Genomic DNA, 57,671 nt, shown 5'->3' on the forward strand with positions numbered 1-57,671 from the left:
CACCAAATCGCAGGTGGAAATGAGTGAAAATACATAAAATGAGCTGTCTAACGATCAAGAATCGAAAACAAGATCGTTAGAAATTCTAACGTTCAAGAAAATGAAACAAGATCGTTAGCGCACCAAATCGCAGGTGGAAATGAGTGAAAATACATAAAATGAGCTGTCTAACGATCAAGAATCGAAAACAAGATCGTTAGAAATTCTAACGCTCAAGAAAACGAAACAAGATCGTTAGCCAGCGAAATCAGCCCAGAATTTGAATGATATAAAGAAACTTAAGCACTAACGATCAAGAACCAATATAAAAATTTCGTAAAATTAAATATAATAATTATAATACTGAAATTTTTCAAATTATTTTTTCTCGGAAAATTGAGATAAATAAACTATATAGTGATATATTAGATTATAGAAATATAACTAAAGGATATGGAAGGTGACGAAGCAAATGAAAATATCTATGAAATTAATGGTTGGTTCTTTATTATGCACGATGATGTTAGTCTTATTATCAGCTTGTGGTAAGGAAGAAACTAAAACTTTTACTGGTGAGCAAAACAGAGCAGATGTTGAAATGACGTATACATATAAAGGGGACAAAGTGTTAAAGCAAACATCTAAAATCACAATTGATTACAAAGATTTTAATATTACTGAAGATAGCCAGAAAGAAGAATTAAAGAAACAGCTTGAGACTGAAAGTAAAAAATTCCAAGATATTAAAGGTGTTAAGGAATCTGTAAAAAGTAACGATAATCAATTAATCGAAAATGTTGAAGTTGATTATGAAAAAGCTGATTTCAAAGAATTAAGAGATAATAATGTTGTTGATATTATTGGAGATACTGATAAAGGCGTAAGCATGAAAAAATCAGAAAAATTTATTAAAGAACAAGGATTCAAAGAGAAAAAATAACATAATAAAAAATCTCATGTGGCACTGAATGATTCAGGCACATGAGATTTTTTTATTTTATGATGGTACTTCTGTTCTTTTTTCGCTATGTTTTCTAAGGATAGCTGCTGATATAGCTGATACACCACCGAAGATGATAAAGCCTATAAACATCCACATTGTACTATTAAGTTCGATATCGTGGTGTAAATACAATAGTCCTCGTAATGTTTCTGCATAATGTCTAAATGGATTCCATCCGATCATATAGTCTTGATAAAATTGTGGCAACATTTGTTTTGGTAACATGATGAGTTGCATACTGAAGAATAACAATACCATAAATAATGGAATAGCTTTGACACCTAACCATGTCATAAATCCTAAGATGAGACTAATGAAAGCTAGGATTGCAATTGAAATGTATAAACCGATTTTAGTTGGTTCGTTAATTGTTACATCTAATACGTGCGTCATAAAGTAAATATATCCAAATCCACCGATTAATGCCGTAACAATCGCACCGCCTAATTGGCCAAGTGAAGCGATAATACGGTCTTTAATTGTGATATTATTACTTGTTCTGAATGAGAAGAATAGAACAACTGAGCCAACTAATGATGCTAACCATACTGGTGTGAACATTAAGAATGGTAAGTTTCCGTTACCTTGATGTGATTTAACAGCGTTCATGTTTGTTTTATCCACTTTAATTGGATTTGTGATACCTTGAATATCTGAAGCTGAAACGTCGACATCCATTTTATCTAAAGTTTGGATACCTTGTTTAGAAATTTGTGTATTCAGTTGATCACCGATAGTCGTTAACATTGTATTCGCAAGTTGTGCACCTTGCATGCTTGCACCTTCGTTAACGATGATTTCAACTTGTCCTTGTTTAACTTTAACAGGTTCAACTTTGTTTTGTTCTTGCATTTTTTTAGCTTGTTCAGGTAGAATTTGTCCACTTTCGATTTTTTCTTTCATTTGTGACTGCATTTCTTTAATTTTTGCGTCTTGAACTGTCTTTTGAACTTTACTCATTGAATCTTTTGAAAGATTTTCATCTAAAATTAATGCACCATAATATTTATTGTCTTTGAAGCCTTGTTTTAAATCTTTCTTACTATCTACATCTACCCATTCAACTTTATCTGATAAATCTTTATTGTCTTTAATTTTATCTGCAAAAGTTTTCCCGATATTGACGTCTTTGTCTTGCATTGTTGTACCTTTATCTTGATTCACAATCGCAATTGGGACTGATTTTGGTTCTGGATTATATGCTGGAATAAAAGCAATCGCTAATAATAGAAGTATGACGATTACTAGAATAGGTGTCATCCAAAAAAGTTTCTTTTTGAAAATATTCATATTTTTTCCTCCTTGATTAATGAACATTGTGTTGATTATTAATAACATTGTTTATTATAATAGAATTTAAGATAGTTACAATCGTCAATTGCTTACGATACGTTTATTAATCAACAAATATATGAAGATTGTTCATTAAAATAAGGAGAATGGTTAAAAATGGCAGAAGATCGACGCGTAAGAAAAAGTAAAAGAGCAATTAAACAAGCATTTATCCAGTTATTAAAAGAAAATAACCTTGATCGTATTACGATACAACAAATTTCAGATTTAGCAGATGTTAATAGAGGAACCTTTTATTTAAATTATGAAGATAAATATGCTTTGTTAGATGAAATGGAAAATGAACAAATAGAGAAAATTAAAGGATTTGTAGATATAAGAAAGATGGATTTATCCACTAAGACGAGTGATCGTTTTATTGAAGACTTTGCGAATAAAATTATTAAAAATGTCATTACACATATTGAGCATAATATTGAATTTTATCAAGTGATTCTCAACTTAGAACGTAAAAGTCAAATCGAAGAACAATTAGCAGATATTGTGAGAAGTAATATTAAACATTTAATAGGCAATAAAGATAATGTATTTGGCATTCCAGAAAATTATTACTTAAGTTATGTAGTAGGTTCAATGATGTCGATGATCAAATATTGGGTATCAGATGAAAATCGCGTATCCGTAGAAGAACTCGTAAATTATGTCTCAACAATCGCATCAACAGGACCATTGTCTATTATGAAACGTATGGTAGATGAGAATATTAAGTAATATAGAAGAAAATAATCATGATATGAATATAAATGGTAGATGGTAGAGAATGTACTGGCTTGTGCGCACGAAGACTAAAAAATATCGTGCGATAAGGTACAAAATATGGGCATAACGCACGAAGACTAAGAGATATCGTGCGCTAGGGTACAAAATAAGGCTCAATCGCACGAAGACTAAGAAATATAGTGCAGTTATCCACCCAATACAATCCGTTCACATTATATAAACATAGAGAAGGCAGGGGCAACTATCGCAGCCCCTGCCTTTCATGTTACGTTATTTTATTTCATCACGAGTTTTAATGATTTTATTAATAAATCCGTAGTCTTTAGCTTCTTGTGTGCTTAACCAGTAGTCACGGCCAGTGTCTTTTTCTACTTTTTCAATATCTTGGCCAGTTTCTCTTGCAATTAATTCATTAATTTTTTGTCTTGTGCGAATAATTTCTTTAGCTGTGATTTCCATTTCAACAGATTGACCTTGTACACCGCCAGAAGGTTGATGAATCATGAATCTTGTATTAGGTAAACTATAGCGGTTTTCTTTTTTACCAGCTAAATAAATAATAACGCCTGCACTTACTACCCAACCAGAACCGATAATATTAACTTCTGGTTTAATGAAATTAATCATATCATGAATATAATAACCTGAATCTACATGACCACCTTGGCTTGAAATGAATAGATTGATAGGTTCATCACTCATTGCTTCTAATAGTAATAGTTGATTACCGACTTCTTTTGCCACTTTATCATTGATTTCCCCGGTAATAATAACCGTACGTGTTTCTAATAACTTTTCAGTAAGTATATCTTTTTCGTTATGTTTTTCTTCAGACATGAAATCACTCCTATAATGATTGATACTACTATTGTGAACGAGTGCGATTTTGATTTCAAATAATTTGACCTATTTTGACTAAATTAAACATTAAATAAATCGTTAAATGATTCAGCCATCGTAGGGTGGGTATATATGTTATCTCTTAAAACGGTATATGGAATTTGTTGATCCATTGCAAGTTTCAGAATGTTAATCAATTCTTCAGATTCTTTACCGTAAAGACTTGCACCTAGAATGAGTTTACTATCTGCATCTACAACAACTTTGAATAAACCTCTGTCGTCATGATTGATTTTGTGACGCGGGATATTCTTCACTTCAATTTGACCTTCTAAAATATTGTGACCATTTTTCTTAGCTTTACTTGCAGTGTAGCCAATTCTTGAAAGTGGAGGGTCTAGAAATACAGTATAAGGCACATAACCTCTATTTTCCGTTGTGCGGTGCTGTTTGCCAACTAAATGGTCTTTAACAATACGGTAATCGTCTAATGAAATGTAAGTAAATTGAGGACCACCTTTAACATCTCCTACTGCATAAATATGGTCTACAGAAGTTTGTAGATGTTCATTAACTTTAATTTCACCTTTATCTCCAAGTTCGATATCTGTATTTTCTAAAGCTAAATCGGTATTAGGCACACGACCAGTCGCAAGTAATACCGCATCCCCAGTTATATCACCTTGAGAAGTATGCACGATGGGACGATTATTTTCAGTAGAGAAGGCTGTTACTTCAGCTTCGTCAATAAATTCAATATCCTGACTAATGATTTCATCATAAATAAGAGAAGCAATATCTTTATCTTCAGTTACTAATACATGCTTACGAGGATGTACGATTTTAATTTTACTGCCTAATTTTGAAAAGATTGTCGCGAATTCTAATGCAATATAACCAGCACCAACAATAACAAGCGTTTCAGGTAAGTGGTCTAATGCCATTATGCCTTTAGAATCATAAATATTTTCAGTTGTATTAATACCATCTATATCAGGAATATTTGAACGCGTACCCGTATTAATCACAATCTTATCCGCTTGAATCGTTTCAACCGTTTCATTCTGATCATTTAAAAGCAACACTGTTTGGTTATCTTTAAAATGCGCTTTATAAGTGTATACTTCGATATTGTCATCAGAATTAAGGTTGTTGAAATTCTTCTTATTTAAAGCAGCAACAACATCTTTCTTACGATCCATCGCTTCAGAGAATGAATGATGTTCTAGACTTTCGTGGAGCAATGTCTTACTCGGAATACAACCTACATTTATACAAGTACCTCCATACATTTTTGAATCTTGTTCAATAACCGCGACCTTTTGACCTTGCCCTGCAAAATCTTTAGCAAGCGTCTTACCAGCCTTACCAAAACCAATAATCAACATATCAAATCGTTTCATTTACAAAACCTCCAATTGTGATGATTTATATTTAGTATAACGCTTTTGAAGATGTAAATCTGTGTAAAAGATTTCAGAAAAAATTTAAAAAATTTAAAAATTATCCAAGAAATATAAGTAATATTACAATATTGGTCGACCACTTATGAGGCTAATAAGCTTATATGCTTGTGGTGTTTTTCACAAAAGTGGATGCTTAACAAAGTGTAAAATTACAGTTGTGCTTATTTTTCAATATGGTAATATACATAACTATATTGAAAGGGTGTTTATAAAAACATGAAATTCAACAAGAATAAAATAAATGTTGTAGATATGAAACAAACTAAAAAAAGTGTTTATGCTACAGGTATTGGTAATGCTATGGAATGGTTTGACTTTGGTCTTTATTCTTATTTAGCAATTATCATTAGTAAGAATTTCTTTACATCAGTTGAAAATGATGAACTGAAATTAGTATTTACTTTCGCTACATTTGCGATTGCGTTCTTAATGAGACCACTTGGTGGTATTATATTTGGTAAAATCGGCGATAAACTTGGCCGAAAAACCGTTCTTACAACTACTATCGTATTGATGGCAGCTTCAACGTTATTAATTGGATTATTGCCTACTTATGATCAAATAGGTATTTGGGCACCAGTCTTATTATTACTAGCGAGAATTATTCAAGGGTTCTCAACTGGTGGGGAATATGCAGGTGCAATGGTATATATTGCAGAATCTTCTCCAGACAACAGAAGAAGTGCTTTAGGTAGTGGATTAGAAATTGGTACTTTAGGTGGCTATATTTTAGCTTCGTTATTAGCAAGTGGATTATTTATTGGTTTATCAGATGCACAAATGCAAGCATGGGGTTGGAGAATTCCATTCATTCTAGGTGCACCACTTGGTTTAGTTGGACTTTATTTAAGAAGACATTTAGATGAAACACCAATTTTTGAAAATGATATTTCTGAGAATGATGAAAAACCAGAACCATTCATTTCAATTATTCAAAATCACAAAAAAGATATTATTGTTTGCTTTATAGCAGTTGCGTTCTTTAATATTACAAACTATATGTTACTTTCATATATGCCGTCATACTTAGACGAAGTAATTGGTATTTCAACTACAGTTAGTACGGTATTGATTACAAGTGTAATGGTTATTATGGTGCCATTAGCATTTATATTCGGTCGTTTAAGTGACAAAATTGGTAACAAAAAAGTTGTGTTATTCGGTACATTTGGTTTAACAGCATTTTCAATGCTAGCGTTCTATTTCATAGGACTTAACCAATTAATGTTTATATCATTAGGTATCTTTATTCTTGGCTTCTTCTTATCAACATATGAAGGTGCAATGCCAAGTTTATTACCAAGTATTTTCTATACAGATGTTCGTTACCGTACATTAGCGGTTACATTTAACGTATCTGTTTCAATATTTGGTGGTACAACTCCATTAGTTTCAACATGGTTAGTACATGTCACACAAAATCCATTAGCACCAGCTTATTATTTAACAGCTGTAAGTGTTATAGGATTTGTAACAATACTATTCCTATTTGAAACAACATCAGGAAAAGCATTAAAAGGATCATATCCAACAGTATCTTCTAAAAAAGATTTCGAACATGCCGTTAAAAATCCTGAAGATGCACTATGGTGGACAGAACAAGAATTACAAAAAGGTAAAGTAAAAACAGATTAATATATATGAAGAAAGCCGAAGACGTTTGTGACGTCTCCGGCTTATTTTATTAGAGTAATGGAAGAAGAGAGAGCTTTCCTCAACTTTCCAATGTATGAATTGTTTCATCTATACCGAAATATTTTTTTAATATGGCTTTATATTGATCATGTTTGAAGCTTTCTTTTTGTTTATGATTTTTAGACGTAATGGTTAAATGATCATAAGACATGCTTACTCTACCATATTCTTTAGCCATTGTAATAATTAGTTTCTGAACGAATATTGAATCAGGATGATGTTCATTATAATCTAAATGTTCTATAAAGAAGTCCCACGGTCTACAAATTTCATTTGTTAAATAAGATGTGAGCCATGATTGGTCATCTAACTGTTTTTGAAGGTGAATGACACGATCTTCGTCTAAAATAGCACGATAATGACCGTTAACATCATCAATAACTACAATATTATCTGGGTCAGAGATTGGAATAGCTTTTGTTGGTAAATCTCCAAATCCTACGTCTGCAATATAAGGTTGATCTAAATGTACGATTGTCGACATATGTGAACCGTCTCTACTCCAATTGTCATCTGGCGTATGAATCGTTCCTGATACACGTTCGACGTGAAATCCTTTTTCTTTTAAATAATATTGAAAAATCGTATTTAATTCATAACAAAATCCACCACGATGGCGATGAACAATTTTGTTAAATAAATCATCAATGTTCACTGAAATCGGTTCTTTATTTTGAACGCTAATATTTTCAAAAGGCACAGTGTACATGAATCTTTCGATATAGTGGTTCAAAGTGCGCAAATCTACTTGATTAAAAGATTCTGTATCTATTTTTAAGTACTCTTCAAATTGTAAAATATTCAACTCAAAACCTCCTATTTAAATCTTAATTCTATTATAAAGGATACAAGGATAGAATATGTTAATATAAAATTGATATACAACGTTATTTTAAAGAAAGCTAGGTCATGCATATGAGAATTGGTACCATTTCAGATTTGCATATAGATAGAAGTAAAGATTACTATCCTCAAGATTTTGAATATATTTTAGCGCAAGAAATTACACATTTGAATTTAGACCTTTTATTAATAGCAGGTGATGTTTCAAATCATTATTTACAAACGATGCAGTTTGTTCAAAATGTTAAGCGTCATTCTAAAGTTGAAGTGTTGTTTATACCTGGCAATCATGATTATTGGAAAAAAGATCAAGAAGAAAAAAGTTCGTATGAAATTTTTGAATATTATAAAGCGCAACCTGAAAGTATTATAGCAAGTCCATATATTGTGAATGAAGATTGGGCGATTGTCGGGCATAGTGGATGGTATGATTATAGCTTTGCAGATCAAAACAAATTTAGTATGGAAAGGTTAGAACGTAGAAAATATTACGGCTCTACATGGTTGGATAAAGAACATATCGATTGGGGTAAGTCAGACTTAGAAATGTCGCGATTAGCTGCAGAATCCGTGAAAAATGATTTAGAACAGGTGAAAGATAAAAATATTATATTAATGACGCATATTGTGACCAATCGTAAATTTGCAGTTCCAATGCCACATAGAATATTTGATTACTTTAATGCATTTATAGGTACATCAGACTTTGACAAGTTCTATGAAGCATATCCAATCAAATACAGCATTATGGGGCATGTTCATTTCCGTAATATAATAGAAGAAAGTGGTATTCAATATATATGTCCATGTCTCGGTTATCAAAGAGAGTGGCGAACGACTGATTTAGCAACTGAAATTAAAAATACAATACAAGTTATCGAAATATAAAAAAATATATCGCAGAAAATTTATGATTATAATAGGTGATTGAATGAAAAAGTATATATCATTATTTATCATAGCAGGAAGTGTGCATGCACTATTTTCATTGTATTGGGGACTTGGTGGAGAAGCGGGTCTCATAACAGTTGGCTCATGGGTCTTCACGTTAAGTGCACAGTTTGGAATATGGATTAATATCGCGCTGTTATTAATAGGGGTGTTTAAATTTTTAGCGACCATCGTGCCATTAACATTAACCAATCATTTTGATAAGAAAATATATATCATATCTTTAATAGGCAGTATTTTTCTAATGATATATGGCGGATTAAACATGATAATTGGCATATTAAAAATGTGTAAAATAATCGAAAACCATAACTATTTTACAGCCTTCGGACAAGCATACGTGTGGGATCCACTATTTTTATTATGGGGAATCGGATTGTTCGGATATATTATGAAAGTGAAACAGAATAGATAAAGGAAAACGCCACTGGCAGGAGCCTGTGGCGTTTTTGTCGTATAAGATGACGAAGTTTGTATGCTGTAAGGGACAGAATTCCGAGAAATGTCCGTAAGAGAGCGTCCATCTAATTACCAGAATTCAGAATAATGGAAGATACAGCCGTTCTAATTACCAGAATTCCGAATAGTGATAGTTAGCCACAACCTCAACACCACCATCCACACTTATTATTTCTGTTCTTGTAATTTTTTCGCGATTTGTTGTATTTCTTGTATTTGTTTCGTAGTGGATTTAATGCCACCTGATGAGAAGTACCATGATTTTGCATCTAAGTTAATGATGTTATTATTTTTTATGGCATCTACGTCTTTAAGTACGTCGTTTCCTAGTACTTTCTTACTTGTTCCTTTTCCGTCTGTTGCTTCGTCTCTATCCATTGCGAATATGACTTCTGGATCTTTTGAAGCGACGTATTCAAAGCTGACGGGTTGGCCGTGTGGATTTGGTTTAACTTTTTTATCTGCTGGTTTAAATCCAAGTTGATCATAAAGTAGGCCACCGAATCTTCCGCCTGGTCCGTAAGTTGATAATTCACCTTGGCTTGTAAGTAGCAGCATGACACTGTTATCTATATTTTTAACTGATTTCTTAGCTTTTTGTTCTTCATTTTTAAGTTGATCTGTAAGTTCTTTAGCTTTCTTTTCTTCTCCGAAAATCTTGCCGAGTTTCGTCGTGTTATCTGAAACGGATTTTACGACGGCATTATCATCTGAACCTATATAAAGCAGTGATGCATTAGGGGCAGCTTTTTTAAATTCTTTTAATGTTTCGCTGCTTGCTGTACGGTTTGAAAAGATAATTAAATCTGGGTCGATTTCAGCTATTTTTTCAAAATTTGGTTTCCCTAATTCACCGACATTTGTATATTTATCTTTCGTAAAAGATTTTAATTCTTTAGGTAGCATAGAATCACTTGAACCTATTGAAATACCGGCTACATTATTTTCTTTACCGAGTGCTTTAATGATATCTGTTGCACCGTAATCAAATGTGACGACTTTTTTAGGATCTTTCGTGATTTTGACTTTTTCATCTTTCTGTTCTGCATCTCTTCCGTCTTTATATTTACCACGTAATTCATATTTTTGATTAACTGTGACTGTTTCTTTCTTACTGTCTGAATCACTTGTTCCTTTTGTTTGACCACATGCTGCTAATATAAGTGTGATGACCATTAATACAAGTAACTTTTTCATATGTATGCTCCTTTATTTTAATATATCTATTGATGGAACGACTTTAAATAAACCTGTTGATTCTATCATGAATTTTAAAATTCTGACATGACTCATACCTGTAAAGACAACTGTTCTATCATGGTTAAGCGCATTTTTCATGATGTTGTTGGCCATAAATTGATTACGTTCTAACCATTCAAGTGAAAAGGCGATACCGGGACTATCTGCAAGTGAACGAATAGCAAAAACTTGTTCTAATGGAATGACTGTATCCTGATATTCCGTTAATTGTTCATATAATGATAAATCTTGTCCTTTTTTATTTTGATGACTTTGTTTTGCTTCGTTTAAATGTTGGTATAGTAAAGGGTTATCATTTTCAAGGTATTCATCTGCAAATGCTGCACGGATTTTACGGGTTTGCATTTGATTGTTGTCGATTGGTATAACAGTTGGTAAATTTAATTTCAATGCGAGTGGTATCGCTAAAAAATGATGTTCGTTGAGTTGAAGCGGTAAATGTTTACGGGATAATTGGTTAAAGTCTTTATCTAATTGATTTTTATTTTTAATATCCCATTCAATTGCGATTAAATCTGGATTGTATTGCTGTAATTTATTCAAAATGACGTCAGCGTCTTCTAAGTATCGTTGATAAGTTTCTAAAAAATATTGATTGCTTTGGTCTAACCGAATATGTGGCGTACCAATGATGCAAATTTCTTTTTGTGCCAATTTGACACCTCCTTAATTGATAATCGTTATCAATTATACATGAACGTTTTTATAAATACAATGCTGCTATTATTTTAAGATAATTAAATAATAATGTTATAATTAAATAATAGAAAATTTAGATTCAGGAAAGGGCTGGAAGTATGTTTTTAGCTTGGAATGAAATGAGACGAAATAAGACGAAGTTTGGTCTAATTATTGGCGTATTAGTTATGATTAGCTATCTTTTATTCTTATTATCAGGGTTAGCAAATGGATTGATGAATATGAATAGAGAAGCAGTCGATTTATGGAAAGCAGATGCGATTGTATTGAATAAAGATGCCAATCAAACAGTTGCACAATCATCTATTAATACAGATGATGTTAAAGGCAAATTTGATAAAAGTGAAGGTTTAAAGCAAACGGCTGTTATCGCTTCAGACGGTAAAAACAAAGAGAATGCGACGGTCTTTGGTATCGATGGAAAAGGGTTTTTAATGCCTAAAATAGAAGACGGCAAACTATTTGAGAAGAATAATGAAGTCGTTGCAGATCATACTTTAAAAACAAAAGGATTTAAAATCGGGGACACATTAACACTTTCAAATAGTGATGAAGAATTAAAAATTGTCGGTTTCTCAGTAAGTTCTAAATTTAATGCATCACCTGTTTTATTTACAAATAATGAAACGATTGGGAAATTAAATCCGATGTTAAAAGGCGATAAGATTAATGCGCTAGTCGTTAAAGATAAAAATTGGAAAGATGTTGAATTAAACAAAGATTTAGAAGTAGATGACATTGAATCATTTATTACGAAGTTACCAGGCTATCAAGCGCAAAATTTAACATTAAACTTTATGATTGTGTTCTTATTTGCGATTTCAGCAATGGTTATTGGTATATTCTTATACATTATTACCTTACAAAAGAGAAATTTATTTGGTGTTTTAAAAGCACAAGGATTAACGAATGGCTTTTTAGCGCGTTCAGTTATGAGCCAAACGATTATTATCGCTTTAATCGGTACATTGATTGGCTTTGGATTAACGGTGTTAACAGGTTCATTCTTACCAGAAGCAGTGCCTATTAAATTTGATTATTTAACAATGTTGTTATACGGTATCGTGCTTATTATCGTCGCAATTTTAGGTAGTTTATTCTCAGTATTAAGTATACGAAAAGTAGAACCATTGAAAGTCATTAGTTAGGAGGCGGAAACATGTTAGCATTTGAGAATGTCACAAAGTCATTTAAAGACGGTAATAGAACGATAGAAGCAGTAAAATCAACCAACTTTAAATTAGAAAAAGGCGAACTAGTTGCCATTATTGGACCATCAGGATCAGGAAAAAGTACGTTGTTAACAATGGCAGGTGCCTTGCAATTACCATCAGAAGGCACTGTATCTTTAAATGGTCAAAATATCAATCAATATAATGAAAAGCAATTATCTAAACTTCGATTAAAAGAAATCGGATTTATACTTCAAACAAGTAATTTAATACCGTTTTTAACTGTTCAACAACAATTTGAATTACTTAAAAAAGTGAAAAAAGACGTCATGAATGAAGAAGAACATACAAGATTATTGAAACAACTCGGTTTGGATAAAATTTTATCTCAATTACCAAGTGAAATATCAGGCGGTCAAAAACAAAGAGTGGCTATCGCTAAAGCACTTTACACAAATCCATCCGTTATATTAGCAGACGAACCAACCGCATCATTAGATACAGAAAATGCAATAGAAGTTATGGAAATATTGAGAAGAGAAACAAAAGAATTAAATAAATTATGTATTATCGTAACACACGATCAAAGACTGACATCATACTGTGATAAAGTATTTAAAATGGTAGACGGTGAGTTGAAAGAAGAAGAGTAAATTGGTTAAATAAAATTGATTGAATTATAAAAAAATCCTAGATTATTAATATCTAGGATTTTTATTTTTATAAATCCTTCGAAAAAGAACATAAAATTTTTTATTTTATGTAATTCTATATTGTAAAATTGAATTTAGTAAAGTAGAATAAATTATAATTTAATTTTTGGAGGTTTTGAATTTGTGGATTTTAATTTTAATTGTTATTGCTTGTGTATTTTTTACAAAAAGAAAAGGAACTTCGATGGTTGAATGGATTAGAGCACTTCCAACTGTAGTGCGTGTTGGTATCTTTACAGGTATAATGGGTGCACTTTTAAGTGTAATTGCTAAACCGTTCACAACTGACGCCTATGGTGGACAAATAGATTCATTTTCATTATTTAGTATTGTAGAATTTATTGGAAGTGGTCTAATAGTTATATCTGCATTATGTTTCTTATATATATTCGTACTATGGTTAATTGCTTTATTATTTGGATAGATTTAATATTGTAAATCATTTCTCAGTGCTAAATAAGATCCTTGAAATGTAGTTTCTAAAAATCAAGTGATTTTTTAATAATTCAGAAGTTTTTTATATAAAGGATTATGAGATTTTTAAAGTCATTTATTAAAATTGTGATGTAATTATTGATATTGCTGAAAACCAATATCGGTTAGGACATACTTTATCAACTAATTATTATTGAAAATAAAACCTCTCAGAATTTGAACTTAACAATAATGATAAAAAGAAATAAATAATTTAGTTGAAAACTAATTTCCTTTTGTAATATCAATTTTATAAAATAACTTATCCTACATTATGATGTATTAAAATCTAATTATAGAACTAATAAAAAAACTCTCGCTCAATATGTAATAAAGAGCGAGAGTTTTTTTATTCATAACTTTTTAATGCTTTTTCCATGATGTCCCATGCTAAGTCTACGTTCACTTCTGTAGCGAAATAGGCGTTAGGTTCTTGTTTATAAGTATTATGCAAATCTACAGACATTGTGCCATATGTGAGGTCGCTTTGATGTTCAATTTGGATAAATGTTTTTTGTAACGTGAATATTTCAGGATGCAGCAAATAGAGAATTGTACAAGCATCATGAATAGGACCACCATCCATATCGAATTGTGATTTATATGTAGATTTAAAGAACTTTAAGAGCTCAACTACGAAATGAGAAATTGGATTATTGATTTGATGAAATCTTTCAATTACAGCATCATCTGCTAATAATTGATGCGTCACATCTAATCCGAAGACAACAACCGGGATACCACTTTCAAATACTTTTTTCGCTGCTTCTGCATCAACCCAAATATTAAACTCAGCTGTTGGTGTCCAATTCCCAAACGTTCCACCGCCCATAATGACGATTTCTTCTATATTATGAGCGATTTTAGGTTCTTGGATAAGTGCCATCGCAACATTTGTTAACGGTCCTGTTGCTACGAGTGTTATAGGTTCGTTACTATTTAAGACTTCTTCAATTATGACATTTACACCATGCTGGTTTGTAGGCTTTAAGTTTGGAACTTTTGGTAATTCAGGACCATCTAAGCCACTTTCACCATGAATACTTTCAGCAAATGCAGCTTTCTTAATTAAAGGTCTGTCAGCACCGACTGAAACAGGAATGTCGCCTCTATTCATAATATCTAATACGTTTAAAGCGTTTGTTGTATTCTTATCTACTGATTGATTCCCCGCAACTGTTGTCACTGCTAAGATATTTAATGGACTAGATTGAGCACCAGCCAATATTAATGCGATAGCATCGTCATGCCCAGGATCACAATCCATGATGATTTTTCTATTTTGTAACATTTAAACACGTCCTCTTAATTAATGTATGTCTTGATGTCATTATACTAAAGCGTTTTCAACTAAACAAAATAAACAGACTATAAAAAATTATTCTAAATAAGGTCTTGTTTTTTAACAAATATACGTATATAATTTTAAATCGTAAACGTTACTATTTGTATAAGGAGTGTACGAGATGAAAAAATGGATTGGGGTACTAACAGTTGTTTTTGCAATTTGTATGGTATTAGCTGGCTGTAATCAAACAGATAGCAAAAATAATGATTCTGATAAATTAAAGATTAAGACGACAGTTTACCCATTGAAATCTTTTATAGAACAAATTGGCGGTAAGCATGTAGAAGTAGAATCAATTTATCCTGCAGGAACAGACTTACATAGTTATGAACCAACGCAAAAAGATATTTTAAACGCGAGTAAAGCGGATTTATTTGTTTATACAGGAGATGATTTAGATCCAGTAGCAAAGAAAATTGCCTCAACTATTAAAAAAGATGATAAAAAATTATCACTTCAAAATAGTATGGATCAATCAGAACTTTTAACAGATCAACATGAACATGGTCACGAGCACGGGGAAGATCATGATGACGAAGATGAACATCATGAACATGGAGAAGACCATGAAGAGCATGAACACGAACATGAACATCATCACCACGAACATGAACATCATCACCACGGTGGATTTGATCCTCATGTATGGTTAGATCCTAAAATCGACCAAGAAATGATCAAAGGAATTAAAGATGAATTAATTAAGAAAGACCCAGACCATAAAGCAGATTATGAGAAAAATTATAAAAAATTAAATAATGAATTATCGGATATCGATCAATCATTAAAAGATGCTACTAAAGGTCATGAAGGCCATACAGTATTTATCTCTCATGAATCTTTAGGTTACTTAGCAAATCGTTATGGATTTGTTCAAAAAGGTGTTCAAAGTATGAATGCTGAAGATCCATCACAAAAAGAATTAACTGAAATTGTTAAAGAAATTAAAGATACAGATGCGAAATACATCTTATATGAAAGCAATATTTCATCAAAAATTACAGAAACAATTCGTAAAGAAACAGATGCTAAGCCATTAACGTTTAATAATATGGAATCTTTAACGAAAGAACAATTAAAAGAAAAAGACCTTTCATATCAGTCATTAATGAAAGAAAATATTAAAAATATCGAAAAATCATTAAACGACAAGATTACAACAAAAGATGACAAGAAAGCTGCATCTCATGATAAAGCAATTGAAAAAGGGTATTTCAAAGATTCACAAGTAAAAGACCGTAAACTATCTGATTATGAAGGTGACTGGCAATCAGTATATCCATATTTAAAAGATGGCACACTTGATGAAGTCTTCGAACATAAAGCTGAAGAAGATGGCAAAATGTCTGAAAAAGAATATAAAGCTTATTATGATAAAGGGTATAAAACAGATGTCGAAAACATCAAAATTGCCGGCAATAAAATCAGTTTCACTAAAGAAGGCAAAACAACAACTGGAGAATATGAGTACGATGGCTATGATATCTTGAAATATGAAAAAGGTAATAGAGGCGTAAGATACACATTTAAATTAAAAGGTGAATCAAACGATAACTTACCGAAATATGTACAATTTAGCGATCACAATATTTATCCTAAAAAAGCTGCACATTTCCATATATTCACGGGCAATGATAAAGATAAAGTCTTAAAAGAATTAGACAACTGGCCAACATATTATCCAGCTAAATTATCTAAAGACGAAGTTAAAGAAGAAATGTTAGCACATTAAAGTAAAGAACTTGAGACCACGGTGGTCTCAGGTTCTTTTTTATATAAATGATTGCTATACTAAATTTAATAAAAGGGAGATGTATCAGATGACAAATATTTATGATCAAGATGATTTCTTTGAAGGCTATAAACAAAAAAGAAATCATGCATTAAGTTATAACGAAGTCGTTGAAATGCCTGAGATGAAGCGGTTAATGCCAAATTTAAATGGCAAAACAGTACTTGATATTGGCTGTGGTATGGGGCATTTAATTGCGCATATGTTGAAATTACATCCTAAACATATTACAGGAATAGATGAGTCACTCAATATGATTAACGCAAGTCGCGAAAAATTCAATTCTAACAATGTCACGTTATATCATGAATCATTTATGGATTTTGAGACGAATGAAACGTATGATGTAATCGTATCTTCACTTGTGTTTCATTATATTGAAGATTTTAAGAGATGCGCCGAGAAGTTGAATCAGCTCTTAAATAGTGGTGGCTCGTTACTCTTTACAATGGAACATCCTATACAAACAGCCACTAAAGAACCCGAAGTTGCACTAGAAGATGACAATGGCATATTTTTACGAATGGAACATTATTTTGATGAGTCATCTCGTTCAGCAAATTGGCTAGGTGCTGATGTTTATAAATATCATCATACAATTGAGACAATCTTCAATAATTTAATAGAAAATGACTTTGAAATTCAATGTGTAAAAGACCTTGGGCAGTCTGAGGAAGTATTTAAAATGTACGATCAAGCACGTATCAATAAGTTGAAACAATTCCCACCATTTCTATTAGTAAAAGCAAAGAAAAAGTAGAAGAAGTAGAACAAGTTAATATTTAAAAAAAGACACACGTATAAAGTTGAAAACATTATACGTGTGCTAAAAGCGATGCTCAGTAATATTTTATTTCATTTCTTTTAGTTGTTTTAAAATGATTTCTCTTTGTTTTTCTAGTGAAATTGGATCATTATATTGCGTTTGTTGTAAATCTAATTCGATAACATGGTTGTTTTTAACTGCATCAAGGTTTTTCCAGTTAGTTGTTTGTGTGAATTGTGGTGTTTCTCCCATTGTTGCTAGTATAATATAATCACCCGTATAATCAGAAAGTTCTTCTTCAGATGGCGTTGCCATATAAGCATTCTTTGTTTCTTTTTCTAATTTTTCAGGTTGTGTCATTCCGTAACCACCGTAAACAATTTCTGTACCACGTCCATAGTTTTTACCGAAAGCTGTTAAACCTTTTGGTGTTGATTGTAGGACTGTAATAGTTTTCCCGTCTACTTTATCACCTAAAGATTTTTTATCTTTTTCAAGTTTTTCTTCCCAATCTTTTATCCATTTTTTGGCTTTGTCTTGTTCATTTACAATTTCCCCAAGTTCTTTAGTAGCAGCTTTGTAGTCTGATTTCATAGCATCCATTTGGACAGTTGGTGCAATTTTTTTGAGTTTATTAATGTTTTTATCTTCTTTAGTAGTAATGATTAAATCCGGCTTTGTTTTAGCAATATCTTCAACATTATTTTGACCTAACATTTTTGCACCTTTAGTAGCATCAGATAAAGTTTTATTTTGTTTCACAAAATCGATGACCCCAACAGGTTTATGGCCAAATTCAACTAATGCACCTATGTATGTCGGATGTAATACGACAATTCTTTTCGGATCTTTAGGTATTTTGATTTTTTCACCATCATCTTGTTTAAATACTTTAGTATCAGATGAAGAATCCGATTTTGTTTCTGACGACTTTTCTTTAGTATCTGAGCTATTACAAGCTGCCAAGAAAAATAATAAGCATAAGCAAAAAATTATTAATCTTTTCATAAATTAAACCCTCCAAAAATATGATAATGATAATCAATATCATTTAAATTATAGCAATCAACATTAATTATTCAATACTTTATTTTTAAATTAATTTGACTTTGTTATTTTTTAAATATATCTTTGGTTTGTGTTAGTAAAAGAAGGGGTGAATATTTTGGTTAAACGATTAATTAGTGCAAATACGTCTGATATTTTGAGCTTTACATCAGAGGAATTGAAGCAAAGTATTAAGGCGAGTGAAGGTAGAACGGTACTTAGTGAGAATGTTGTCGTACATACGCCTGCTTTAGTTCAAGATATTACAAATGCGGAAATGGCGACTGCTTTTGGAGCGGATATGATTTTACTGAATGCTTTAGATGTCAATGAACCAGAAATAAAAGGACTATACCATGAAGCTTATCAAGGTTCTGGCAATGCTGTTCAAGATTTAAAGAAACTTGTCGGTAGACCTATTGGCGTAAATTTAGAACCAGTTGATGATCAAGCGAATATGGCAGAAGTGAAACTGGATATTTCTGCAGGTAGAAAAGCGACTAAAGAAACTTTTATACAAGCTGAAAAATTAGGTTTTGATTTTGTATGTTTAACTGGGAATCCAGCAACAGGCGTTACAAACAATCATATTTTAGAAGCGATTAAAGTAGGGAAATCTCATTTTAATGGACTCATTATTGCTGGTAAGATGCACGGCTCAGGTGTAGATGAGCCTGTCGTTAATTTAGAAGCGATAACGAATTTTGTAGAAGCTGGAGCAGATATTATATTAGTGCCGGCAGTAGGAACAGTATGGGGTGTCAGTGAAGAAGAAGTAAGAGAAGCAGTTCAAGTTGCACATAAACATGGCGCATTAGTAATGAGTGCGATCGGTACATCACAAGAAGGTTCGGATGAGGCGACAATTAGAGAAATAGCTATCAAAAATAAAACATTAGGCGTAGATATTCAACATATAGGTGATGCAGGATATGGTGGATTAGCACCAGTTGAGAATATATATGCATTGAGTAAAGCTATTAGAGGACAACGCCATACAGTATCTAGAATAGCAAGATCAATTAATAGATAAATAAGAATGAAGAGAGGATGAGACAGCGTGGGCTGTCTCATCCTTTTCATATTTGATTGGAAAGTTAGTATCGGTCCAGAAACGGGAAATATGGACCGATAAATAAAAATATCGACCCGAAAACGGGATTTGCAGGCCGATAAATAAAAATAGCGACCCGAAAACAGGATTTGCAGGCCGATAAAAAAAAATAGCGACCCGAAAACGGGATTTGCAGGCCGATAAATAAAAATAGCGACCCGAAAACGGGATTTACAGGCCGATAAAAAAATTTATCGACCCGAAAACCTCACCTCACTATAATCAACTGCCCAATCACAATAATAAATCATCCAAATCTGCATAAAATCTACCTATTATAAAAGACTTCCGTAATACTACGGAACTTTTCGATATGCTACTCGTTTATGAAAACGTTTACAATAAAATTGTATTAAGAAATGTTTGATTAAAGGAGGAAGGTTTCAATGTCAAAACTACCAGAGGATTTTTTATGGGGAGGTGCTGTAGCGGCGCATCAACTTGAAGGTGCTTGGCAAGAAGATGGTAAAGGAATCAGTGTTGCAGATGTTATGACTGCAGCTTCTCACGGGAAACATCGAGAAATTACAGATGGCGTTATTGAAGGTAAATATTATCCAAACCATGAAGCGATTGATTTTTATCATCGATATAAAGAAGATATTCAATTGTTTAGTGAAATGGGCTTTAAATGTTTCAGAACTTCGATCGCATGGTCAAGAATTTTTCCGAATGGTGATGATCAAGAACCTAATGAACAAGGTTTAGCATTCTATGATGATTTGTTTGATGAGTGTTTGAAGCACGGGATTGAACCTGTCGTAACATTGTCTCACTTTGAATTACCTTATCACCTTGTAACTGAGTATGGTGGCTTCCGAAATAGGAAAGTGATTGACTTCTTCGTTCGATTTGCAACAGTTTGTTTTGAAAGATATAAAGACAAAGTTAAATATTGGATGACGTTCAATGAGATTAATAACCAATCTAACTTTGATGAAGATTTTGCGCCATTTACGAATTCAGGCGTGAAATATCAACCTGGTGAAAATCGTGAACAAATTATGTATCAAGCAGCACATTATGAATTGGTTGCAAGCGCTCAAGCAACAAAAATTGGTCATGACATTAATCCAGACTTTGAAATAGGGTGCATGATAGCAATGTGTCCAGTATATCCGGCAACTTGTAATCCGAAAGATATCTTAATGGCTCAAAAAGCGATGCAAAAGAGATATTACTTTACGGATGTCCATGTTCATGGTGCATATCCAGGTTATATGACACAGTATTTCAAAGATAAATCGTTCAATTTAGATATTATAGATCAAGATATTGAAGATTTGAAACAAGGCACAGTTGACTACATTGGCTTTAGTTATTATATGTCATTCGCAATTTCACATGAAAAATCTAACGATAAATATGATTATGTTGAAACACGTGATTTAGTAAAAAATGACTATGTACAAGCTTCAGATTGGGGATGGCAAATTGATCCTGAAGGCTTAAGGTATGCGATGAACTGGTTTACAGATATGTATCATTTACCATTGTTTATTGTTGAAAATGGCTTCGGCGCTATTGATGAACTTGGTGAAGACGGCATTGTCCATGATGATTATAGAATTGAATATTTAAAAACTCACATCGAACAATTTATTAAAGCGGTCGATGAAGATGGTGTCGATTTAATGGGATATACACCATGGGGTTGTATAGATTTAGTATCTGCCGGAACTGGCGAAATGAAAAAGAGATACGGCTTTATTTATGTAGATAAAGATAACGAAGGTCATGGTACCTTAGACCGTTCTAAAAAAGATTCATTCTATTGGTACAAAAAAGTTATTGCAAGTAACGGAGAACAATTATAACATTTGGAGGTTTTATTATGAAAAAAGCGTTAATTATATGTGCAGCAGGTATGTCATCATCACTTATGGCTAAAAAAACAACGAGTTATTTACAAGAAAAAGGACATGACATTGAAGTCGATGCCGTTTCAGCAAATGAAGGCGGCAAAATGATTGAAAAACAATCTTTCGATTTATATTTAGTGAGTCCACAAACTAAAATGTATTTTAAAAAGTTAAAAGAAGCTGGCGATAGAGTTAATAAACCAGTTGTGAATATCCCACCACAAGCATATGTTCCGATTCCAATGGGCATTGAAAAATTGGCGAGTGTAATTTTGCAAGACATAGAATAATCAGTATAATATTCTCTATGAAATGAGGGAAGCTTATGCTTAGTCAAAGAGAAATAGATATACTCAGTTATTTATCACAGCGACGTAATGAATTTGTCAAAAGCTCAGAAATTGCAACGATCTTGCAACTCTCAGATAGAACGATTCGAAAATATATCAAAACCCTTAAACCTGAAATTGAAAAAAATGGAGCAACTTTAATTGCTAAACAAGGGTATGGTTATCAACTCAAAATCAATTTAATGATTGAATTTGAAAATTTTTTAAAAAGATATTTGAGCACTAAATCTGTGAATCAAGAAAGTATTAATGATTCAAAAGATAGACAATATTATATTTTGAATTTATTACTTTTTAATAAGACAGCTATTACGATTGAGCAGTTAAGCGAACAATTATTTATCTCGAGATCCACAATATCTCATGATATCGCAAATATAAAAAAGATGATTGCGCAATATGATTTAGAACTTGTAAGCAAACAGCAACATGGTATCGGAATTGATGGAGATGAACGAGATAAACGTCATTTTATCATGGATTATTTCTTAGGAAATAGTTTCTTTCATTCAATTAATAAGTATTTTCAAGATACGCCACTTTTGCAGCAAATTAATATGGAAGAGTTGGCAATCATTGTTGTAGATGAAACGAGAGAATCTAAAGTATATTTATCAGATTATATACTCCAAAATCTTGTATTACATTTAGGACTGATGATCAGAAGACTGTTAGATGGGCATTGTTTAAAAACAATTGCTTCAAATGAAGAGGTATTAACAGAAAATGAATTGTCAGTCGCGAGAAAAATTTTAAACCGTGTTGAACGTATTTATCAAATATCGTTTCCAGAAGAAGAAGCGAAGTATATTAGTTTGCATATTATGAGCAAAGGTTCAAAACAACAAGAAAGCGATGAAGAGAGTGATTTATCTCATCGCGTATCTCAAATATTAGGAAAAATAGAAGCGGATTTTGGATTTCCAATGTCGTCAGACAGTCAATTATTGTATGGATTAGTGACTCACTTACAGCCGTTGATTAAACGAATTCGCAATAATATTCACTTGGAAAATCCAATTTTGAATGACATTAAATCACAAAATGAAGCGTCACTTACGATGACAAAAAATTATTTTGGTGAATTAGAAGAGTTAAAAGACCAAGATGTCAGTGAAGGAGAATGGGCGTATTTAACATTACATTTACTTGCAGCTATTGAAAAATATTACCAAAGAGAAAAGTTAAATGTCCTCGTTATTTGTGCAACTGGTTATGGTAGTGCACAGATGTTAAAGGTTCGAGTAGAAAGAGAATTTAGTATACAGATGAATATCATTGATGTGATTAGCTACTATGAAATAACAGACGAAAAATTAGAAAATATTGATTTAATTATTTCATCTATTGATTTATCAACTATCGTATTTAAAGTGCCTGTCATACAAGTGAATGTATTACTCAATGATCAAGATATTAAGAAAATTAATACATTTATTCATCATCATGATTCGAAATTTTCATATAACCATGTGTTAGAAGAGAATATGGCACTTGAACAATATAGTTCTTTCTTTAGTCAATATTGCAGTGAACATGCATTTAATTATATCGAAGAACCAATCACTAAACATCAGCTATATCAGCTTTTGATCCAGCAATTAAGTATTAAAGAAGAGCCGTGTTTTGAAGAGAAGTTGAAACGACAACTTCGGTATAGAGAAGAGTTGAGTACAGTTGTATTCAGTGATGAAGTAGCTGTTCCACATACAGCACAACCAGTTGGAGATTATTCAAGTATAGCGGTAGCACTTGTGCCTGGCGGGGTGTATTGGAATGAACAGTTTCCGAATATTAAGCTAATCATTATGTTATCACCTTCAAAATATAACGACAATGAGCTCAAAACGATCATCGATATTATCGTGAACCTCATAGATTCAGATGACAAAATTTCTGAACTTATGAATTGTAAGGATTATAACAGCTTTAAAAACTATATGATTGGTCAATATCACAAGTAAAGGGAGTTAGTCTATGGAACAAGAAGAAATTCAAGTTGTTGCTTTTGAAATTATTTTACATAGTGGTACAGCGCGTACAAATATACATGATGCTTTTAAAAAGATGCGTGAAAACAACTATGAAGAAGCGGAACAACTATTAGATGAAGCAAACCAAGAGATAACGTTAGCGCATCAATCTCAAACGGATTTACTACAAAAATATGCATCAGGTGAGTCTATTAATATGGAAATTATTATGGTTCATGCACAAGATCATCTCATGACAACGATGACGTTAAAAGAAGTCGCAATTGAGATGTTGCATTTGTATCAAAAGGTAAATGATGCAGTATAAATGAGGGATAAAAATGGATCAAGAAACGAAAAATAAAATTGAAAAAAATAGAAGAGAAACAAGTCTCAAAGCTATGTATTTTAATCGATTTTTATTAGTGAGATATATGTCTGCTTTGTTCTTCTTTTCGAATTTATATTGGTTTTTTACACTTGTGATGAGTCGCTCTTTAGCATTGATACTGCCACTTGTGTTGATGATTGTGATTTTGATCAGTGTTGCAGAACAAGTCAGAATGTATGGTAATCATTCGAATCAAGCGAAATATACTTATTATTGCTTTTTAAGTATAAGTACAATCAATCTATTGCTTATACCTATTATATTATTCACACCATTATTCCAATATTTATATCCATTTATTGTGGATCAATCAGCGTCTCGACTTTTCGTAGTTGGCATACTGGTATGTGGCTTATGCATCAGCGGATTCATCTTATTTAGATTACACAATATTCGACACGATAAAGACTGGCATTATAAACGACTACAAAGATTTGAAAATGCAATGAACTAATCAAAGAAAAGGGGTCTTGATATGGGATCAGAAAATAAAGTTTTTGCTTTTTTAGAGAAGTATTTAATGGGTCCAATGGGGAAAATTGCTTCATTTAGAATTGTAAGAGCGATTATGGCAGCTGGTATGGCGTGTATACCTTTTACAATTGTAGGATCAATGTTTTTAGTGTTAAACGTTATTCCACAGACTTTTACGTTTTTAGAAGGATTTTGGAATAGTACATTTTTAAAAATTGGTGATTTGTACATGTTAGCCAATAAAGCAACGATGGGAATACTAGCCTTATATTTCTGTTTAGTCATTGGTTATGAATATACTAAAATTTATGCAGAGGAAGAAGATTTAGATGTTAACCCACTTAACGGTGCATTATTATCTATGTTTGCTTACTTTATGGCAATTCCACAGTTAGTAATGGATGACGGTAAAATGGTCTTAGTTAATATCATGAAAAAAGATGTTAATATCTTTAATGGTTGGGAAATGTCTGGTGATGGTGTCAGTAGGCTAGGTACGACCGGGATATTTACAGCAATTATCATGTCTATTATAGCTGTTCAATTATATAGACTATGTGTAAAACGTCAATGGATTATTAAAATGCCAGAAGCGGTACCAGAAGGGGTTTCAAGATCATTTACAGCATTAATTCCAGCATTCTTAGTTGCTTTCGTTATACTGGCGTTTACAGGAATATTAGTAGCTTTTGATACGGATATTTTCAAAATTATTGCTGTGCCATTTGGATTTGTTGTTAACTTAACAAGTAGTTGGATTGGTATACTCGTGATTTACTTCTTAATTCATGCACTTTGGATTGTAGGTATACATGGCGCAAATATTATCAGTGCTTTTATTACGCCAATTGTCTTATCAAACATGCAATTAAATATTGAAGGAGCAAATATTCCATTTGCTGGTGAATTCCAGAACTCATTCGTTGTTATGGGTGGATCAGGTGCGACATTAGGACTATGTGTGTTTATCGCATTTTTAGCTAAATCAGAGCAACTACGTGTATTAGGAAAAGCATCGTTAGCACCAGGATTATTTAACATTAATGAACCACTTGTATTTGGATTACCAATTGTTTATAACCCATTCTTAGCCATTCCATTCTTCTTAGCACCAATGGTATCAGCTTCAATAGGGTATTGGACAATTAAATTAGAACTCGTGAAACCAATTATTGCACAAGTACCATGGCCATCGCCTATTGGATTTGGGGCATTTATTGGAACAGCAGGAAGTCTGATGGCAGTACTCGTTTCATTAATTTGTGGATTTGTAGCATTCTTAATCTGGTTCCCATTTATTAAGATATATGATAAAAAATTAGTAGAACAAGAAAAAGGAAACGACGCATTAATATAGAAGTTTGAGATGTAGAGGCAACGCTAAGGTGGCGTTGCCTCTTTCCTTTTTGTGTTGTGTAATTTCTGGACCGATAAAAATAATTACCGGTCCAGAAACGGGAAATACGGACCGATAAAAATAATTACCGGTCCAGAAACGAGAAATATGGACCGATAAAAAAATTTACCGGTCCAGAAATGAGAAATACGGACCGATAAAATAAATTACCGGTCCAGAAATGAGAAATATGGACCGATAAAAAAATTTACCGGTCCAGAAACGAGAAATATGGACCGATAAAAAAATTTATCGACCCGAAAACCCACCGCGCACCACGCCATCATCCATTTTATTTCGGATACAAAAACAATTTTAAATAAATTCTTAAAAAGTGCAGAAAAAATATAATTCTATAGTATAATTAAAATTGGTCGAAATTTATTTAGGAGGTCCGTTATGAAAGAATTCTTCCAATATTATAAACCCTATAAAGGATTGTTTTTCTTAGATTTTGGTTCGGCTGTTTTCGTAGGTATTCTCGAATTGGTGTTTCCACTTATTACAAGTATATTTATAGATCAGCTATTGCCAACTAAGAATTGGAGTTGGATTGTGATTTTTGTTTTTCTTTTATTATTCATATACGTTGTTGAATCTGTATTGAAATTCATCGTGACGTATTGGGGGCATAAACTGGGGACTAATATTGAAAGAGATATTCGTAATGAGCTTTACGAGCATATTCAAAAAATGAATTTTGGATTCTTTGATAACCAAAAATCAGGTAAAATCATTGGACGATTAACGAACGATTTAATGGATATTGGAGAAGTTGCTCACCATGGACCTGAAGATGTCTTTGTAGCTGTGATGACGCTTGTCGGTTCGTTTGTCATTATGTTGACGATCGATGTGAAACTCGCGCTAATTACGTTTTGTGTTGTACCGATTATTTTTGTATTAACGATTTACTTTAATCAAAAGATGTCAGGTGCTTTTAAGAACTTATTTAGCAATGTTTCGAGATTTAATGAGCTTATTGCTGATAATGTTGGTGGTATGCGTCTTGTACAAGCATTTACAAATGAAGGTCACGAATTAGCAAGATTTAAAAAGGTCAATGATAATTTTAGAGCGACAAAATTAAAAGCATATTCTTATATGTCTTGGAACTTGTCGATTAGTCATATTGCTCAAAAATTAACGTTAATCTTTGTACTGATTTTAGGAAGTTATTTTGTATTAAATGGAGCATTGTCATATGGTGGATTTGTAGCATTTATTATGATTACAAATCTGTTATTTAAACCTTTAGAATCTATTAATATGGTTATTGAACTGTTTCCTAAAGGTATTGCTGGATTTAAAAATTTCAAAGAAATCGTAAATATGGATCCAGAAATTAAAGATAATGACGATGCTATCGAATTTATAGATGAACCAGATACAATTGAATATGAAAATGTATCATTCAAATATTCAGAGAAATTAATCTTAAATCAGCTATCTATCAAAATTGAACAAGGTGAAAAAGTAGCACTTGTAGGACCGAGTGGGGGAGGTAAAACGACAATTTGTTCGTTATTACCAAGGTTCTACGACCCGTTACAAGGTAAGATTAAAATCAATAATCGAGACATTAAATCTTATAAGTTGGAATCATTAAGAAAACAAATTGGTGTTGTACAGCAAGATGTATTTCTTTTCGGTGGAACATTAAGAGATAATATTATTTATGGTAATTTAAATGCAACGGAAGAAGAAATTAATTACGCAGTTGACCAAGCACAATTAAGAACGTTTGTAGATGAATTGCCAGAAGGTTTAGATACTGTTGTTGGGGAACGCGGTACAAAATTATCTGGTGGACAAAAGCAACGTATTTCAATTGCGAGAATGTTCTTGAAGAATCCGCCAATTATTATTCTTGATGAAGCAACAAGTGCTTTAGATGTTGAAACTGAAAATAAAATACAATCAGCATTTAAGAATTTATCACGTGGTCGAACATCACTGATCATTGCGCATAGATTGAGTACGATTAGACATGTCGATAGAATTGTATATATCGAACAAGGTCAAATACAAGAAATGGGCAGTCATGATGAACTCATGGATAAAGGCGGTAAATACAAAGATTTATACATGTCACAATTTGAACAAATTGATGAATTTTAACATAATGCTAGAGATCTTTTTGAAGAAAAAGGTCTCTTCATTTATATATTTTGAGCTAAATAATAGACTTTCGTTTTAAAGTTGTTATTATAGAGTGGTAATATCTATGATTAAGAGGTGTAACATGAAGATTTCTAAAGGGTCAGACTATGGGCTGCATGCATTGGCATATTTAATTGCTAAAAGAGACCAACAGCCCATCAATGTTAAAAGTTTATCTGAAACGTTAAATGTATCTGTAACATATTTATCTAAAATATTAACGCAATTAGTAAAAGCTAGTGTCATAAAATCTGCATCTGGTGCAAAAGGTGGTTATTATTTAGTTAATAATTGGGAAGACATAACTGTCTATGATATTATTACTGCAATTGATGGTCATCAAAGTACACTTGAAGATAGCTTTGATCATGGTCCAGAATGTAAGATTCAAGCGATATTAACTTCTGCTGAAGATGAAATGACGCAAGCTTTGAAAAATAAAACTTTAAAAGATTTAATGTAAGTTAAATCTTTTTTTATCTATCAATTATAGATATTACGACTCTATAATAGTTGTGAAAGGTGGAAATACCATGTTTGATTGTATCGTAATAGGTGGAGGGCCAGCAGGATTAGCGAGTGCACTCACGTTAGGAAGAGCTTTAAAAAAGACATTAGTGATAGACAATAATAATGCGAGAAATAAAGTGACACAGCATTCACATGCATTTTTAACACAAGACGGTGTAAGACCTGAAGAATTGAGAGCTAAAGCAGAACACGATGTAGATCAATATGATGATGTAACACGTATCAATGACACTGTGTTAAACATATTGAAAGAAGAGCATAACTTTATTGTTGAAACAGCCAATCAACAATATAAAGCTAAAAAAATTATGGTATGTACAGGATTGCGAGAAACATTACCAGAAATTGAAGGTTTAAAAGAAAGTTACGGCAAATCTGTCTTTTATTGTCCTTGGTGTGATGGATATGAATTGAGACATCAACCATTACTTGTAGCTGTTCAACCTGAACATGTGAAACATATGGCGATACTTATTAACAATTGGACAGACGATATCGTTATAAGTAGTCGTGATTTTTCATTATTAACTGAAGAAGATAAAGCGTTTATTGAAAGTAAACATATCACATTAGTGGAAAGCGAAGTAGCTGAATTTAAACATCATGAAGGACAAATTAATGAAGTTATCTTTAAAAATGGTGAACGTATCAATAGAAGCGGTGCAATCATTGGTGTGAAGTGGGATACTGATTTTGAATTTTTAAAAGCGCTCAATATTGAAAGAGAAGACAACGGAAAAATAAAAATTAATGAGTTAGGTGAATCATCTATACCAGGTTTATTTGTAGCAGGAGAAAGTAAAGATTTCATGGCATCTCAACTTATAGACGCAGCAGCAAATGGTAATCAAGTCGCAAAATTTGTAGCGATGCAAATCATTATGGAATCATAAATAAAACAGGCTGGGACATAATGTAATGTCTTAGCCTGTTTTATTATGCTTATTTTTTAGTTATTTTAATATTAATTTCAAAGTCACCGAATTGAACATTGTGGTGTTCGGAATCTGAAGTTGGTTGTAGTATTGTGTTCTCAACTCTGCATAATTCTTGGATTAAAGCGTTTTTCTTCTGGGTCTTAGCTATTGAACCTGAAAAGCTTTTTGGTGGATTTGCCTTTAATTCTAATAGTTCTGATAAAATATCGTCTCTTGTTCTCATATTTATTGCCTCCTAATTTGATAGTTACAATAAAACAGCTCATCTTAAGATTAAGAAGAGCTGTTTAGAGAATCTTCTTATCTTTCAAGTTAAACTTGTTGGATTTAGCACAGTACATACGCCTGTTGCTGAGGTTTCATCGGGCCAATTCCCTCCGCCTACTCTTAATAAGACTACGAGCTATTTTATTGTTTCTTAATCATAACGAATTAATTGCATTTTGTCTAATTTTTTAAAAGCTAAATGTTTAAAAAGTTTGAGATGGTCTATATATTAACTGAATATGAAGCATAGGAGGAATAGATTATGAAGTATAAAATGCTTTCTTTATTATTGTCAGCAGGTATCGTGTTAGCAGCATGTGGTAATGGTGACGATGATAACAATGATAAAAAAGATAATCAAAATGATGAAAAAACAGAACAAACAACTAAAGAAAATAGTAACGACGATCAAAATACAGATGATGATCAATCTTCTGACAAAGCAACTGAAAATACAGTAAAATGGGATGACGTTAAAGTCTCTCCAGAAGATGCTGTAAAAGCTGCACAAAAAGAATCAAAAGGTGAACTTAAGGATCTATCTTTTGAAAAAGAAACAGGCGAGTGGAGTTATAAAGTTGAATTAGTTGATGGAACAAATGAAAATAAAGTGCTGATAAATGCAGATGATAAATCTGTTACGAATGTTGAAAAAGAACAAGAAGATAGCGATGATAATGATCAAACATTCAAATTATCAGATGTTGCTAAATTTGAAGATGCACTTAAAGTAGCACAAGACAAAGCTAAAGGTGATATTAAAGAATGGTCACTTAGTGAAGATAACGGCAAACTTGTTTATTCTATTGAGCTAAAAGAAGGTAATAAAGAATCAACAGAATTTACAATTGATGCTAAGTCTAAAGAAATTCTAGAACAAGAAACAGATTAATTTATTATAGAACATAGGATAATTCATTTTATCCTATGTTTTTTTATGTTCGTTGAGTGATTATCATTATCAATTAATATGTTCGAAAAAAAGAAAATTTTCTTAAGGCTTATAAACACTATAGGTACAGTCTTGTATTTGTATTTTTGATGAATTCTATAAAATTTTTATTGACTATTACACATTATAGGCATAAATTAAAGATGATAATGATAATCAATTAGATGGGAAGTGTTATGATGAAAAAGTTAGCAACAACTTTATTAGCAAGTACTTTAATTTTAACAGCGTGTGGGAATAGCGCTGATAAGAAAGAAAATGAAGATAAAAAAGAAACAAAGGAAACGAAAAAGTCTGAAAAAGCGGATTTCTCAAAAGAAACAAAAGCTTATAAAGATTTTACAACTGAACAATTAGATAAATTCTTAGCGGATACTGAAAAATTCGTTGAAGCGGTTAAAGCAGACGATATCGAAAAAGCGAAAGAAATATATCCTACAGCTCGTATGTACTACGAAAGATCTGAGCCAGTTGCTGAAAGTTTCGGTGATTTAGATCCGAAAATTGATGCACGTTTAGCAGATATGAAAGAAGAAAATAAAGAAGACGAATGGTCAGGTTACCACAAAATTGAAAAAGCATTATGGGAAGATAATACAACTAAAGATATGGCACCAGTTGCTGATCAATTATTAAAAGACACTAAAGAGTTACGTGCAAAAGTAGATACAGTAGATGTTACACCTAAATTAATGTTACAAGGTTCAATCGACTTATTAAATGAAGTATCTAGCTCAAAAATTACAGGTGAAGAAGAAATTTATTCACACACAGATTTATATGACTTTAAAGCAAACATCGAAGGTGCAGAAAAAATCTTTGAAATATTTAAAGATAAAGTAGCAGATAAAGATAAAAAACTTGCTGATACAACTCAAGAAAGATTTGATAATGTTAATAAATTATTAGATCAATATAAGACTAAAGATGGTGGATATGAAGACTATACGAAACTATCTAAAGATGAAACGAAAAAACTTTCTGAAGCTGTTGATAAATTAGGAGAATCTTTAAGTCAAATGGCTGTTATTACGGAGTGATGATTGATGTCTAATAAAGAAAATCATATAGCTAGAAGGGATTTTCTAAAACTCGCTGGTGTTGGTGGTGCGGGATTACTGATAGGCTCTACTGGTGTAGGCGGTACTTTTCTAGCATCTCAATACTTTGCTAAAGATAAAACAGGCGTAAAAAATAAAATCAATTTCTATGGTAAATATCAGTCTGGCATCACGACAGAACAACAAAAACATATTTACTTTGTCGTTCTGAGCATTAACAAAATGTCAGTTTCAGATGTTAAAGAAATGTTTAAAGTATGGACAAATTATAGTGTTCATTTAATGAATGGTGAATATGTAAAAGAGCTTGGTAAAAACAAAATGTTACCAAGTCCAGATACAGGGGAGACGATTGGCTTAGACGCCAGTCGTCTGTCTCTTACTTTTGGCATAAGTCCTTCATTCTTTGAGAAAGTTGGATTGAAAAAGCATAAACCAGATTTATTAAAAGATTTACCGCATTTTCCTAAAGATCAAATTGATGAAGACTATTCAGGTGGAGACATTTGTATTCAAGCATGCTCAGATGATCCACAAGTTAATTTTCATGCCATTAGAAATTTAATTAGAGTGGCTAAAGGTGAAGTTTCAATGAAGTGGAGCCAAGCTGGATTTAACTCATTTGAAGAAAAAGATGGTAAGAAAGAAACGCCTAGAAATTTATTCTCTTTTAAAGATGGAACAGGTAATCCTAATGTCCAAAATAAAAGTGATTTGAATGAATACGTCTTTATACAAGATGGTTGGGCTAAAAATGGTTCATATTTAGTCGCAAGAAGAATTCAAATGTTGTTAGAAACTTGGGATAGAACGGCTTTAGGTGAACAAGAAGCCACATTTGGTAGATACCGTCATTCTGGTGCGCCAATTGGTAAAGAAAAAGAATTTGATACATTTGACCCTGATATTAAAGATAAAAATGGCGAGAACTTGATAGAAAAAGAATCACATGTCAATTTAGCAAAAGCATCTAAAACAAATTTATTAAGAAGATCTTTTTCATATTCAGATGGTATAAACGCAAATACAGGTGCTTTTGATGCAGGATTACTCTTCCTAGCATTTCAAAAATCACCGGAACAATTTATTAAAATCCAAAGTAAAATGGGTGCTATTGATAAATTAAATGAATATATTACACATCGAGGTTCAGGTATTTTTCTATGTTTACCAGGTGTCCAAGAAGGAGGATATTTAGGTGAAACGTTATTCAATCGTATTTAGTTTAGTCGCAATACTATTTATGCTGTTATCTTTGACCGCTAAAGCAGAAACGAGCTTAAGTGATATTTATATTAGTGTGACGGATGCCAAATCGGCGATACAAGATAAAGACGAAAAGGCATTCGACAAGCATTTCAAAGAGATTAAAGATAATTGGCAAAGTACGAATAAAAAAGACCATAAACTTGTGAAAAAAATAGATCAAGATATCGAAAAAGTTGAAAAAACAACGTCTCAAAAAGATAGAGAAAGTGCGTTAAATACACTGACTTCTGATTTAATTGATTATGAAAAAGTATTAAATCCTGTTGATAAACAGAAGAAACGAGATCAGTTACAAAATGAAATGCAGCCATTGATTAAAAATATAACAAAGGCGATTTCAGATAAAGATTTTGAAAAAGCAAAAACGATTAACAATCAATTAAATGCGACTTGGACAAAGAATGAAAAAATTGTGCGAGAAGAAGATATTGGCAGATATGGCCAAGTTGAAACTGCATTAATGTTTACAAGAATTGAATTAACGAAAGATAAAGTAGACGCGAATAGTGCACAAATGCAAGTTGATCAATTGAAAAAAGAACTTGATGATTATCATGCAGGGAAAAAATCAGATGCTAAAACAAGCGATCAAGATGTTAACATTTTAAATGAACATTTAGATACTGCGATTAAAAATATAAAAAATGATAATTTAGCTAAATCAAAGCAAGCGTTACAACAATTTATTATTGCATGGCCAAATGTTGAGAGTGAAATTAGCACGAGAAATGGTGCGTTGTACACTAAAATAGAGCAGAAAATTCCTCAATATGCAGGTCAACTTGATGAAGATAATAAAGATGACATTGGTAGCCAGTTAGAAACGCTCAATCAAGAAATTAAATCAACCATTTCTAAGACGAGCTATACATTTTGGGATGCAGCTTTAATCTTATTACGTGAAGGTGTAGAAGCGCTGCTCATTATTATGGCGTTGCTTACTGTAACACGTAAATCTGAACAAACAAAAGCATCAAAATGGATTGTTACAGGAAGTGTCATCGGTATTGTATTAAGTATTGCGTTAGCTTTCATATTTAAAGCGATATTTGAAAACCTAGGTTCAACAAGAGAATTAACAGAAGGTTTAGTAGGTATTGGATCTGTGATATTAATGATCATCGTAGGTATCTGGTTGCACTCTAAATCAAGTTTAGATTCATGGCAGAACTTCATCAATAAAAATATGGATAAAGCTATGTCTACAGGAAGTATCGTTACTCTCGGGTTAGTCGCTTTCCTATCCGTATTTAGAGAAGGTGCAGAGACGATTATCTTCTATTTAGGTATCGTTGGGAAAATCTCAACATGGTCATTAATATTAGGAATTATCGTCGCATCCGTCATACTGGCGTTAATCGCAATTTTCTTTAACCAAATTACAAAATGGTTACCAATACATCGCTTATTCTTTATCATGTCATTATTTATATTTATATTGGCATTTAAAATATTAGGCGTAAGTATTCATACATTACAAATATTAAACATAGTACCACAACACACAATTAATCACTTACCATTCATAGACTTAATAGGATTTTATCCAACATACGAAACATTGATACCACAATTAGCATTAGTCATTTTAGTTGTGATTTACTATGCAATGAGTAAGAAGAAATAGAGTAATTTAAAACGCTAAGACAAAGGCATTTGTCTTAGCGTTTTTTAGTTTTCGTGGTAATTGATATGATAATATATCGTCTTACATGCCTTTCATGACATTTGTCATATGATATTCGTGACAGTTTGTACTTATAACGGATGGTGTGATTTTTTATAATATAGATAACTTATAAAGGACGGTGATGATTGTGATTGATGTTCAAAATGTAACGAAAATCTATAATCAGAAAAAAGTTGTGAGTGATGTTTCTTTTCAAATTAATGAGGGTGAATGTACGGCTTTAATTGGTCCAAATGGTGCTGGTAAGTCTACGTTGATTGATATGATTATTGGGGACAGACATCCTAATGACGGGCAAATTATTAGTGACAATCAACAATTAGATAAGAAGCGGATGGGTATTTTGTTTCAAACGACGGCTTTCCCGGATGTGATGAAAGTTAAGGAGTTGTTTTATCTTTTTAAGTCTTTTTATAAAGATACGATTTCGATAGAAACTTTTAAAGAAATTACTCGATTCGATAATGATAAACTTGAACAATTTGCTGCTAAATTATCTGGTGGTGAACGCAGAATATTGGATTTTACATTATCTATTATTGGGAAACCGGATTTTGTCATTTTGGATGAACCGACAAGTGCGATGGATACTGAAATGAGGAAGCATTTCTGGAAAGTGATTGAGGAAATGAAACAAGAAGGTAAAACGATATTTTATACTTCTCATTATATTGAAGAAGTTGAAAGAATGGCTGACCGTGTTGTTGTACTTAATAAAGGTGAGCTTGTTATGGATAGTACACCTAGAGCGATACGTCATAGTGAAAACAAAACGATGATTCAAATTCCTTTATCTAAGAAAGAAGTGGTGAACATTCTTAAAAATGTTTCGGTTGAAGCATCTAAAGATATGCTCATCATTACGACTGAAGATGTTAATCCTGTTATTAAAGCATTTATAGACTATGGCATTGATTTTAATGAGGTAGAAATTATTAAAGAGTCATTGATGGATACGATATTTTCAAAAAATGAAGAAAGGGTTTGATGAGATATGTTATGGGCGTATTTTAAATCTGAATTGTTATTGTTAACTAGAAAAAAATCATATTTAATACTTTCGATTATGTTGCCGTTAGTATTTTATTTAATATTTACAGCGTTATTGGATTTACCTAAAGAATACGAAGCTAAATTTTATAAAGAATATATGTTTAGTATGGCGACGTTCAGTTTAAGTAGTTTCTGTATTATGACATTTCCGTTAGAGATGATAGAAGATAAGAAAATTGGATGGTCTAAAAATTTATTCAAAACACCTTTATCTCCAAGTTATTACTATGCAGGGAAAGTAATGAAACTCATGTGCATGTTTTGTCTAGCCATTATCGCATTATTTTTAACAGGTGCTTTTTATAAAGGTGTTGAAATGTCAGCAGGCGAATGGATTGGCTCAGGATTGATGTTATGGGTTGGGTCTAGCATGTTTTTATCAATGGGCGTTCTCATATCTCAAATAAAAGATATTCAAAAAGCTAGTGCTATTGCGAATATCATATATTTAGGACTTGCTGTATTGGGTGGACTTTGGTTCCCGACAGATCAGTTTCCAGATTGGCTAAAGCACGTATCGTATGCAACACCTACTTATAATTTAAGAGAACTTTCTTTATCTGTGACAACTCAAGGTGGTATACACTTTGTATCACTTCTTATATTGGCAATTTATTGTATACTGTTTATAAGTATTGCGTTGATTATACGTAAAAAGACGGAAGTGGTTTAATGACATTAATAGAAAGAATTAAAGATAATCCTATAGGTTCATCAAACTTAATTTATCTCATCTTTCCGATATTGAGTTTAACAGTACTTGGTCATAGAGGACCTTTATGGAGCGGTATATTGGTTACCGCTCTATTTACGATAAGTTACTTAATGATGATTTATGTAGATTTATCTAAAAGGCGCATGCTTAGAAGAATACTTTTAATGGTTCATTTTTTAGGTATATTTTATTTTGTAGATTTTTTTAATGCTTCTCACTTATTATTCTTTTTCTATGCAGCTTATATTATTCCATATGTTTTTCAAACTAAAATAAAATCTATCGAAGTATTGATGTATATTGTGTCGTTTATGATTGCTATTTATATTATTGCAGTTGATCATAGAGACTATTTAATTATTATGATACCTATGAGTATTGTCATGATATTTATTATGTTTGGAAATTTTAAAGCGTTAGAATCTGAACAGTTAAAAGAAGAAATTAGAAGTAAAAATGAACATATCAATACGTTAATTGCTGAACAAGAACGAAATCGAATAGGACAAGACTTACACGATACGTTAGGTCATGTGTTTGCGAGTTTAAGTATTAAATCTGAACTTGCGATGAAATTAGTGGATAAAGATATTGATAAAGCGAAAGAAGAAATGGCGTCTGTGAATGAATTATCTAAAGAAGCACTTGTTAAAGTAAGAGCAATTGTAGATGATTTGAAGTTGCAATCTTTTGAAGAAGAAGTGAAGACGATGGAAACATTGTTAGAAAATGCAAACTTATCGTTTGAATTTAACAATGCTGACAGAGCTCAATCACTCAGTCCAACTCGACAATCAGCACTGTCCATGATTTTGAGAGAAGCGGTTAACAATGTCATTAAGCATGCACAGGCTACTAAAGTAACAGGTGAAATCGTTGAAGAAAATGAACATTTAACATTGGTAATCATAGATGACGGCATAGGTATGAAACACATTGATGAAGATGATTTTAAGAGTATCAAAAATCGTGTTCATGCATTAAATGGCCAACTAAAAGTAAGTAATTTAAATAAAGGATTAAAAATGACGATCACATTGCCTAGAGGGGATGACACATTATGATATCAATTGTTATAGCAGAAGACCAAGAAATGTTACGTAAAGCCATGGTTCAATTGATGGAAATGAATGATGAATTAAATATTTTAGGGGACTTTTCAAATGGAGAAGATGCATTAGAAAGTATTCAAAGTCACGAACCAGATGTCGCGATACTAGATGTCGAAATGCCTAAAATGACAGGATTAGAAGTATTGAAAAAAGTAAAAGATTCAAATTTAAATACGAAAGTCATCATCGTTACAACTTTTAAAAGACCTGGATACTTTGAGAGTGCAGTAGCAAACGATGTTGATGCATACGTATTGAAAGAACGATCAATAGATGAACTTGTCGAAACAATTAAAAATGTGATGGACGGTAAGAAAGAATATAGTGAATCTTTAATGACATCAATGTTTAAAGATCGAAATCCATTAAGTCCGAAAGAACAACTCGTATTGAAAGAAATAGGCAAAGGCTTATCCAGTAAAGAAATATCAAAAGAGTTATATTTATCAGACGGCACAATTAGAAATTATACATCGATAATTATAGATAAATTAGAAGCAGATAACCGGTTTGACGCATGGCAGAAAGCAATCGAAAAAGGATGGATATAGATAGGTGCAAGGGTAGTAGAGGTAAGTAGGGAATTTCTGGACCGATAAAATAAATTACCGGTCCAGAAATGAGAAATATGGACCGATAAATAAAAATATCGACCCGAAAACGGGATTTTCAGGCCGATAAATAAAAATAACGACCCGAAAACGGGATTTTCGGGCCGATAAATGAAAAGCTGAGCCATCATTTGATGATGTGCTCAGCTTTCTTATTGATTATTTTGTTTTTACTGTGTGTATAAACTCATATAATCCGTTTAGTTGATCGAGTTGTTGATTACAATGTTCACTATCATGGCAAATATAATTACCATTTTTAGTATATGTTCCATCACCTTTTGACTTCGTAGTTGATAGAAACATGGAAACATTGGATTCTTTCTTACATATACTACAGATTCCGGGTTTAATGGTAGGTGATAAGTCTCCTGATACACCTATCAATTTATCATCTTCATAAAGCACGATAAATTTCTTTTGTTTACCAGAATCATTCCAACCTATATATGAAGACTCTTTTAAGTCTATGTTATCCCATTCTGGATGTTTTAATTTCTTGGTCTTTTTAAAGATTTTTTCAAGTTGCTTACTTGAAGGCTGTTCAAATGGAACGACGTAGCTTTTAAGTCCAAATAATAATTTCTCAATTTGTGCTCGAGAAATCTTTTTATTCATAATGATTTTTGTGAAATCTTCTATTTCTGAATGCTTTTCCTCAAAAAGCTGTGAAATATGGTCGTATGTTATAGCTTGAAACGTATCGATTGTTTTTATATCATTTACAGATTTATAAACGTTAAATAACTGTTCAGATTTTTCTTTAATACTAACGAATTGATATGGTTTAATGTAATTATTCATATTGAATCCCTTCTTTTAAATTATTTCCTTTGATCGTTGGGTATGAATAATTGTAGAGAACATGACACATTTAGTAGCATCTTAAGATCCCTCCTTATCAGACACTAGTATAGTCCTTTAACCATGTAATTTCAAATGTATATTATTATAAAAATTATTCGAAATAGTGTAAAATTAAAAGACAACCGAATATGGTTGGAATTTTTTATTATATGGAGGAATTAATTAATAATTGGGGACCACAATTAGTTTAATCACGTTTATTGTATTACTCGCTTTAACCGGATTCTTTGTTGCGACGGAATTTGCAATTGTAAAGGTCAGGTCATCTAGAATTAACTACTTAGCAGAACAGAATTATAAGAACGCTCAACCAGCTAAAAAGGTAGTCGAACATCTTGATGAGTATTTAGCAGCATGTCAGCTAGGTATTACCATTACAGCACTTGGAATTGGTATGGTTGGCGAATCAACATTTGAGTTTATTCTGCATCCACTTTATAGTAGCTTTGGATTATCAGAAACGGTTATTCATGTCTTAACATTAGTCAGCGCATTTATTATCGCAACTTATTTACACGTTGTAGTAGGTGAAATGGCGCCAAAGACAATCGCAATTCAAAAAGCAGAACAAGTTACATTATTCTTTGCAAGACCGATCATACTGTTTTACAAATTATTATATCCTTTTATTTTTATTTTAAATGGGTCAGCAAGAATGATATTGAGCTTATTTGGTATGAAGCCTGCGAAAGAGTCTGAATTATATCACTCTGAAGAAGAATTGAAGATGTTGAGTAAAGAAAGTCACCAAGGCGGGGAAATTTCATCAACAGAACTAGAACATATTAATAAAGTCTTTATTTATGATGAACTTGTCGTCAAAGATTGTATGATTTCTAAAGACAATATGACAATGATCAATAGTGATGCTAGTCAGCAAGAAGCTATTCAATTTGTGAAAAATGGCTATTATACGAGATATCCAGTTTACCAAGATGATAAAACGAATGTTATTGGATATTTACATGCGAAAGATTTATTGAAAGACAACATACAAGACATTACTGAATTGATTCATGAAATCATATACGTCAAAGAGGCAGATGCCATTCAAAACGTACTAGATAAAATGAAAAAACAACGCGCACATATCGCAATTGTTCATAATGAACACGGTGAATTAGCAGGTATGATTACGATGGAAGACATACTTGAAAATATTGTCGGTAACATTGAAGATGAACACGATAAATAGACGTAAAAAGAACCTGAGCCACAAAAAATGGCTCAGGTTTTTCTATTCTGTCTGTTTCTTTTTGGGTGGCCAGATGAAATACGAGATGGTGATAGCTAAATCAATAATGAGCACTATTGACCAAATGTGAATAACACCATCCATAGCTTCTGTTCTATTTTTATCATGAATTAAATAAATGATTAAATGTAGAATACCTGTCCCTATAATGTAAGAGAGTAAATGTTTAAACCAACTTTTCGCATATAGTTTAGCATACGCGAATCCACTAGGTTTCTCAGGCTTGCTACCTTCTTTCATGACATAATATCTGAAGCGGTCATCTGCCCATTGAATCATACTTTTACCAAAGACAATTGAAACAGATATATAAACAGCAGCAATAGCGTGAGGTGTTTCGGCAGTTGCACCGTTCATTAAATCCACAGCTGTTGTAATTAATAGAATCAAATCAATTACGGGTGTAAGTGCTAGAAAAATGAGCCCAAGCTTTTTCTGTCTGAAGACATACCTTGTGACGAGTCCAAGTAATATAACGACCCAGAAAGCAACTTCACAAAAAATAATGAGCCACACAATAAAATTCATGATTATCCTCCTTTATTTTGTAAGCTTTGAAATTTCTTCAAATACAATTGCTTCAATATCTTCATTAGAGGTCTGTTCTGGATTTAACAATTTATGTAGTGCTAATCCATCAATTAATGCGTGAAGTCTCATTGAATTAAGATGTATATTGATGTTGTTTTTTAATAAGTGATCGCGTTCTAAAATTGTTAATACCGTTACACATAGTTCATCTAATCCATCATCTAAAGTACTCTGTCCGTATTCATGGATGTCATATCGAAAGGCCATCCATACTTCCATATCAGCTAATCTTTCTTCATCTAACGGTAAAACGGCGAGTAAACATGCTTTTACTTTATCAATTGTATCTTGGTTATCAGACGTGAGTATTGATTCGATTCTCCTTCTTACCTTTAGTTCTACTTCAGACATAACGGCACTGAGTAATTCTGAATGACTTGGAAAATAATATCTAATTTGTCCCGGTGTCATTTGTGCGAGTTTAGCAATTTGTCTAACCGTAGATCCCTTTGCACCATTTTCAACAATTGACTGAAAGGCATATTGAATAATTTGTTCTTTTTTTTCTTTATGATTAATAATTTTTGGCATAGTAGAAGTCTAACATATTTTAATACACCTGTGTTAAATAAAAGTTTGAAAAATAAAATATATTAAATAATAAAAATATAAAAATGCATTGACATTAACGTTTGCAATACATATGATGAAATTATAAATTGCATTTTACAAAATCTTTACATTCTTTACAAAAAATTAATAATAGGAGGTAAGAGTATGGCGAATTTCTTGAAGCCAGCGAAACATATAGATCCTCTACCAAGTGAACAGGTAGATGATACATATAAGAAATTGAGACTACAAGTCTTTATAGGGATATTTCTTGGTTATGCTGGTTACTATTTATTAAGGAAAAACTTTTCACTTGCAATGCCTGCATTGATCGATGAAGGCTTTAGTAAGACGGAATTAGGATTTGCTTTATCAGCTATTTCAATTGCATACGGTTTTAGTAAATTTATTATGGGTACAGTGAGTGACCGGAGTAACGCAAGAATATTTTTAACATTAGGTTTAGTATTAACGGCAATCGTTAATTTATTGATGGGTTTTATACCGGTCTTAACATCTAGTGTATTTATCATGTTTATTATGCTTTTCTTAAATGGTTGGTTCCAAGGTATGGGATGGCCACCATCTGGAAGAGTGCTTGTACATTGGTACAGCGTTAGTGAACGTGGAGGTAAGACAGCTATTTGGAATGTCGCGCATAATGTTGGTGGCGGGTTGATGGCACCGATTGCCTTGCTTGGTATTTCAATTACAGGAACATTGTCATTTGGTTATTTAAAAGGATTTGAAGGTGCATTTATATATCCAGCTATTATCGCGTTAATTATTGCGATTATTTCATACGTTCTAGTTAGGGATACACCTCAATCGATGGGATTACCACCGATTGAAGAATATCGAAATGATTACCCTAATAAAGAGCAGAAAACGTTAGAAGTAGAGCTTACAACAAAAGATATTCTCTTTAAATATGTATTGAATAACAAATGGGTTTGGATGATTGCTATCGCAAATATCTTTGTTTATTTTGTTAGATATGGTGTGTTAGACTGGGCACCAACATATTTAAGTGAAGAAAAAGGTTTCGACTTAAATGCATCAGGTTGGGCATACTTCTTATATGAATGGGCAGGTATCCCAGGAACATTATTATGTGGTTATATTTCGGATAAAGTGTTCAAGGGTAGAAGGGGGCCAGCAGGATTTATATTCATGTTAGGTGTGACAATCGCTGTCATCGTATATTGGTTAAATCCAGCAGGAAACCCATTAGTAGATAATATCGCATTAGTTGCGATCGGTTTCTTAATATACGGACCTGTTATGTTGATAGGTTTACAAGCATTAGATTATGTACCTAAAAAAGCAGCAGGTACTGCAGCAGGATTAACAGGATTGTTTGGTTATTTAGGTGGAGCTGTAATGGCTAATATCATTATGGGATTAACTGTTGATAAATTAGGATGGGATTCAGGATTCTTATTATTAACAATCATTAGTGTATTAGCAATGTTAAGTTTCATCTTAACTTGGAACAAACGTGGACAAGAAGTTGTAAAATCATAATTATATAAAGTGTAAAGAGACTAGGGCATTTTACCTTAGTCTCTTTTCCTATTTAATGATAAACGTTCGCGAAATTCAATGACACTATTCAATAAATTCTCACTTAATAAATTGTATGATTCTTTCAAAATATTAAAACATTTACCTTAATCTGATTTTCTTCAATTTATATATTTACTGATTTAAGTTTTCGAATTATAATAACGTCATTATAATTCAATATTTTTACATTAGTAATTTGATGTTTACTTTTGGAATTTGGATTAAATATATTAAGATATCAAAGAATTAGGAGATTTGTTGTGAGAAATATATATGAAATCAAATACCTAAAATATTCTGCTACTAAATATCGCAATCATATAGGTATTTCTTTTTTTGTAGTATTAAAGGGTCGTGTTATGGTCACGATTAAAGAGCATAGTAAAGAATATAAAGAAGGAGAAACGTTTGTTGTTAAACATAATGAGTGGTATAAACTCGATGTATCAGAAGGGAATATCGTCGTACAAATTCATCTGTATGAGTCAATCATAACAACGATGATACCAGAGTTACTTTCATATCATCAGCATGTAAGTATGCAGACAAAGTTAGTCCCTTTACGAGACCATTTAATTTGCCTGTGTGATTTATATTTAATACAAGAAAACAATCGCAATTTAAAAATCATGAAGCAACTTATTACGATATTAGAATTTTATAGAGAACGATTGACGGTTTATTCAAAAGAATGTCCACTTGTTAATCGGCATATGAACCCAATAATTGATGAAATTAAAGATTATATTTATGAGCATTATAATGAACGTATAACGATCAATACATTCACCGATAAATATCATATTTCTGAATCATATTTTTCGAAATTATTTAAAGAACAAATGGGTGTGAACTTTAAAGATTATTTAACGGACATTAGATTGTTAAATAGCACGTATGATTTAATTCATACACAAGAAAAAGTAATCGACATTTCAGAAAAACATGGATTTTATAATGTATCGTCTTATATTTATTGCTTTAAATTGTATTATGGTGTTACACCGAAAAAGTATCGTGATATGACACAACGTAAACACGTACAAATTGAGCGACAAAGCTTTTTTAATGAAGTAGATCATGAGCAAGATTTATCAGATGAGGAAGTTAAATATTATTTGAAAAAGTTTCAAGAGGATTATTCAAGCATGATATGTACATAAAAATTTCGCGATTTTAACAAAACAAAACCTCCCAATCTTTTATAAGGTTAAAGAGATTGGAAGGTAAATGATTCATATTATGATTGTGCGATATATTTTTTAATAACTTCTTTGTTCTTTTCTTTGAAGATGTCGTTGTGGCTCGATACGCGACCACCTGCTTGTGCTTCAGGATCGATATAGCTTTTAGCTAAGTTTGCAGCATTTGCAGCATCATTGAAACAAGAAGCAATCAAATGAACTTTTGCATCATGTTTAAGGATATCCCCAGCACCGAAAATACCAGGTACTGAAGTTTGAGCATTCCCTAAACCTTCAATAAAGAATTCATTCACTAAGTTAACTTTAGTTTGTGCATTATGAAGTAATTCTGATTCACGATCAAAACCATGACTAATGATAACTTCATCAACAGGTATGATTTCTTGTTCCTTTGTATCAACATGTTCTAAAACAACTTCTGTAATAACTGGTTTATCAGGGTCACTGTTAAGTTGTTTAATAACCATACTTGGTTTCTTAGAAATATCAAGTTTATCTAATAATTGTTTCATATGCTCATGGCCAGAAATTTCTTCTTTTCTGTAGCAAAGCGTAACACTTTTCGCATATTCTGATAAATCACAAGCCCAATCTAATGCAGAGTTTCCCGCTCCCGAAATTAATATGTGTTTGTCTTTAAACTTCTGAATTGACTGTACAACATAATTTAAATTAGATAATTCAAAACGCTCAGCACCTTCAATATCTAAAGTTAATGGTTTGATAATGCCACTACCAACAGCAATAATGACAGATTTTGAATGATACTCATGACCTTTTTCTGTATATATAATAAAATGTTGTTCTTCAACTTTTTTAATATCAATAACTTTTTCTTCTAAGCACACTTCTGGACCGAAATGTAAGCCTTGTTGAACTAAATCTTGAATAACTTCATAACAAGGTTTTGGCGCAAGAGCCCCTATATCCCAAATGACTTTTTCAGGGTAGACATGCATTTTACCGCCTAATTTATTTTGGAAATCAACTATTCTAACACTCATTCCTCTTAACCCGGAATAGAAACTTGCAAATAATCCCGCTGGACCCCCGCCGATAATCGTAACGTCTGTAATATTCATCAGTCATGATTCCTCCTAATTATTTCAACTTACGATTATTATCCTATATTTGCAAATGATAATCAATATCAATGACGGAATTGGCATAATTTTTTTAATTTAAATACATATGTAAAATATTTTTAGATGAATAAAAAATGGGCGAGAATATTTGTGTGAATCGGGGGTGATAGTGAGGATGTATTTGAGTATTGTCGAAAAAATGAGTCGTGTTAGGGACAGAATTCCGAGAAATGTCCGTAAGAGAGGTTGTTAGGGACATAATTCTGAGAAGTGTCCGTAAGAGGTGTCGTTAGGGACAGAATTCCGAGAAATGTCCGTAAGAGGGGTCGTTAGGGACAGAATTCCGAGAAGTGTCCGTAAGAGAGGTTGTTAGGGACATAATTCTGAGAAGTGTCCGTAAGAGAGCGCTCACCTAACTACCAGAATTCCGAATAATGGTAGCTAGCCGATTCTAACTACCACAATTCAGAAAAATGGAAGTTAGCGGATTCTAATTACCAGAATTCCGAATAATGGAAGTTACAGCGTTCTAACTACCACAATTCAGAAAAATGGAAGTTAGCGCGTTCTAATTACCAGAATTTAGAAAAATGGAAGTTAGCGCTCACCTAATTACCACAATTCCGCAAAATGAAAATTAGCACACTCATACATAATGAAAGGCTGAGACAATTTTTCATGTCTCAGCCTTCTTATCATACTTATGCGATTGGGAAGAGTGATTCGATAAGTTGAATGTTCTCTTCTGTTAAGTTCACTTCTAATGTTTTTAAGTTGTCGATAACTTGTTCGCCTCGTTTAGCGCCTGGTATGATCACATCTAATGATGGTTTTGTTAAATAATATGCTAACACAATATGTGCTACGTCTACGCTATGCTCTTGTGCGATTTCTCTAAGTTTATCTACTTTTTTAAGATTTTCTTTAAAAGCTTCACCTTGGAATTCAGGTTTTTCTGCTCTTAAGTCATCAAACGTTGTATTTTCATCATATTTACCAGCTAATAATCCTGCTGCTAATGGGAAATATGGAATAAATGTAATATCATGTTCTGCTGTATATTCTAAGATGTGTTCATTCTCACGATTTAATAAATTATATTCATGTTGAATAACATCTACATTACCATTTTTATTAGCTTCTTTAAGTTGTTCTAATGTGAAGTTAGAAACACCGATTGCTTTAATTTTTCCAGCATCTTTTAATTCTTGTAAAGCTGCAACTGCTTCGTCTTTAGGTGTTTCGTCATCTGGGAAATGAATATAATATAAATCGATATAGTCAGTTTGTAATCTTTTAAGGCTGTTTTCAACTTGTTCTTTTAAAAATTCAGGGTCGTTAGATAATTTAGTATCATCGCCGTCAAAGTAGTGAGCGCCTTTAGTAGCAATCACGACGTCTTCACGATTGTATTCTTTAACGACTTCTCCGACAAGTTCTTCTGATCTTCCTGGACCATAAATGAAAGCAGTATCTAATAAATTAACACCATTGTCTAGGGCAGCTCTTACAACATTTTTACCTTGTTCTTCATCAAGGTTTGGATATAAATTATGACCGCCAACAGCATTTGTTCCTAAACCAATTGGATTAACTTCAATATTTGATTTACCTAATTTTACGCGATTTGCCATTTCAATCATCCTTTTCTCATTGTTTGTTGTAAATTTGAATAAGTTTGAATTAAAATTCTTCATAAGTTGCTGGATCTTGATCTTTAAGACGTCCATCAGCTTTTGTTAATGCATCAATTGCGTGTAAATCTTCTGATTCTAAATAGAAATCAAACACATCTAAATTTTGTAGTTGTCTAGCATTAGATGTTGATTTTGGAATTGGAACAATACCATTTTGAACGTGCCATTTTAAAATGATTTGCGGAATTGTTTTATTATATTTTTCAGCGATTTTACCAATTTCTTTATCGTTTATAACTTCTGAAGCGCGACCTAATGGACTCCAAGCTTCTATTATAATACCTTTTTCTTGATGATATTCGAGTACATCTTTTTGGTTGAAATAAGGATGTAATTCTATTTGGTTAACTGCAGGTAGTACGCCAGTTTCTTTTTCTAATGTATCAATATGTTCTTCTAAGAAATTACATACACCAATAGATTTAATAAGGCCAAGTTTCTGTGCGTCTATGAGTGCTTTCCAAGCTTCTACATATTTGCCTTGTTTAGGGTTTGGCCAGTGAATTAAATATAAGTCAATATATTCTACACCTAATCGATAAATCGATTCTTGTATAGCAGTAATGGCTTGATCATAACTATGATAACGACCAGGTAGCTTTGATGTTACGATAATTTGATCGCGACTAACATGGCTTTCTTGTATCGCTTTTCCGACAGTACCTTCATTTTCGTAGTTATATGCAGTATCTAATATGCGATATCCGTTGTTTAATGCATTTACGATTGCATGAACACCAGATGATCCGTTCAATTTATATGTGCCGAATCCTACTTGCGGTAACACTTGTCCATCATTTAAATGATAATTTTCCATGATAAAATGCCTCCTATATAAATATAATGACTGTACACTTTTAAACTATATCATACCTCTTTTTGTAGATAGGAATAATCAGCTTATAAATATTTTTGTAAAACGTATTGAATTCATATAGTGAATGTAGTAAGATGTATCTCATTGCGCAAGATAAGTAGCTAATAGCTAGAGTCATATTATTGAGAAAAGAAGGGTTAAAATGGAGCGTGTATGTGTCATATCATTAAGCATTATAGATGCAATCATGATACTCATGTTGGTACTGTTTAATACGGCAATTATTTCTAATATTTATGTATTAACAGTTTATGCTTTAATCATGGTACTGGTTTCTGGTTATATTGTATATTTAGCTATCAGTATGAAATGTGATCAATCTATTAATCAATTTGATCAATTTTCTAAATAATTAAATTTAACGAGTAAAAATGTATATGATTGAAAATTCGACGAATAAGCCATTATGGTTTGTTCGTTTATTTTATTTAAAAAAATCGTAAATAGTATGTAAAAATGTAGTAACATACTTTTACGTTGCATGTTATAATAATGGTGCTTTTAATTAAACGAAAAGGGTGGACAATAAACAATGTTTTTAATCATCAACATAATTGGTTTGTTGGTATTCATTGGTGTCGCTTTTCTTTTTTCTAGAGACAAAAAGAATGTTGATTGGAAATCAGTCTTAATACTAATTGTTATTAACTTAGTATTAGCATGGTTCTTCACACAATTTTCTTTCGGGGCGAGATTCGTTAAAGGTGCGGCTGACGGCGTATCATGGCTTTTAGAATCTGCTTTTTCGGGAATTGGATTTGCATTTGGTAGCTTTACAGCACCAGGACCAGGGAAAATGGATATGGCAGTTTCAGCGTTACTACCAATTTTACTAGTTGTACCAGTATTTGATATTTTAATGTATTTAGGTATTTTACCGAAATTTATTTCAATGTTAGGTTGGGTTATTTCAAAAGTAACAAGACAACCTAAATTTGAGTCATTCTTCTCAATTGAAATGATGTTCTTAGGAAATACGGAAGCATTAGCGGTTTCATCTAAACAATTAACATCTATGAATAAAGTCAGAGTACTTACGCTTGCAATGATGTCTATGAGTTCTGTATCAGGGGCAATTGTTGGTGCGTATGTCACAATGATACCAGGAGAATATGTATTAACGGCAATACCATTAAACATCATTAATGCGATTATTGTAACAACAATTTTAAATCCATTTGATTTAGACCCAGAAGATGATGTTGTGGCTGAGATAGACGAAGGGGAAAAACAGCCATTCTTCTCATTCTTAGGGGATTCAGTTATCAATGCAGGTAAACTTGTATTAATCATTATCGCATTTGTTATCGCATTTGTTGCGATTGCAGACTTGATCAATAAATTACTAGGTATTATGGATCCAATTCCATACTTACCAAACATAAGATTAGAGTATATTCTCGGAATCTTCATGTTCCCATTTGCAATTTTACTTGGTATGCCAGTTGGAGAAGCATGGGTAGTTGCTCAACAAATGGCACTTAAGATTGTAACAAATGAATTTGTTGTCATGAGCACAATCAGTAAAGAAATAAGTGAATATTCAACACATAGAGCAGCAGTAATTAGTACATTCTTAGTATCATTTGCTAATTTCTCTACTATTGGTATGATAATAGGTACTTTGAAAGGTATCGTCAAAGAAGATGTATCTAATTTCGTATCTAAATATGTACCAATGATGTTGTTATCAGGTATATTAGTATCACTGTTAACAGCAGCATTCGTTGGATTATTTGCTTGGTAAGTTCAATAAACACTTTTAAAGTTAAATTTAAAAGCAACAAGCACATTTAATGTACTTGTTGCTTTTTTTATAAAGGGGGATATATCATGCTCAAAAAAGTATTAGATATATCGAGTATTGTTTTGTGGTTAATTTCTGTCATATTAATATTGATTAACTTTGCCGATTTACCGGATAAAATACCGAGTCATTATAATTTTGCTGGAGATGCAGATGCATGGTCGACGAAGACTTTTATATTCTTTATGCCGGTATTAGGATTATTGATATGGCTTATGCTTCATTATTTAGTCAGCAATCCAAAGTTAGATAAATACATACATGTTCCATCACTTTATGGTCAACCAAATAAAGCCCAAATAGAAAATGCTAAATTATTAATTTACTTTATTAAATTTGAAATGATGGCATTATTTACATTTCTCGTCATTAAAGACTTGTATACGGCACTTGGTATGCCTTTTAAATTGGGTGTTTGGGAATCGATTATTATTTTAAGTGTGTTAGGCTTGACGATTATCATATTTATGGCTCGAAATCATATGTTAGATAAAAATGAAAATACGAAATGAGTGAAGATAAATGTCTGAATGTACTTGGCCAAGTAGTGATTTAATGAAAAAATATCACGAAGATGAATGGTGTAGAATTAATAAAAATGATGATTACATCTTTGAAATGTTATCATTAGAAGGTGCGCAAGCTGGTCTGTCATGGGAAACGGTTATTCAAAAGCGTGAAGCCTATCAAGCAGCTTTTAAACAATTTAACATTGATCGATGCGCAGCGTTAACAGATGAAGAATTAGAAAGCATTAAAACTGAATATAATGTCATTAAACATATAGGTAAGATAAAATCCGTAAAGAGTAATGCATTATTAGTTCAAGAAATACAACAAACATATGGTAGCTTTGCTGATTTTCTTTGGTCATATGTAGACGACGAGCCAATTATAAATGAATGGCATGACATGTCAGAAGTACCGGCAGAAACGGAGCTTTCTATTAAACTAAGTAAAGACTTAAAAAAATTAGGATTCAAATTTGTTGGACCTAAAATTATGTATTCTTTTTTACAAAGCATCGGTATTATAGATGACCATCTCATCATCTGTCCATATCACAGTTATAATAGAAATAAAAAGGGTTAGGACAATCATTAAAGCTTGTCCTAACCCTTTATGTTATTTCAAAATTATGCATCTTTGTCATTATTAAGATTTGTTTGAATAAATGATTCTACTGAATCTCTTAATTCGTTAAATTGCTCGGTATCCATGTTCAAACCTTTGAATGTTTTATAAATTTCCTCTAAGATTTGACCTTGTGTTTCGACACCTGATTCAGTAAGAGAAACACGTAAGTTTCTTTCGTCATTAATCGCTCTTTCACGATTAACGAATCCTTTTTCTTCAAGTTTCTTTAATAACGGTGTTAAAGTCCCAGAATCTAAGTATAGTCTGTCGCCTAAAGTTTTAATATTGATTACTTCGTTTTTATCTATAGCTACAAGAACGATATAACCTGTATATGTTAGGTTATATTTCTTCAATATCGGTGTATATTTTTTTATAAGCTCTTTTGACGCAACATATAACATGAATCCAAGTTGTTTGTTGATTGGTGGTATATCCATTTCATTATCCTCCTTACGTCAAAATTAAGCCTATTATGAAATGAAAACAAAGTCAAGCTATTTACGAAATGTTCATAAAATAGCAAAAATTATCGCGCTCAATTCAGTTTTGGAAAATCTCAGTTATAATATAAATATAAATTAGAATTTTTTTGAAGGAAAAGTTAAATTGTAATGTTATTTTTGATATTCTATTATAGATATAAAGATAAAGTGAGGTGTATAGTATATGAATCAACAACGTTATCCTAAATCTTTAGTTCAAGAAATTGTGATGAATGCTGGTTTAGTATTGTTAGAAGCGGGATCGGAGGCTTTTAGAGTTGAAGATACGATGTATAGAATGGCTAAACGATTAGGGTATCCGAATAATCAATGTTATGTCAGTTCAACGATTATAAATTTCGCTTTAGATATTGATGATAATATTAGAGTTTATAGAGTTAGTAAACGAGATACTAATTTAGGCAATATCCACCGAGTAAATAATATTTCTAGAATGTTAGATAAAGGGCAAATATCTGCTGAAGAAGCATTGAAACGTATTCGTACTATACATAAATCTCCATTACCATACTCATTACCGTTTAAAATGATTGCTGCAGGTTTCATTTCAATTTTCTTCCTATATTTATTTAGTGGACATAAAGAAGATATCATCGCTACATTTATTGGTGGTGCAATAGGTTATTCTATAGTGGAAATCCTACATTCATGGACACGTGTTAAATTTATAGCAGAAATTATTGCCGCAAGTGTCATCGCATTAATCGCTATTTATAATCAAATGTTATTTGGTGGAGATGCTTTAAATATTGCGATTATATCTGCAGTTATGCCGATTGTGCCAGGTGTACTCATAACGAATGCGATTCAAGATTTATTTTTAGGACAATTATTAGTTGGTATATCTAAAGGATTAGAAGCAACTTTTACTTCTATTGCCATTGGTGTCGGTGTAGGTATTGTGTTGTTAATATTCTCATAAGAGGTGAATTATGGTTATTACGATAATATTAAACATTGTATTTAGTTTTGGTACTGCTTTCTTTTTTGCTTTATTATTTAATTCACCTAAATATTTATTAACTCCTGCTGGTATCGTTGGTGCCATCGGGTGGGTTGCTTTTCAAACGGGTATGATAGTCAATGGATCTGATGTACAATCTTCGTTTATTGGCGGTTTGTTTATAGGTGTGGCAGGACATATCATGAGTAGAAAATTCTTCTCACCAGTTATTCTCTTTATTATTCCTGGTATCATACCACTTGTACCTGGGGGCACAGCCTATGAAGCAATTAAAAATTTAATATTAAATGATTATCATGAAGCATTAATTACGATGATAAAAGTTGCGCTTATCTCAAGTTCAATAGCACTTGGGTTGCTCATAGCAGATTTATTATCGAAAGTTTACTATAAATTTAAGAAACATCGACAATTAAATAAAGTTAAATAAAAAGGTTATCACGCATGTATTGTCATTAATAAGCGTCATAACCTTTTATTTTTATTCGTAAATATATTTAAGGACTTCTAATGCTTGGTCTACTGTCTCAACAGTGACATTTGCTTTGTTAGATAACTCTTTAAGTGGGTGAATTAAGTCAGTTGGTCGTATAAGTATTAACGGCTTGTTTAAAGCAATCGCCGTAGAAGCATCCATTGCCGTATTCCATTGTTTATATTTTTCACCAAATAATGCAATGACAACATCTGCTTTATTCATTAACACTTGCGTACGGAAATTATTAATATCAGAAGCGGCATGATCTTTATAATAATTATTAGGTTGTTCACCTAAAATAGATTCACCAATATTATCAGAACGATCATGTTTGGTTTGCGGACCAACAAACGTTAACGGTAAATTATGCTGTTCAGCTTTCTGAGTGATTTCTTCTCTCCAATTATCATGAATTTGTCCTGCTAAATAAATCGTTAAATTTGTCATACGAATATTCACTCCTTTTTTATTAGTTTAACATATTTAAAACAATCGCTTTCTTTGATATGATTAGAAAAATATAAATAAAAAAGTATGGAAGAAGGCTCTCAATATGCATACAATCGAAATAACAGCTATTCAAGAAAATGAAATAGAAGCTTTATCAACAATATGTAGAACGACTTTTAAAGACACATTTATAGACGACATGCCACAAGAAGATATGAATCAATATTTTGAAGAAGCATATAATCATGAAATACTTTTAAGCGAACTGCAAAATAAAGAATCATGGTACTTCTTTGCAAAAATCAATCAAGAAATAGCAGGGTACATGAAACTCAACATTGGATCAGCACAAACAGAACCAATGGGAGATGACTATTTAGAAGTACAACGTTTATACATGTATAAGCAATTTCAGTCAAAAGGAATCGGCAGTGAACTCATGAAAAAAGCCTTTGAAATTGCTAAAGAACAACAAAAATCAAAACTGTGGCTAGGCGTATGGGAACATAATCACCAAGCACTGAACTTCTATACTAAACATGGATATAAAATAGTAGGATCACATCAATTCGTAGCCGGTAACGACATATCAACCGACTATATCGTTGAGACAGAAATATAGAGATGCTATCGAAGATATTTGGAATCATGTAGATTGAACTGGAAAAATAATGTAAATTTTCACATGACATGACATGTAATAGGTGGTATAATGTTACTAACAAAAGCAATTGTTGTGTCTCAACACCACCCCCCTCACTATGCCAGTAGTGAGGGGTTTTTAATGCAATGTTTCATTTACTATTAGTTTGGACTTGATTTAGAGTTTTGGTTATCATTATTTTAGAAGATGATTGTGGTAATACACATACTAATTATTTTATAATCAAGGGGTGTTTGAATATGCTTGAGAATAAAGAGAGTTTTAGATTACTTTATCAAGCTATAAGCGAACTATCAGTTAGAATTGGTGATAATCAATTAGAGACAAACTCTGTAAGTTTATTATTATTGGATTTTGATTTTGAGCATGAGGTGTTTGATAAACTTATGTTAGCTATTATGAAGTATTTGGGTAATGTAAGTTTAGATGATATAAATCATAGAGAACTTTTGGAATTGATAGATCAGACTATTCCAGAGGATAGACAATTAAATGAATTTGTGAAGAATAAAATCATTATAGGTTTTGCTAATAATTATTTTCCTGAATTACAGACTGTAGCAAATCACATAAAGAATGAAATGGGTATGTCTATTGCTAAAAGTAAATGAATTTTTTGAACATCAATGTTAATTTTACACATGACATGAAATGCAATAGGTGGTATAATGTTACTAACAAAAGCAATTGTTGTGACTCAACACCAAACCCCCTCACTATGGCCGTAGTGAGGGGGTTTTATTAGTGGTGTCGGCTAAATGTCGCCTATTATTTTTTCTTACGATTCTCTAACCAATGAGAAAAGTAAGCTATTGCACATCCACATATAATGTTTCTTACTCTTGGAGAGCGGTATATGGTTAAAAACAATTTTAATCTATATTGCGAACATTTTGAGTGTCTTCTATAGAAAAGGGTGAACTTATGATTATTTGGTTAAATGGGGCGTATGGTTCTGGAAAAACGACTGTGGCTTTTGAATTGAATAAGAGATTATCTAAATCTTTTGTTTATGATCCTGAAAATTTAGGTTTCTTTATACGCCATAATATACCTAAGAATTTACATAAAGATAATTTTCAAGACCATAATCAATGGAGATACTTTAACTATGATTTATTAAAGTATATAGCAGAGTCATATGACGGTATAATCATTGTACCTATGACGATCATTAATATTGAGTACTACCAAGAAATAATTGAACGCTTAAAAAAAGACGGGATTCGATTAGATCATTATATATTGTATGCAAATAAGAAAACTTTAAATAGACGTTTGAATAAAAGACTGGAATTGGGAGAAACATTTGCTCGTGTTCAAATGGATGACTGTATTGAGTTTTTTGATAATGTTGTTACAGAATATAAAATATATACAGATCAATTAAATGTTGATCAAGTTGTAAATGAAATCGCTCAAAAAAGTCAATTAAAGCTATTAAACAATAGAAGTTGGCTAAAGAGAAAACTTGATAGAATTTTAACGACATTTAAGCATATTAGATGAATAATTGTTATATTTTAAGACGAAACCCCTCACTAAGGTGATAGTGAAGGGTTTTTGATTTATCCGATAAAGCTTTGTATAGCATCTATTAAACTGTAAACACCTAAAAATGATACGACAAGTACGACGAATAGTCCGATGATGTTAAGGACGATGCCGTTTGCAAATTTACCCATCATATTCTTTTTATTCAATATTACAAAGATTAATATTGCGATGAGTGGTAAAATGATGCCATTTAATGCTTGTGCAATGAGTAAGACTTCTAATGGTTCGAATCCGAGTGAAGATGTGATGATACCAATGAAAATGACGATTGCGAACACGAGTCTATATTTTTTACTTTTCACGCCACCTTCCCAACGGAGACAACTACTGATTGTTGCTGCGGCACCCATTGGAGAGGCAATTGCTGAAGATAGACCTGCTGAGAATAATCCGACACTCATAAATATAGGTGCAAAGTCTCCTAAAATTGGCTTAAGTGGTTCGGATAACTCGACTAAACTTGAGACTTCTTTTCCATGGATGAGTGTGCCTGCAGTAATAAGTATGGCAGCAGAAATCACTCCACCTAATCCTATCGCAACAATTGTATCGATTCTTACAATTTTTAAATCTTTTATACCATTAAATCGTTCATGTATAGAACTGGCATGGATAAAGAAATTATAAGGTACTACTGTTGTACCAATTAGTGCGATAATAGTTAATAATGAGCCGTTAGGTATGCTCGGTATGAATGCACCTTTTAAGACAGCACCGAAATCTGGTTGAATGACAATCACTGTTGTTATAAAGATGACACCCATAATGAGCACAAGTACGGTCATAACTTTTTCTATTAAATCATAACTACCGCTTAACCCGATTAACAAAATAACGATACCAATGACAGGTGCAATATAATTTTCTGGAATGCCTAGTAAATAGGAAGCACCTAACGATGTCCCTAATAAATCTCCCGATATGTATGCTGCACAACCAACTGCGACAGCAATCATACTGAACCAAACTGTGATGATTTTAAGTAATTGGTGATTAAAAATATCCCGTATAGCTTCTCCTAAACCTTCATTTGTAACAAGCGCCAATCGAGCAACCATTTCTTGAAGTGCAATCGTTGCAATGATTGAGAAGACTACTGCCCAGAGTAAGCTGTATCCAAACCCTGCACCACCTTGAGTCATGGTTGTAACGGTACCAGGACCAACAAATGATGCAGTAATAATCATTCCGGGACCAAAAATACTAAACTTACTTCTTTCTCTCTTTTCAGTCATATCTTGTCATCCCTTCGTTTGTAAGGCGTTAAACTTTGTTTAAATACTTAATATGGCCGGCTAATACATAAAGTACAGCAGTTGAAACAAAGTGAGCAGAGTTCTGATTCGCATCTTGCATTGGATAAACTTCAACAAAGTCCATACCAATAAGACCTAACTTTCCAAATTCATAAATCATTGTTAATAGTTCATAACTTGTTAACCCATTGCCATCAACAGGGCCGCCTGGATTAAAAGCGAAATCGAGTACATCACTACAGATCGTTAAGTAAACGACATCTACATCTTTACTTGATTGAGCATAAATATCACGCGCAAACTGACGTAAATCAGATGTTTCTTTAATTTCATTAATTGTGATAGTAACCGCACCATTTTCTTTAGCGAATTGTCCCGTTTCAGGCTGGTTACGAGGTCCATGAATACCAGTATGAATTAAGCTCTCATTTCGAATGCCTTCTGTTTCGTACAACCTCATGAAAGGTGTATTACGCGCAAATTGTTCATTTTCATAGTGAGGCATATTATCATAGTGCGCATCTAAATGAATAATGCCTACTTTTTTCCCGGTGTTCGTTAATCCTTTTAAAATTGGATAAGTGATGCCGTGATCGCCACCTAATCCAACTAAAAATTTATTGGATTTCCATAAATCTTCAGCAAATGCTTC

Annotated in this window: 60 protein-coding genes and 1 riboswitch (1 of these 61 running past the window's edge); of the genes, 40 read left to right on the forward strand and 20 right to left on the reverse strand. The window is 32.2% G+C overall.

Annotated elements, in window-relative coordinates; all coding sequences use genetic code 11:
- The first annotated feature begins 451 nt into the window (after positions 1–451).
- A complete protein-coding gene (locus LQ673_RS12240; protein ID WP_126477828.1) occupies positions 452–919 on the forward strand; it encodes a YehR family lipoprotein in 468 nt (155 codons plus the stop codon).
- A gap of 57 nt (positions 920–976) precedes the next feature.
- Here the strand turns inward: LQ673_RS12240 and LQ673_RS12245 are convergent, their stop codons facing one another.
- Complete coding sequence (locus tag LQ673_RS12245) at positions 977–2,272, reverse strand: YhgE/Pip domain-containing protein (RefSeq protein ID WP_191836259.1); 1,296 nt, start codon at positions 2,270–2,272, stop codon at positions 977–979.
- Positions 2,273–2,431: 159 nt separating this feature from the next.
- On the opposite strand from LQ673_RS12245, the gene LQ673_RS12250 reads away from it, so the two are divergent.
- The gene (locus LQ673_RS12250) at positions 2,432–3,046 is read left to right on the forward strand and encodes a TetR/AcrR family transcriptional regulator (RefSeq protein ID WP_126477830.1); all 615 of its coding nucleotides are present in this window, start codon (positions 2,432–2,434) and stop codon (positions 3,044–3,046) included.
- A gap of 279 nt (positions 3,047–3,325) precedes the next feature.
- Here LQ673_RS12250 and LQ673_RS12255 read toward each other — a convergent pair whose 3' ends face one another.
- Both LQ673_RS12255 and merA read right to left on the reverse strand, forming a co-directional pair.
- Positions 3,326–3,892, reverse strand: a complete 567-nt coding sequence (locus tag LQ673_RS12255) for an ATP-dependent Clp protease proteolytic subunit (RefSeq protein ID WP_107572830.1) — start codon at positions 3,890–3,892, stop codon at positions 3,326–3,328.
- An 83-nt stretch (positions 3,893–3,975) separates the two neighbouring features.
- A complete protein-coding gene (merA, locus tag LQ673_RS12260) occupies positions 3,976–5,298 on the reverse strand; it encodes a hypothiocyanous acid reductase MerA (RefSeq protein WP_204171230.1) in 1,323 nt (440 codons plus the stop codon).
- A 279-nt stretch (positions 5,299–5,577) separates the two neighbouring features.
- Here merA and LQ673_RS12265 point away from each other — a divergent pair, with 279 nt between their 5' ends.
- Positions 5,578–6,996, forward strand: a complete 1,419-nt coding sequence (locus LQ673_RS12265) for an MFS transporter (protein WP_037589343.1) — start codon at positions 5,578–5,580, stop codon at positions 6,994–6,996.
- A gap of 79 nt (positions 6,997–7,075) precedes the next feature.
- Here the strand turns inward: LQ673_RS12265 and LQ673_RS12270 are convergent, their stop codons facing one another.
- On the reverse strand, positions 7,076–7,861 hold the full coding sequence (locus LQ673_RS12270; RefSeq protein WP_191836261.1) for an arylamine N-acetyltransferase family protein: 786 nt from the start codon (positions 7,859–7,861) through the stop codon (positions 7,076–7,078).
- A 110-nt stretch (positions 7,862–7,971) separates the two neighbouring features.
- Here LQ673_RS12270 and LQ673_RS12275 point away from each other — a divergent pair, with 110 nt between their 5' ends.
- Together LQ673_RS12275 and LQ673_RS12280 are read left to right on the forward strand one after the other, a co-directional pair.
- The gene (locus LQ673_RS12275; RefSeq protein WP_049319910.1) at positions 7,972–8,787 is read left to right on the forward strand and encodes a metallophosphoesterase; all 816 of its coding nucleotides are present in this window, start codon (positions 7,972–7,974) and stop codon (positions 8,785–8,787) included.
- 43 nt (positions 8,788–8,830) lie between these two features.
- Positions 8,831–9,265 (forward strand): DUF3995 domain-containing protein, encoded by a 435-nt coding sequence (locus LQ673_RS12280; protein WP_159315919.1) that lies wholly within the window; start codon positions 8,831–8,833, stop codon positions 9,263–9,265.
- Between the two features lie 212 nt (positions 9,266–9,477).
- On the opposite strand, the gene LQ673_RS12285 is transcribed toward LQ673_RS12280, so the two are convergent.
- Entirely contained in the window at positions 9,478–10,506 is a 1,029-nt protein-coding gene (locus tag LQ673_RS12285; protein ID WP_191836262.1) for a siderophore ABC transporter substrate-binding protein, read from the reverse strand.
- 12 nt (positions 10,507–10,518) lie between these two features.
- Entirely contained in the window at positions 10,519–11,223 is a 705-nt protein-coding gene (locus LQ673_RS12290; RefSeq protein ID WP_191836263.1) for a DUF5694 domain-containing protein, read from the reverse strand.
- A gap of 143 nt (positions 11,224–11,366) precedes the next feature.
- Between LQ673_RS12290 and LQ673_RS12295 the strand changes: the two genes are divergently transcribed.
- The 3 genes from LQ673_RS12295 (at position 11,367) to LQ673_RS12305 (ending at position 13,577) form a co-directional block, all read left to right on the forward strand.
- Complete coding sequence (locus LQ673_RS12295) at positions 11,367–12,416, forward strand: ABC transporter permease (protein WP_191836264.1); 1,050 nt, start codon at positions 11,367–11,369, stop codon at positions 12,414–12,416.
- Between the two features lie 11 nt (positions 12,417–12,427).
- Positions 12,428–13,093, forward strand: coding sequence for an ABC transporter ATP-binding protein (locus LQ673_RS12300; protein ID WP_037589338.1), 666 nt, complete (start codon positions 12,428–12,430; stop codon positions 13,091–13,093).
- 181 nt (positions 13,094–13,274) lie between these two features.
- A complete protein-coding gene (locus tag LQ673_RS12305) occupies positions 13,275–13,577 on the forward strand; it encodes a hypothetical protein (RefSeq protein ID WP_159315915.1) in 303 nt (100 codons plus the stop codon).
- A gap of 399 nt (positions 13,578–13,976) precedes the next feature.
- Here LQ673_RS12305 and LQ673_RS12310 read toward each other — a convergent pair whose 3' ends face one another.
- On the reverse strand, positions 13,977–14,918 hold the full coding sequence (locus LQ673_RS12310) for a nucleoside hydrolase (protein ID WP_126477839.1): 942 nt from the start codon (positions 14,916–14,918) through the stop codon (positions 13,977–13,979).
- A 175-nt stretch (positions 14,919–15,093) separates the two neighbouring features.
- On the opposite strand from LQ673_RS12310, the gene adcA reads away from it, so the two are divergent.
- Positions 15,094–16,707: a zinc ABC transporter substrate-binding lipoprotein AdcA gene (gene adcA / locus LQ673_RS12315; protein ID WP_239704791.1), complete on the forward strand. Its 1,614-nt coding sequence runs from the start codon at positions 15,094–15,096 to the stop codon at positions 16,705–16,707.
- Between the two features lie 88 nt (positions 16,708–16,795).
- On the forward strand, positions 16,796–17,527 hold the full coding sequence (locus tag LQ673_RS12320; protein WP_191836266.1) for a class I SAM-dependent DNA methyltransferase: 732 nt from the start codon (positions 16,796–16,798) through the stop codon (positions 17,525–17,527).
- A 90-nt stretch (positions 17,528–17,617) separates the two neighbouring features.
- On the opposite strand, the gene LQ673_RS12325 is transcribed toward LQ673_RS12320, so the two are convergent.
- Positions 17,618–18,541, reverse strand: a complete 924-nt coding sequence (locus LQ673_RS12325; RefSeq protein ID WP_191836267.1) for an ABC transporter substrate-binding protein — start codon at positions 18,539–18,541, stop codon at positions 17,618–17,620.
- A 157-nt stretch (positions 18,542–18,698) separates the two neighbouring features.
- Between LQ673_RS12325 and LQ673_RS12330 the strand changes: the two genes are divergently transcribed.
- The 10 genes from LQ673_RS12330 (at position 18,699) to LQ673_RS12375 (ending at position 29,727) form a co-directional block, all read left to right on the forward strand.
- Entirely contained in the window at positions 18,699–19,613 is a 915-nt protein-coding gene (locus tag LQ673_RS12330) for a DUF7916 family protein (RefSeq protein ID WP_191836268.1), read from the forward strand.
- A gap of 467 nt (positions 19,614–20,080) precedes the next feature.
- A complete protein-coding gene (locus LQ673_RS12335; protein ID WP_191836269.1) occupies positions 20,081–21,511 on the forward strand; it encodes a 6-phospho-beta-glucosidase in 1,431 nt (476 codons plus the stop codon).
- 17 nt (positions 21,512–21,528) lie between these two features.
- The gene (locus tag LQ673_RS12340) at positions 21,529–21,846 is read left to right on the forward strand and encodes a PTS cellobiose transporter subunit IIB (protein ID WP_037589330.1); all 318 of its coding nucleotides are present in this window, start codon (positions 21,529–21,531) and stop codon (positions 21,844–21,846) included.
- Positions 21,847–21,881: 35 nt separating this feature from the next.
- Positions 21,882–23,870, forward strand: coding sequence for a BglG family transcription antiterminator (locus LQ673_RS12345; RefSeq protein ID WP_159315842.1), 1,989 nt, complete (start codon positions 21,882–21,884; stop codon positions 23,868–23,870).
- Positions 23,871–23,883: 13 nt separating this feature from the next.
- Positions 23,884–24,207, forward strand: a complete 324-nt coding sequence (locus LQ673_RS12350) for a PTS cellobiose transporter subunit IIA (RefSeq protein ID WP_037589328.1) — start codon at positions 23,884–23,886, stop codon at positions 24,205–24,207.
- 13 nt (positions 24,208–24,220) lie between these two features.
- A complete protein-coding gene (locus LQ673_RS12355; RefSeq protein ID WP_103361770.1) occupies positions 24,221–24,724 on the forward strand; it encodes a hypothetical protein in 504 nt (167 codons plus the stop codon).
- 21 nt (positions 24,725–24,745) lie between these two features.
- Positions 24,746–26,101 (forward strand): PTS cellobiose transporter subunit IIC, encoded by a 1,356-nt coding sequence (celB, locus tag LQ673_RS12360; protein WP_037589326.1) that lies wholly within the window; start codon positions 24,746–24,748, stop codon positions 26,099–26,101.
- Positions 26,102–26,539: 438 nt separating this feature from the next.
- A complete protein-coding gene (locus tag LQ673_RS12365) occupies positions 26,540–28,261 on the forward strand; it encodes an ABC transporter ATP-binding protein (protein ID WP_037589325.1) in 1,722 nt (573 codons plus the stop codon).
- Between the two features lie 124 nt (positions 28,262–28,385).
- A complete protein-coding gene (locus LQ673_RS12370) occupies positions 28,386–28,766 on the forward strand; it encodes an RrF2 family transcriptional regulator (RefSeq protein WP_191836270.1) in 381 nt (126 codons plus the stop codon).
- A gap of 70 nt (positions 28,767–28,836) precedes the next feature.
- On the forward strand, positions 28,837–29,727 hold the full coding sequence (locus LQ673_RS12375; RefSeq protein ID WP_191836271.1) for an NAD(P)/FAD-dependent oxidoreductase: 891 nt from the start codon (positions 28,837–28,839) through the stop codon (positions 29,725–29,727).
- 49 nt (positions 29,728–29,776) lie between these two features.
- On the opposite strand, the gene LQ673_RS12380 is transcribed toward LQ673_RS12375, so the two are convergent.
- Positions 29,777–29,995: a hypothetical protein gene (locus LQ673_RS12380; protein WP_037589321.1), complete on the reverse strand. Its 219-nt coding sequence runs from the start codon at positions 29,993–29,995 to the stop codon at positions 29,777–29,779.
- Between the two features lie 74 nt (positions 29,996–30,069).
- Positions 30,070–30,169: riboswitch (SAM riboswitch) on the reverse strand.
- A 132-nt stretch (positions 30,170–30,301) separates the two neighbouring features.
- Between LQ673_RS12380 and LQ673_RS12385 the strand changes: the two genes are divergently transcribed.
- The 8 genes from LQ673_RS12385 (at position 30,302) to LQ673_RS12420 (ending at position 38,442) form a co-directional block, all read left to right on the forward strand.
- Entirely contained in the window at positions 30,302–30,931 is a 630-nt protein-coding gene (locus tag LQ673_RS12385) for a PepSY domain-containing protein (protein ID WP_191836272.1), read from the forward strand.
- Positions 30,932–31,170: 239 nt separating this feature from the next.
- Positions 31,171–32,031 carry an iron uptake system protein EfeO gene (efeO, locus tag LQ673_RS12390; protein WP_037589373.1) on the forward strand — a complete coding sequence of 287 codons (861 nt, stop codon included), beginning with the start codon at positions 31,171–31,173 and terminating at the stop codon, positions 32,029–32,031.
- A 6-nt stretch (positions 32,032–32,037) separates the two neighbouring features.
- Positions 32,038–33,276 carry an iron uptake transporter deferrochelatase/peroxidase subunit gene (gene efeB, locus LQ673_RS12395; protein WP_191836273.1) on the forward strand — a complete coding sequence of 413 codons (1,239 nt, stop codon included), beginning with the start codon at positions 32,038–32,040 and terminating at the stop codon, positions 33,274–33,276.
- Positions 33,251–34,948 carry an FTR1 family iron permease gene (locus LQ673_RS12400; RefSeq protein WP_204256201.1) on the forward strand — a complete coding sequence of 566 codons (1,698 nt, stop codon included), beginning with the start codon at positions 33,251–33,253 and terminating at the stop codon, positions 34,946–34,948. The genes efeB and LQ673_RS12400 overlap by 26 nt, the downstream gene beginning before the upstream one ends.
- 184 nt (positions 34,949–35,132) lie before the next feature.
- Positions 35,133–35,999 carry an ABC transporter ATP-binding protein gene (locus LQ673_RS12405; RefSeq protein ID WP_201277779.1) on the forward strand — a complete coding sequence of 289 codons (867 nt, stop codon included), beginning with the start codon at positions 35,133–35,135 and terminating at the stop codon, positions 35,997–35,999.
- A 6-nt stretch (positions 36,000–36,005) separates the two neighbouring features.
- Positions 36,006–36,737: an ABC transporter permease gene (locus LQ673_RS12410; protein WP_106417328.1), complete on the forward strand. Its 732-nt coding sequence runs from the start codon at positions 36,006–36,008 to the stop codon at positions 36,735–36,737.
- Positions 36,737–37,843: a sensor histidine kinase gene (locus LQ673_RS12415; protein ID WP_191836275.1), complete on the forward strand. Its 1,107-nt coding sequence runs from the start codon at positions 36,737–36,739 to the stop codon at positions 37,841–37,843. Before LQ673_RS12410 ends, LQ673_RS12415 begins: the two co-directional genes overlap by 1 nt.
- Positions 37,840–38,442: a response regulator transcription factor gene (locus LQ673_RS12420; protein ID WP_191836276.1), complete on the forward strand. Its 603-nt coding sequence runs from the start codon at positions 37,840–37,842 to the stop codon at positions 38,440–38,442. The genes LQ673_RS12415 and LQ673_RS12420 overlap by 4 nt, the downstream gene beginning before the upstream one ends.
- Positions 38,443–38,661: 219 nt before the next feature.
- Here LQ673_RS12420 and LQ673_RS12425 read toward each other — a convergent pair whose 3' ends face one another.
- On the reverse strand, positions 38,662–39,306 hold the full coding sequence (locus LQ673_RS12425; RefSeq protein ID WP_159315834.1) for a FusB/FusC family EF-G-binding protein: 645 nt from the start codon (positions 39,304–39,306) through the stop codon (positions 38,662–38,664).
- Positions 39,307–39,538: 232 nt separating this feature from the next.
- Between LQ673_RS12425 and LQ673_RS12430 the strand changes: the two genes are divergently transcribed.
- Positions 39,539–40,564: a hemolysin family protein gene (locus LQ673_RS12430; RefSeq protein WP_239745065.1), complete on the forward strand. Its 1,026-nt coding sequence runs from the start codon at positions 39,539–39,541 to the stop codon at positions 40,562–40,564.
- 42 nt (positions 40,565–40,606) lie between these two features.
- Here the strand turns inward: LQ673_RS12430 and LQ673_RS12435 are convergent, their stop codons facing one another.
- The gene (locus tag LQ673_RS12435; RefSeq protein WP_191836277.1) at positions 40,607–41,152 is read right to left on the reverse strand and encodes a hypothetical protein; all 546 of its coding nucleotides are present in this window, start codon (positions 41,150–41,152) and stop codon (positions 40,607–40,609) included.
- Positions 41,153–41,164: 12 nt separating this feature from the next.
- A complete protein-coding gene (locus LQ673_RS12440) occupies positions 41,165–41,746 on the reverse strand; it encodes a TetR/AcrR family transcriptional regulator (RefSeq protein WP_159315832.1) in 582 nt (193 codons plus the stop codon).
- Between the two features lie 186 nt (positions 41,747–41,932).
- Between LQ673_RS12440 and glpT the strand changes: the two genes are divergently transcribed.
- Together glpT and LQ673_RS12450 are read left to right on the forward strand one after the other, a co-directional pair.
- Positions 41,933–43,294: a glycerol-3-phosphate transporter gene (glpT, locus tag LQ673_RS12445; RefSeq protein ID WP_037589310.1), complete on the forward strand. Its 1,362-nt coding sequence runs from the start codon at positions 41,933–41,935 to the stop codon at positions 43,292–43,294.
- Positions 43,295–43,596: 302 nt separating this feature from the next.
- Positions 43,597–44,499 (forward strand): helix-turn-helix transcriptional regulator, encoded by a 903-nt coding sequence (locus tag LQ673_RS12450; RefSeq protein WP_191836278.1) that lies wholly within the window; start codon positions 43,597–43,599, stop codon positions 44,497–44,499.
- A gap of 77 nt (positions 44,500–44,576) precedes the next feature.
- Here LQ673_RS12450 and LQ673_RS12455 read toward each other — a convergent pair whose 3' ends face one another.
- From LQ673_RS12455 to LQ673_RS12465, 3 genes are all read right to left on the reverse strand, one after another.
- The gene (locus LQ673_RS12455) at positions 44,577–45,617 is read right to left on the reverse strand and encodes an NAD(P)/FAD-dependent oxidoreductase (RefSeq protein WP_037589371.1); all 1,041 of its coding nucleotides are present in this window, start codon (positions 45,615–45,617) and stop codon (positions 44,577–44,579) included.
- A gap of 710 nt (positions 45,618–46,327) precedes the next feature.
- Positions 46,328–47,260 carry an aldo/keto reductase gene (locus LQ673_RS12460; protein WP_191836279.1) on the reverse strand — a complete coding sequence of 311 codons (933 nt, stop codon included), beginning with the start codon at positions 47,258–47,260 and terminating at the stop codon, positions 46,328–46,330.
- A gap of 49 nt (positions 47,261–47,309) precedes the next feature.
- Complete coding sequence (locus tag LQ673_RS12465) at positions 47,310–48,140, reverse strand: aldo/keto reductase (RefSeq protein WP_037589308.1); 831 nt, start codon at positions 48,138–48,140, stop codon at positions 47,310–47,312.
- A gap of 202 nt (positions 48,141–48,342) precedes the next feature.
- Here LQ673_RS12465 and LQ673_RS12470 point away from each other — a divergent pair, with 202 nt between their 5' ends.
- The 4 genes from LQ673_RS12470 (at position 48,343) to LQ673_RS12485 (ending at position 51,099) form a co-directional block, all read left to right on the forward strand.
- Positions 48,343–48,552 (forward strand): hypothetical protein, encoded by a 210-nt coding sequence (locus tag LQ673_RS12470; protein ID WP_025905002.1) that lies wholly within the window; start codon positions 48,343–48,345, stop codon positions 48,550–48,552.
- Between the two features lie 180 nt (positions 48,553–48,732).
- Complete coding sequence (locus tag LQ673_RS12475; protein WP_025905003.1) at positions 48,733–49,947, forward strand: NupC/NupG family nucleoside CNT transporter; 1,215 nt, start codon at positions 48,733–48,735, stop codon at positions 49,945–49,947.
- Positions 49,948–50,033: 86 nt separating this feature from the next.
- Positions 50,034–50,519: a DUF1648 domain-containing protein gene (locus LQ673_RS12480; RefSeq protein ID WP_159315806.1), complete on the forward strand. Its 486-nt coding sequence runs from the start codon at positions 50,034–50,036 to the stop codon at positions 50,517–50,519.
- A 10-nt stretch (positions 50,520–50,529) separates the two neighbouring features.
- On the forward strand, positions 50,530–51,099 hold the full coding sequence (locus LQ673_RS12485) for a DNA-3-methyladenine glycosylase I (RefSeq protein WP_191836281.1): 570 nt from the start codon (positions 50,530–50,532) through the stop codon (positions 51,097–51,099).
- A gap of 44 nt (positions 51,100–51,143) precedes the next feature.
- Here the strand turns inward: LQ673_RS12485 and LQ673_RS12490 are convergent, their stop codons facing one another.
- Entirely contained in the window at positions 51,144–51,584 is a 441-nt protein-coding gene (locus LQ673_RS12490) for a MarR family winged helix-turn-helix transcriptional regulator (protein ID WP_126476710.1), read from the reverse strand.
- Between the two features lie 229 nt (positions 51,585–51,813).
- On the opposite strand from LQ673_RS12490, the gene LQ673_RS12495 reads away from it, so the two are divergent.
- Both LQ673_RS12495 and LQ673_RS12500 read left to right on the forward strand, forming a co-directional pair.
- A complete protein-coding gene (locus LQ673_RS12495) occupies positions 51,814–52,572 on the forward strand; it encodes a threonine/serine exporter family protein (protein ID WP_037589303.1) in 759 nt (252 codons plus the stop codon).
- A gap of 10 nt (positions 52,573–52,582) precedes the next feature.
- Positions 52,583–53,044, forward strand: coding sequence for a threonine/serine exporter family protein (locus LQ673_RS12500; protein ID WP_037589302.1), 462 nt, complete (start codon positions 52,583–52,585; stop codon positions 53,042–53,044).
- A gap of 51 nt (positions 53,045–53,095) precedes the next feature.
- Here LQ673_RS12500 and LQ673_RS12505 read toward each other — a convergent pair whose 3' ends face one another.
- Positions 53,096–53,539: a YtoQ family protein gene (locus LQ673_RS12505; protein ID WP_239704788.1), complete on the reverse strand. Its 444-nt coding sequence runs from the start codon at positions 53,537–53,539 to the stop codon at positions 53,096–53,098.
- A 106-nt stretch (positions 53,540–53,645) separates the two neighbouring features.
- Here LQ673_RS12505 and LQ673_RS12510 point away from each other — a divergent pair, with 106 nt between their 5' ends.
- Entirely contained in the window at positions 53,646–54,164 is a 519-nt protein-coding gene (locus LQ673_RS12510; protein ID WP_126476709.1) for a GNAT family N-acetyltransferase, read from the forward strand.
- Positions 54,165–54,445: 281 nt separating this feature from the next.
- Positions 54,446–54,817: a hypothetical protein gene (locus LQ673_RS12515; protein WP_025905698.1), complete on the forward strand. Its 372-nt coding sequence runs from the start codon at positions 54,446–54,448 to the stop codon at positions 54,815–54,817.
- 157 nt (positions 54,818–54,974) lie between these two features.
- Here LQ673_RS12515 and LQ673_RS14885 read toward each other — a convergent pair whose 3' ends face one another.
- A complete protein-coding gene (locus LQ673_RS14885; protein WP_239704784.1) occupies positions 54,975–55,076 on the reverse strand; it encodes a type I toxin-antitoxin system Fst family toxin in 102 nt (33 codons plus the stop codon).
- A gap of 54 nt (positions 55,077–55,130) precedes the next feature.
- Between LQ673_RS14885 and LQ673_RS12520 the strand changes: the two genes are divergently transcribed.
- Positions 55,131–55,715, forward strand: coding sequence for an AAA family ATPase (locus LQ673_RS12520; RefSeq protein ID WP_191836282.1), 585 nt, complete (start codon positions 55,131–55,133; stop codon positions 55,713–55,715).
- A 59-nt stretch (positions 55,716–55,774) separates the two neighbouring features.
- On the opposite strand, the gene LQ673_RS12525 is transcribed toward LQ673_RS12520, so the two are convergent.
- The gene (locus LQ673_RS12525) at positions 55,775–56,998 is read right to left on the reverse strand and encodes an Nramp family divalent metal transporter (RefSeq protein ID WP_191836283.1); all 1,224 of its coding nucleotides are present in this window, start codon (positions 56,996–56,998) and stop codon (positions 55,775–55,777) included.
- Positions 56,999–57,026: 28 nt separating this feature from the next.
- Positions 57,027–57,671: the 3' portion of an agmatinase family protein gene (locus tag LQ673_RS12530; RefSeq protein ID WP_191836284.1), read on the reverse strand. The gene runs 297 nt beyond the window's last position; only the last 645 of its 942 coding nucleotides appear in the window; its start codon lies off the right edge, out of view — the gene reads right to left on this strand; its stop codon occupies positions 57,027–57,029.

The sequence above is a fragment of the Mammaliicoccus sp. O-M54 genome, from assembly GCF_022386035.1.
Lineage (GTDB): Bacteria > Bacillota > Bacilli > Staphylococcales > Staphylococcaceae > Mammaliicoccus > Mammaliicoccus sciuri_A.

Bases quoted from the DNA above. Each gene is read 5' to 3' on its own strand.
- LQ673_RS12240 (WP_126477828.1), top strand. From the start codon at position 452: ATGAAAATATCTATGAAATTAATGGTTGGTTCTTTATTATGCACGATG.
- LQ673_RS12245 (WP_191836259.1), bottom strand. From the start codon at position 2,272: ATGAATATTTTCAAAAAGAAACTTTTTTGGATGACACCTATTCTAGTA.
- LQ673_RS12250 (WP_126477830.1), top strand. From the start codon at position 2,432: ATGGCAGAAGATCGACGCGTAAGAAAAAGTAAAAGAGCAATTAAACAA.
- LQ673_RS12255 (WP_107572830.1), bottom strand. From the start codon at position 3,892: ATGTCTGAAGAAAAACATAACGAAAAAGATATACTTACTGAAAAGTTA.
- merA (WP_204171230.1), bottom strand. From the start codon at position 5,298: ATGAAACGATTTGATATGTTGATTATTGGTTTTGGTAAGGCTGGTAAG.
- LQ673_RS12265 (WP_037589343.1), top strand. From the start codon at position 5,578: ATGAAATTCAACAAGAATAAAATAAATGTTGTAGATATGAAACAAACT.
- LQ673_RS12275 (WP_049319910.1), top strand. From the start codon at position 7,972: ATGAGAATTGGTACCATTTCAGATTTGCATATAGATAGAAGTAAAGAT.
- LQ673_RS12280 (WP_159315919.1), top strand. From the start codon at position 8,831: ATGAAAAAGTATATATCATTATTTATCATAGCAGGAAGTGTGCATGCA.
- LQ673_RS12285 (WP_191836262.1), bottom strand. From the start codon at position 10,506: ATGAAAAAGTTACTTGTATTAATGGTCATCACACTTATATTAGCAGCA.
- LQ673_RS12295 (WP_191836264.1), top strand. From the start codon at position 11,367: ATGTTTTTAGCTTGGAATGAAATGAGACGAAATAAGACGAAGTTTGGT.
- LQ673_RS12300 (WP_037589338.1), top strand. From the start codon at position 12,428: ATGTTAGCATTTGAGAATGTCACAAAGTCATTTAAAGACGGTAATAGA.
- LQ673_RS12310 (WP_126477839.1), bottom strand. From the start codon at position 14,918: ATGTTACAAAATAGAAAAATCATCATGGATTGTGATCCTGGGCATGAC.
- adcA (WP_239704791.1), top strand. From the start codon at position 15,094: ATGAAAAAATGGATTGGGGTACTAACAGTTGTTTTTGCAATTTGTATG.
- LQ673_RS12320 (WP_191836266.1), top strand. From the start codon at position 16,796: ATGACAAATATTTATGATCAAGATGATTTCTTTGAAGGCTATAAACAA.
- LQ673_RS12325 (WP_191836267.1), bottom strand. From the start codon at position 18,541: ATGAAAAGATTAATAATTTTTTGCTTATGCTTATTATTTTTCTTGGCA.
- LQ673_RS12335 (WP_191836269.1), top strand. From the start codon at position 20,081: ATGTCAAAACTACCAGAGGATTTTTTATGGGGAGGTGCTGTAGCGGCG.
- LQ673_RS12340 (WP_037589330.1), top strand. From the start codon at position 21,529: ATGAAAAAAGCGTTAATTATATGTGCAGCAGGTATGTCATCATCACTT.
- LQ673_RS12345 (WP_159315842.1), top strand. From the start codon at position 21,882: ATGCTTAGTCAAAGAGAAATAGATATACTCAGTTATTTATCACAGCGA.
- LQ673_RS12350 (WP_037589328.1), top strand. From the start codon at position 23,884: ATGGAACAAGAAGAAATTCAAGTTGTTGCTTTTGAAATTATTTTACAT.
- LQ673_RS12355 (WP_103361770.1), top strand. From the start codon at position 24,221: ATGGATCAAGAAACGAAAAATAAAATTGAAAAAAATAGAAGAGAAACA.
- celB (WP_037589326.1), top strand. From the start codon at position 24,746: ATGGGATCAGAAAATAAAGTTTTTGCTTTTTTAGAGAAGTATTTAATG.
- LQ673_RS12365 (WP_037589325.1), top strand. From the start codon at position 26,540: ATGAAAGAATTCTTCCAATATTATAAACCCTATAAAGGATTGTTTTTC.
- LQ673_RS12370 (WP_191836270.1), top strand. From the start codon at position 28,386: ATGAAGATTTCTAAAGGGTCAGACTATGGGCTGCATGCATTGGCATAT.
- LQ673_RS12375 (WP_191836271.1), top strand. From the start codon at position 28,837: ATGTTTGATTGTATCGTAATAGGTGGAGGGCCAGCAGGATTAGCGAGT.
- LQ673_RS12380 (WP_037589321.1), bottom strand. From the start codon at position 29,995: ATGAGAACAAGAGACGATATTTTATCAGAACTATTAGAATTAAAGGCA.
- LQ673_RS12385 (WP_191836272.1), top strand. From the start codon at position 30,302: ATGAAGTATAAAATGCTTTCTTTATTATTGTCAGCAGGTATCGTGTTA.
- efeO (WP_037589373.1), top strand. From the start codon at position 31,171: ATGAAAAAGTTAGCAACAACTTTATTAGCAAGTACTTTAATTTTAACA.
- efeB (WP_191836273.1), top strand. From the start codon at position 32,038: ATGTCTAATAAAGAAAATCATATAGCTAGAAGGGATTTTCTAAAACTC.
- LQ673_RS12405 (WP_201277779.1), top strand. From the start codon at position 35,133: ATGATTGTGATTGATGTTCAAAATGTAACGAAAATCTATAATCAGAAA.
- LQ673_RS12410 (WP_106417328.1), top strand. From the start codon at position 36,006: ATGTTATGGGCGTATTTTAAATCTGAATTGTTATTGTTAACTAGAAAA.
- LQ673_RS12415 (WP_191836275.1), top strand. From the start codon at position 36,737: ATGACATTAATAGAAAGAATTAAAGATAATCCTATAGGTTCATCAAAC.
- LQ673_RS12420 (WP_191836276.1), top strand. From the start codon at position 37,840: ATGATATCAATTGTTATAGCAGAAGACCAAGAAATGTTACGTAAAGCC.
- LQ673_RS12425 (WP_159315834.1), bottom strand. From the start codon at position 39,306: ATGAATAATTACATTAAACCATATCAATTCGTTAGTATTAAAGAAAAA.
- LQ673_RS12435 (WP_191836277.1), bottom strand. From the start codon at position 41,152: ATGAATTTTATTGTGTGGCTCATTATTTTTTGTGAAGTTGCTTTCTGG.
- LQ673_RS12440 (WP_159315832.1), bottom strand. From the start codon at position 41,746: ATGCCAAAAATTATTAATCATAAAGAAAAAAAAGAACAAATTATTCAA.
- glpT (WP_037589310.1), top strand. From the start codon at position 41,933: ATGGCGAATTTCTTGAAGCCAGCGAAACATATAGATCCTCTACCAAGT.
- LQ673_RS12460 (WP_191836279.1), bottom strand. From the start codon at position 47,260: ATGGCAAATCGCGTAAAATTAGGTAAATCAAATATTGAAGTTAATCCA.
- LQ673_RS12465 (WP_037589308.1), bottom strand. From the start codon at position 48,140: ATGGAAAATTATCATTTAAATGATGGACAAGTGTTACCGCAAGTAGGA.
- LQ673_RS12470 (WP_025905002.1), top strand. From the start codon at position 48,343: ATGGAGCGTGTATGTGTCATATCATTAAGCATTATAGATGCAATCATG.
- LQ673_RS12475 (WP_025905003.1), top strand. From the start codon at position 48,733: ATGTTTTTAATCATCAACATAATTGGTTTGTTGGTATTCATTGGTGTC.
- LQ673_RS12480 (WP_159315806.1), top strand. From the start codon at position 50,034: ATGCTCAAAAAAGTATTAGATATATCGAGTATTGTTTTGTGGTTAATT.
- LQ673_RS12485 (WP_191836281.1), top strand. From the start codon at position 50,530: ATGTCTGAATGTACTTGGCCAAGTAGTGATTTAATGAAAAAATATCAC.
- LQ673_RS12490 (WP_126476710.1), bottom strand. From the start codon at position 51,584: ATGGATATACCACCAATCAACAAACAACTTGGATTCATGTTATATGTT.
- LQ673_RS12495 (WP_037589303.1), top strand. From the start codon at position 51,814: ATGAATCAACAACGTTATCCTAAATCTTTAGTTCAAGAAATTGTGATG.
- LQ673_RS12500 (WP_037589302.1), top strand. From the start codon at position 52,583: ATGGTTATTACGATAATATTAAACATTGTATTTAGTTTTGGTACTGCT.
- LQ673_RS12505 (WP_239704788.1), bottom strand. From the start codon at position 53,539: ATGACAAATTTAACGATTTATTTAGCAGGACAAATTCATGATAATTGG.
- LQ673_RS12510 (WP_126476709.1), top strand. From the start codon at position 53,646: ATGCATACAATCGAAATAACAGCTATTCAAGAAAATGAAATAGAAGCT.
- LQ673_RS12515 (WP_025905698.1), top strand. From the start codon at position 54,446: ATGCTTGAGAATAAAGAGAGTTTTAGATTACTTTATCAAGCTATAAGC.
- LQ673_RS12520 (WP_191836282.1), top strand. From the start codon at position 55,131: ATGATTATTTGGTTAAATGGGGCGTATGGTTCTGGAAAAACGACTGTG.
- LQ673_RS12525 (WP_191836283.1), bottom strand. From the start codon at position 56,998: ATGACTGAAAAGAGAGAAAGAAGTAAGTTTAGTATTTTTGGTCCCGGA.